This window comes from Embleya sp. NPDC025285 (assembly GCF_055558835.1).
Genome location: NZ_JBVHLU010000071.1, coordinates 1 through 56,910 on the forward strand (window position 1 = coordinate 1; position 56,910 = coordinate 56,910).

Sequence of the window (56,910 nt, forward strand, 5' to 3'; positions counted from 1 at the left end):
GCGGGAGGGCCCTGACCCTCCCGCCCGCAACGTGGTGCTGGCTCAGCTCAGGGGCTCTCTCGGCCATGCGCCGACGAACGCCCTCCAGCTCGTGTTGCTGTACTCAACCCGCGGCTTGTCGGATGATTGCTTCGAGTCGCGGACCGCGACGTCGCCGGAGTCCTGGATTTGCGCTTCGACGCAGTTGCTCGTCGCGCTGTGACTGCTTTTGCGGGGTTCGTACTTGGGCACGGATGGTGCTCCTTTTCTGCGTGGTGGGGGTTGCGCCGGCGTGGTGTTGTCGGCGCTCGAGACGTTGAATTGCTGGGTCGGCGCGCCTGGTGTACCCGCGTGCGCGATCCGGGGGTCGGTGGTTTGTGGGTGTCTAGCGGGTGTGGTGCCGGGTCTGCGGTGAGTGGTGCGGGGTGCCCCGGCGTAGGACGACCCAGCCGCGGCGATCTCTCTTGGGGATGCCGACGGGCGTCAGGGGGCGGACGTCGGAGATGCCGATCAAGGTGGCGTACTCCTTGTCCTTGCGGGCTTCCCAAAAGTCCTGGTCGGCGCAGATGGCTGCGCTGTGGTCGTTGTTCAGTCGCGCGCGCGGGCTGCGTCGTCGAGTTCCAGGGACTGTGCGCTCGTTACGCGGAACGATGCGCGTATCGGGCCCTGTTTGAGCAGTACGACGTCGCCCGGCGCGACTGCACGGTAGGGGGCGATCCGTCGTTGACCGAAGCGGGACTCGATGGTTTTGCGTCCGGTGAGAATGTGCTTGAGGAAAGGTCCGGTCATGACCGCGATATGGAGGCCGCATGCATGGTCGTCCAGGTTCAGGGCGGCCCAGTCGTCAAGGCCTTCGGTGGCGGTGCGAATCGCGGTCAGGATGCTTTCCGGGCTCATGTGCGCTCCTCGCTGGGAAGCGCCTTCCTGTCGACGGTGTCCGGTGGGGGCGACGTCGGTTGTGGCGCGGTGTGGGCGTCGTCTGTGATGCGCGTCTGTGCGTGGCGCTTGCGTGCCGTCGTCGTGGGAGTGCCTGTGCGGGAGGCTGCGTACAAGGCGACGGTCGCGGCGCAGCTGAGGGTGAGTCCGGCCGCAGCGAATGCGGCGCGCGGCGCAAGGGGAACCAGGAGCGCCGCGGCGGGCAGGACGAGGAGGCGGGCACCGGCCGTGGCGGCTTGGTCCAGGCCGGCCAGGCCCAGGCGCACGGCAGCGGGCGCGGCGGCGTATGCGGTGCGGGCGGCAATGTCGGTGTGAGGGGTGAGGGTTCCGACGAGGAAGGCGAGGGCGACGGCGGCCGGCGGTTCGCCAGCTGTTGCGCGGACGGCGTGCAGGAGGCCGGCAATCGCCAGGGCACGGCAGGCGGTGGGGTGTGGGGGCGGGCGGTGCAGCACGTGGGTGGTGGCGAGTGTTCCGGTGATGGCGCCGAGGGTGAGCGCCGTCAGGGTGGCGGCGTACGTGGTGGGACCGGTGTGGGTGGCCAGAACGAGGGGGAGCGCGAGCATGATGGTCGTGTTGGGTATCTCGGCCACCGCGCGTAGCGTGAGCAGGTTTCTCGGGTGGGGGTTTCGACGCAGCCAGGAACCGGCGTCGGTCGGGGGTTCGGGCGTGGCCGTGGTCGGTGCGGGCCTGGTGGGCGTGGCGACGTGGAGTCGCGGACGGAGGATGGCGGCCCCGGTGTGACACAGGGCGGCGAGTGCGCAGGCGGTTGCGGGTCCGCCGAGTAGGCATGCGGTGGCCAGGGTGTATCCGGTGATGGTTCCGATGCGGGTGGCGGAGTCGAAGCGGGCGATCAGACGTGGGTGTTCGGGGGCCGCGGCGAGGGTGGGGAGGTGAGCGGCCGCGGCGGGGTCGCGGACGGCGTGGACGCAGGCGAGGCCGATCAGGAGCAGGAAGGTTGTCCTGGGCTCGGTGTCCGTGGCGATGGCAGTGGTGAGGGTGAGGGCGAGGACGGCGCAGAGTTGGTCGGCGCGTCGGATGTCGCGGGCGCTGCTGTGGTGTTGGAGCAGTCGTTGGCCGGGTGGGGTGGCGGTGAGAGCCGCCGGAATGGTCGTGGCGGCCAGGACGGCGGCGGTGTGGGTGGGTGGGGTGTGGGTGGTGAGGAGGTAGGCGACGGTGGTGATCCACGTCAGGCGGGATGCTGCGGCGGTGAGCGCCCACGCGATCTGCGTGTTGCGGATCGCCCTGCGGGGCGAAGACGGGTCGTCCGTCGGGACGTTCATGGCAGGCGATTCGTGTGGGCGGTGTCTGTCGGGATGGCGAGCAGTTTCCACTGGCGGGCGTGGAGCAGGGCCTGGGTGGCCTCCGCAGCGTGCAGGCGGACGAGGAGTTCGCCTCGTGTCTGCTTGTACGTGCGATCGTTGAGGCCGTGGTCTTGTTTGATCCGTTGCTTGTCGTGGCCTTGGGCCCAGCCCAGGAGGATGGCGAGGTGACGGGGCAGGAGAGTCGGTCTCTCGCGGTCTGGGGGCTCGTTGTGGGCGGTGGGCAGAGTTTCGGCGGCGATGACCATGGCGTGGTTGAGGTTGGTCGCGCCGTAGGCCGGGGGAATGTCTCTCCTGATGCGCTTCAGTTCCGCATAGGTCAGGTCGAGTTCGTGTTTCATCTCTTGGAAGGACACACGGCGCGCATGCATGTCGAGGACGGCCTGGTGTAGACGGGTTTCCTCGATGCTGCCGGCGGGTGGGAGTTGTCGCCTGTTCCTCATGGGCCTGTTCGGGTACGTGGGTCGGGGTCTGTGCGGATGGCGGTGTCGGGTGCGGTTCGTATCCGGGGCGGTGCGACAAACTGTGTTGACCGGTCCGCTCGTTCGGGGCTTGGGTGTGATCTCGGTGGCGTTGGTGCCGGGCGTGGCGCCGGTCGCCAGGGGGCGGCTGTTTCAGTGTTCTTCCGTCGCGGGGTTGGTCGGGGTGGATTCTTCGCGTTCGCGGGTGGGGCCGTGGTGGCTGTCTTGGGCGGATGGCGGATCGGCTGTGGTCGGGGCGGGGAGCCGCTTGACGGCTTGGAGCCAGAAGAGGGTGGCTGCGGTGTAGCCGACCGCGAGCGGAGATGTTTGGGCGGCGCGTGTGGTCAGGAACATGACGCCGATGGTGACGATGGCAAGCACGATGGCGATGAGGCCGGTAGCAAGGCGGATGCGCACTTTCTGGGTTCCTTTGCCGGGGCCGGGGTGTGTCTAGTCCGGTTCAGTCGGTGACGCGGTAGGGGTGGCCCACCTGGCGTTTCGGCCCGTCGGTGTGGACGTTGTTGGGCCATCGGCACGCCATGGTCGCGAGGTGCGTGCCGGAGTGTTCCGATCACCGAAAGAGGGTTGCCGGGGACCTCCGGAGGAGGGCGGATCGGAATCATGGGCGGGAGCCGGGTTTCGGGTGTGTGGTACTGCTGCGTATCCGCGGCGGCGGGGACTTCGTTGCGTCGCCCGATCCTGGCCGAGGGGTCGGCTGTGCGGGTCGGTTGTGCCGGTCCGCGTCGGCGCCCCCGGGCGGGAACGGTCACAGCCGGTTCTCGGATTCGGTCGTGGGTTCGTGGGTGATGTCGGGGATCGGGGTGCACGCGTCCACCCACAGGCGTCCGTCGGCGCACTGGATCGGTGTCCGGCCCGGGGCGCTCCGGGTGTGGGGGCGGCCCAGGTGACAGAGTCGGCCGTTGACGTTCGCCTCGGGTTGCCTGCCGATCCAGTGCGTGGCGCGCATTCGCGCCGCCACCTGGTTGGTGGTCTGGGTGAGGTCGATCCTGGCGAGGTCGGGGCCGTTCGGGAGGACGGCTCGGGTTGCGAGGGCCTCATCCTGTGGTGTTCCGGTGAAGCCCGTTGCGAGCAGGGTCAGCGCTCGTGGGGCCAGGGCCAGGAGAGCGTCGGTGACCGTCTCGTTCATCTCGTCGTAGGTGCACCAGGGCGGCAGTTCGAGCAGATGGTCTTGGATAATGACGCGGCCGGTGTCGTAGGTCTCGTCCATCAGGTGCGCGGTTCCCCACAGGTGCCGGTCGCCGCGCAGGATCGCCGCCGGGACCGGTGCTGCGCCGCGCAGGTCCGGAAGGCGGGAGGTGTGGAGGTTGAGCACGCCGAGACCGGCAGCGGCGAGCGCGTCGGGCGGTAGGAGGGTTGGGTAGCCGTAGGCGACCACGACGTCCAGCGTGAAGGGGTCCAGCAGGTCGCCGAGTTCGCGGGCGTGGCCGGCAACCAGTGGGACTGCTTCGGTGTGGCGTTCGATGGCGTCCAGGCGCGCCGCGTCACTGTTCGAGGAGGGGTAGACGCGCGGTGTTGCGTGGACCATGGGTGGGTGGCCCGCGGCGCTGCACTGTCGGGCCAGATGGACGTGCAGGCGTGGCGAGGTGGTGAGGACTCCCACTCGTAGGCGGGTGCCGCCGGCGGGTCCGGTGGTGTGCGTGGTGGGGTCCGGTTGTTTCGGCAAGGTGAGCGTCATGTCCGCATTTCCGATCCGTGCGTGGAGGGGGTACCGGGGGTGGTGGGGGTGGAATCGGGTCACCGTGGCGCCGGCCATCGGACGGTTCACCGCAGCAAGCAGTCACAGGCGAGCGGGGAGTGCCATCGTCATAAGCGAGAACGACACGCGCTCATCTCGGTATGGCCATCGCGGACGGGTGACGGTGGGGTGTCAGCGGGGGACGTCGGGGGTGTCCCGGCGCTCGGGGTCGGCGTCGGGCGGGAACGCTTGGGCGATTTGGCTGTCGAAGGAGCCGCGCCGTGGGTTGTCGAGGTCGTCGGCGGCGGCAGCGAGGTTTGAGGCGAGGGTGCCCCGGTCGGCCTGACGCTCGGCCAGGAGCCGAAACAGCGCTGCCTCCTCGGTGCTGGTGACGGTCAAGTTCTCCGCGAGCGTCCGGCTGCCGTCGGCGTGCCCCGTGATTCGGATCCGTTTGCCCGGTGCGGGAGTCACCGTGATGGTGGGCGGGCTCGCGATCGGCCGGCGGTTGGGGGATGTGTGGGTGGTGGGCATCGTTCGACTCCGTTCGTGGGGGTGAAGGTGGTCGTGTCGCAGGGGGTGACCGGCACCGACGCGGTCGTGTCGGTGCCGGTCGGGTGTGTCCCGCGCTGCGGATCGCGGGGCACGCGCCCGCTCGCTGTGCCGGCGTCACGATGATCGTCGGGCGAGGCGATCGGTCGTGCGGGCGCGGCAAGCGGGCAGTGGTGGGGCCGCGAGGCGGAGCGGGCGCGGTCCCCACCGGTCGGTGGGTCCAACGGGTCGGGTGCGGGTGTCGTCGGATTGGCGTTCGGCGGGTCGGCCGGTGGGGGTATTCAGTGCGTGGGTCGGGATGCGCCCATGCGCCGGGGCCAGGCTCCGCGACCGTCTCCGGTCGGCGGTGACGTCCGGCGGCACGCCTGGGGTGAAAGCTCGTCGACCGCGAACATGAAGTGCGGTTCGGCGCGCGGGGAACGGTTCGTCGCTGGGGTGTTGTGGACGAGTTCGTGCGCGTAGGCGTCGATGTCCTCGAACGGCGGCAGGTCGGTCGGAGCGCCGACCCAGACGGCGAGATGGTCGTCGTGTGATGTGACGTGGGGCGTGTAGCGGCACAGCAGGAGGGCGACCTGGTTCTGCGTGTCGGTGCGGGCACGGTCGATGACGGCGCCGACGAGGTCTCGGAGCCGGGCGTCGAGGGCAGGTCTCGGTGTCCGCTCTGTGATGTGGTGTCTGCCGGCGTCGATCGCTCGGGTGGGGTTCAGCGTGCCCTGGTGGGCCAGTTCGGTGTGGAACATCGCGCTCAGGCAGGCGGCGGCGCTTGCGGTGGTGCGGGTGGCGCCGAACATGTGCAGGCACCACCCGAACGAGGGTTCGTCGGCGCGGGGCGATACCCGCCAGGTTCCCGCGAGTCGGCTCGGGGTGGCGGCGTCGGGCGGCCTGACGTTGCCGATGGTGGTGGTCACCGGGGTGCTCCGGGTAGGGCGAAGACGAGGGGTGGATCGATGTCCGTTGGGGGATGGGCGGCGCGGGACCGTGGTGGTGGGGTCCCGCGCCGCCTTGGGGCGCCCACGTCGTTGGGGGCGCCCCGTGGGGGCTCACCGCGTGCCGGGTTGCGCTTCCCCGCCGAGGTCGAGGGGCTTGCGGCGTGCGGTGGCCGGTCGGGGGGTGAGAGGCCGCGGCGTCCGGGTCAGGGCGAGTGGACGTCGCGGAGGCGGTCGCCGCGGTGGGCGGGTCGTGCGGCGGGGGCCGGGTCGGGATCGGGGCCCCGCGGGTCGGGGAGTGGTCCGCCTTCGCTCGCGCTGCGGATCTCGCTGTAGTGCCTGACCTGTTCGTCCGTCGGGACGTGTTCCTCCGGCGTGCGACCGCATACGCAATAGCGCGCCTGTGGGTACCGGCTGCGAATCCCCTCGACCAGTGCGTGCCGGTAGAGGGACAGCGCCTGCGAGACCTCGTGTGCCGGCGCGGATGCTGTCGTCAGGTACACGGCGAGGTTGTATCCCAGCGGTACGTGGCCCCTTTGTGGCGGAAGGCGGATGACCCACAGACCCCGGGCGGTGACCCTGACGGCGTCTGCGTCGGCGACCAGGGACAGCGTCAGCGGTGGGCGCCATCGGTCGCGCGCCCACGCCAGTTCGGGGGGCCACTGCAGGGAGGGGTGACCGGTCGGCCCGCCGCTTCCGCTCTCGTCGGCCCCGACCGCGTCCGTGTGGACGCTCGCGTCGATCAACCCCACGTGTGCGCAGAGGAGTTCGGACCCGCTTCCGGCTCGCGCAAGGGGTGCGCCCGGCACGGTCCATCGCGTGCGGACCTCGCCGGAAGGGGTTTTCCCGGGCAGGACCTCGAGGTGGGCCAGGTGCACCGTCGGTGCCAGGCTGCTCAGGTCGTCGAAGGCGTGGATCTGATCGACGGCCTCGTCGGGGGTGTGGGTGTGTACGCCCCGGGTGACGACTTCTTCGGCGTCACCGGGCTCGTATGCGGTCATGGGCGGGGCTCCGGGCCTTGTGGGGCGGTGGGCGGTCAGGGCAGGATCGTGGGGGTCGCGTGGGGTCCGGCGGCGATGTCGACGTAGCTGTCCAGCTCTTCGTCGGTGGGCACGTGCTCGGCGGGGAAGCGTCCGCAGGCGCAGCACCGCGTCTCGTACCGGTCGGTGAGCGTCTCGAGGAGACCCTTGCGATACTGCGTCGTCGCGGTTGCCCGGAGTGCGTCGTGCCACACGTCGTCCGTGCCGGCGGACCGCGTCGCCTGCAAGGCGGCGAGGTTGTAGCCCAGGGGCACGATCGTGGGCTGCGGGAGCAGGGTGAACCACAGGCCCCGATCCGTGGCGACGATGCCGCGGGCGTCGTGGATCAACGCCAGGGTGAGTGGGGGGCTCCACCGGTCACAGGCGTCCTTGAGATCCGCGATCGGCGCAAGTCTCAGGTGCCGTGCGAACTCGTTCCGGATCGCCAAGCCTTCCTTCTCGCGGGCGCCGAGGGTGGACATGTGGGCGTCCGCGTCCAGGCGACCCAGTGCCTGCGGGACGCGTTCCCACCAGGTGACGCGGTCGTCGGGGCCGCGCATCACGCCCGGGACGGTCCATTGCACGCGCGCGGTGTGCTCCTCGACGGTGGGCGGGAGGACGTCTCGGTGGGCGAGAGCGGCCTTCGGGTGCAACTCCCGCATGACGTCGAAGTAGTCGGTCTGGTCGGCGTCGTCCGTGTAGTGCAGGACGACGCCGTCGTCGACGTGTGTCAGGGGCAGGGTGAGCACGCCTCGGGTGACGACCTCGGGGTTGTCGACGGGCTCGTACTGGGTCATGAAGGGGACTCCGGGAATCTCGCGGTTCGAGAGCGGGGGCCGGTTGGCGGTTACGCGAAGGGGTCGGGCGGGGGAGGTCACGGCTGTACTGCCGGTCGCCGCCCAAACCTGTGGTGATCCGGCCGCGCGTCGGGGCTGCGGTGCCCACGAGACGTCGAGGGGCCGCGGCGTGTTCGGCGGGTGCGTCGCGCGTTTCGGGGTTCGATCGTGTGGGCGGTCCACACGATCGTGCGACGAAAGCAGCGGGTCGCGCCGAATCGGCTGCTGGTGGCGTTCACGATCCGCAGTCCGCGACCGTATTCGGCGTCGGCTGCGGCGGAACCGGTGTCGGCGAGCGAACGGGTCGGCGGGTGGCCGTCGTTGGCGACCACGATCACGAACTCACCGCTCCCGGTGAGCACGAGCACCACCACGCCCGCGCACCGGCCGTGGGTGATCGCGTTGGTCACGAGTTCGCTGACGACCAGCTTCGCCCAGTCGCGCACGGCTTCGGACGCACCGCATGTCTCCAGCGTCCTCGCCACGACGTCGCGGGAGCTCCCGACGTGGGAGCGGGCGTTGCCGACTCTCAGGAGCAGGACCGGACGCCTTCCGGCGAGGCTCGCTCCGGCGCGACGGCACGACCGGGAGCGGCCCGGCACGAGCGTGCGCAAGTGCCACGGTGAGGTGACCACGGCTCACTCCCCCGGCCGATCCGTGGGCGCCTGGTCACCGTGCGCGCCGGCGGGAGCCGATCGGTGTTCCGGGGAGCCGGCGTCCGTGCGACGGCAGGTGGTGGTGACGGGCCTGCCGTCGTCCTCGACGCGGCGTGCCGTGTCCGTGAGGACGGCGGTCACCGACCGTCCGTCGGAGACGACGAGCGTTCCCTTCCCGCCGCCGGGCCACGGGGTCCGGTCCAGGCGCAGACGAAGGATGCGTTGGGGTGTGGTGGGCGCGCTTGCCACGGTCGCTTCGATGACGTCTCCGGATGTGAAAGACGTTCGGAATGTCATGAAAATCCCTTCTCCCGGTGGGTGAGGCGCAACTACGTGGGTGCCGACGCGGATGAGCGGATGGTTGCCGCCGGCTCGCACCATCACTCTGGACCGCATATATTCGAATCGTCAAGGCATTCATTTGCATATATGCGATCCGCAGAGTGCGCGTATCATGCAACCGGGTACATCGGGTGCCCCCGACCAACGGGACGAGACCATGACCGAGGCCAAGCCGGCGAGAGGGCCCGCACTGCGCAGAAGGCGCCTGGGACGGGCGCTGAGGGAACTGCGCGAGGCCGCCGGCCTGAAGCAGGAAGAGGCCGGTGCGGCCCTCGGCTACCGCAACGCGCGGATCAGCCGCATCGAATCGGGCGAGGGCAAGGTCGAGACACCCCTGTTGTGGGCCCTCCTGAACCTGTACCGCGTCCCCGAGGACTCGCCGCTGCGCCGGACCCTGGAGGACGTGGTCCGGGCGAGCAACTCCAAGGGCTGGTGGCACACCTACCGCTCGCATCTGGTCCCTTCCCACGAGGACGTTCTGGGTCTGGAGGAGGACGCCGCCCGCATCGGGAAATGGGAACCGGGCCTGTTCCCGGCCGTGTTGCAGACCGAGCCCTACATCCGCGGGATTCTGGCGGCCGGACGCGACATCCACCACGCGAACCCCGAACGCCTGGACGCGCACGTGCGGATCCGTCTGGCGCGCAGCCGAGTCCTCGACAAGGACGGGTTCGCGCTCACGGCGGTCCTGGGCGAGTCCGCCCTGCGCACGTCCGACGACCCGACGATCATGCGCGGACAGCTCGAACACGTCGTCGAGCAGTCCCACCGCGCGAACGTCACCGTGCGCGTCGTGCCGTTCGGTTCGGGTTTCAACCTGGGACCGGACGGCCCGTTCTCGATGATCGAACTGCGCGACGGCAGCCGACTGGTGACCCTGGAATCGCTGATCGACGTCGTGTACCTCGAGGAGCCCGACGAGCTGCGGGTGTACAACACGGCGTTCGAGCAACTCCTCGAACGTGCCCTGAACGAGCGGGACTCGCGCGAGCTGATGCACGCGCGTGCCCGTTCCCTGTGAATGCCCGCCCACGACGCGAAGGAACGACCGATGCCCGCACCCGCTCCGAATCAATGGACCAAAAGCAGCTACAGCAACCAGCAGGACTGTGTGGAATGGCGCGACGGGGCGCCCGGCATCGACGTTCGCGATTCCAAGGGAGGCGAGGACGCCCCCGTCCTGAAACTCGCACGGCCCGGCTGGAGGGCCTTCGTCCAAGGGTTGACGCGGCGAGGCTGACGGCGCCGGTGGGTGCCCGGGCGCGACACGGGCACCCGCCGCCGACCCCGCGCCCACCGCCGCCGGTGCGAGCAACCGCGCCCGCCGCCCCGGGGCCGAGGGGCGTCGAACACTCATGCCGCAACCCCCGCGGCATCGGCCGATGCGGCCTGCTCGACCGAGCACGTCGCACACCGGACGGACGCCCGATCGCCGGCCCCTCCCCGGGCGTCGTCGGCGGTGAACGGCCGGTGCAACCCGGGGTCGCTGCTCCCGCGTCCGGTACCGGTCGAGGCCGTGCGGGGGAGGAGACGGGCGTCCAGTTGCGCTGTCACCAGGCGGTGGTCGCCGGCCGCGTCCACGAGGTCGCCCCCGAGCACCCGGTAGCTGCCCGGCACGTATGCCGGCGCGAGCCGGGGACTGAACAGGATGTGGTCGATGCGCGGCCCCTGGCCGTTGTCGACGTGCGCGTTGACGGTGACCGTGGTGTCGCGGGCGAGAGAACCGGCGTTGACGAACCCGCCGTCGGCCAGGACCGTGGTGGCCCGGGTGTCGGTGACCCACTCGCGTGCCTCCCGCCGGGCACGCCACGCCCTGCGCGGGCTCCACGTCCACCACTCCCCTACGCCGCGCACCCGGCCGGGACGGCCGGCTCCCGGCGGGAGGGTCTTGTGGGAGCGTGCGTGCGCCGGCAACAGCGACCATCGCGGGCGGAACTCCCGTAGACCGTCCCGGTCGGGCCACACGCTGTTGAAGTCGCCGGCGATCAGCGACCAGGCCGTGGGAGCCGCCCGGGCGACCAGTTGCTGGGCCGCGAACAGTCGGGCGTCCCCCGACGCGTACGACCACTGCACCGACCGCACGAGTACCGGTTCCGGAAACCCCGGCAGCAACAGGTGGACGTTGCCGTACTGGTCCTCGAACACGGCCGGATCCTCGTGCCGGTCGTAGTGCCGCTCCACCCCGATGCGAGGCCACCGGACGAACACCACCACATCCAGCGGTCCGCTCGTGCCGGGTGTGCGCAGGGCGCGCATCCCCAGGATCTCCTCGGCCGCGAACATCACGCGTTGGCCCTCGGCGCCGTACCCCCACCCTTCCTGGAAGCACAGGACGTCGACGTCCGCGAGTACCGGGGTCAACGCCGCCAGGCGCCGCAGATCGTACGTCCCGGTGCGCTTGTCGTAACCACCGTTCTGATAGTTGAACGTGGCAACGGTGATCGGTCGGTCGCCGTCGCCGGCGGCCGAATCGCTGTCCGAATGCCCGGCGTTGGTCACGTCGCGGCGGGCGGCGACAACCGGGTCGCCGCGCCGCGCCATGTGGGGACCGACCCGGCGATCCCCTCCCCCGCAGGTGCACCGGTGGCCGTCGGCAGTCCGAGCCGATGGTTGCGGCAAGACGCCTTCCGGTGCGCCGCTACGGCGCCCCACCACGCGGCGCAGGCCGGCCGGGGACAGTGTCCGACCACGCCGCCGGTCGGCGGACGCGGCCCGAACCCGCGCTGCGACGAAACTCCGGCATCCGAGCAGTCCCGTCGTCATCGGACCGCCCGCGTCTGCACCAGGCCCACGCCCGCGAACTGCCAGTTCGTACGAGGGCCCGGTGTCGGGTTCGGGTGCCACAGGCCGGGACGGGTCAGGCCCGGGTCCTCCAGGTCGAACCCGTCGAAGAACGCGAGGATCGCGTCCCGGGAGCGGAGCGTCACCTGGGCGGTGGCGTGCGCGTAGGCGTCCACCAGGATGTTCACCTCGTCGGCGGGCGGTCCCTCGTCGGTGGCGTGCGAGATCACCAGACGGCTCCCGAACGTCATGACGTCGCGGAACGCGGCGACGACGCCGTACGGGTCCTCGTCGTCGCCCACGAAGTGCAGGACGGCCCCCAACACGACGCCCACCGGGCGTTCGAAGTCGATCGCCGCGCGCACGTTGGGATCCTCGAGGATCGTCTGCGGCCGGCGCACGTCGCCGGCGATCACCGTGGTGTGGTTGTCCGCGAGCAGCGCGCGCCCGTGGGCGAGGACCACGTCCTCGTTGTCGACGTAGACCACCCGCGCGTCGGGGTTCCCCGCTCGGGCGATCTCGTGGACGTTGACGTCCGTGGGCAGGCCCGCGCCCAGGTCGAGGATCTGGTCGATCCCCTCCCCGACGAGATGACGCACGGCGCGAAGGACGAACTCCCGGTTCTCCGCGGCGGCTTCGCGGATGCCGGGAATGGTCTTCAGCAGACGGTCCGCGGCTTCACGGTCGGCGCCGTAGTTGTCCCTGCCCCCGAGATAGCCGTTGTTCAGGTGTGACGGCCTTGGCCGCGCGAGGGCCTCGGGCGGCGTCGCGTGGCTGTCCTTGGGGTCGTGGTCGGTCATGGCTCTCCTGCCGGAGTCGGTGTGTGGAGGTACCCCCGTCCGGGGCGGATCACGGTCGACGGGGCTCGCCGCGACGTGGGCGTCGACGGGTCGGCCGCGCGTTCGCCCGTGCCGTGGCGGGGACGGAACGGGGTGCGGTTCAGGGGTCACGAACGTCCGCGGGTGGAGGCGGGGTGTCCTCGCGGTCGAGGTCTACGACGCGTGCGCGGCGCAGGCGCAGGACGATCTGCGCGGCGAGCAGCCAGGGCAACTCGGTGTCGCCGAACGGCAGATGTAGTTCCTCGTTGGGTTCGGGGCCGAGGGGTCCGGGGTGGTAGTGGGTGCCGAACATCCCCCAGGGACTGCATCGGAGGACGCGGACGGCGACGTGTCGGCGTCGCAGGATCGGGCACGCGGAGGCTGCGAGGCGTGCGTGGGGCACGCACACCGGGGGGTGCAGGGTGAGGCTGTCGGCGTCCCCGGCGCCGGGTTCGTCCGGCAGGACGAACAGGGTGCCGTCGGGGGTGCGGGACGCGGGTCCGTGGCACACCTGACACAACTGTTCGAGTGCGGCGCGGCGTTGGCGTTCGGGGTGCAGAAGTCGGAAGCGGGCCTCGCCCTGGCCCTGCGCGTTGAGGACCCGGTCCCACAGTGCGCCGTGGGCGCGGTCGTGCGGGCGCTCGTCGGTGTAGGCGAGGCCCCTGGGGTCGCGTCGCACGACGAGTCGGGCGGGGGCCGACGTCTCCGCGCTCCACATGGTCACGGCGGGCACGGGCAGTCGGGTTACGGGGTCGCGGAGGAGGTTCGAGGTCGATGCGGCTTTCACGGGCTTCTCCGCAGGTCGCGCCCGAGGTGGTCGTCTTCGTGTCGGCTCGGCAGTACATGGCCGTTCCGGTCGATCGTCCTCGGAGGCAGTCCGCGTGTGGTCCTTGTCCTGCCGTGCACGTCCATTCCTTTCGTATCGCTGATCTCGGCCCACCGGCTGAGGTGGTGGGTTCCGAGTCGATCTGTGGGTGCGGTGGTGGCGCCGCGATGCCCGGCCGCCACCACCGCGCGGGCCCGTCGCCGTTGACGGGCCCCTTGCCCCGTGTGGCCGCTCGACCTCGAGACGTCCCTCGAGGGAACGGGTGTCGGGGTGCCCGGGGCGTCGGTGGACGGCCGGGATCGGTCCACCGGCGCCCCGGAGGCTCGCGAACAAGCAAGTCGCTGGGCGAGCCGGCGCTTGACTGCCCGTTCGACGGGCGAGGCGCTCTCCCCCGCGGTGCTCACACCAGGCTGGGCAATTGCGCCCGTACTCGGCTGGGCGCCCCGTCGCCGGGGTGGATGCGGTGTCGGGCGAGTACGTTCAGGACCTGTGTCAGGACCTGGTCGGGCGTGCGGTCCTCGGTGTGGATCACCGTTCCCGGTGCCGGGCTCTGGCCGTGCGGGCCGTGGTACTCGACCATGCGACCCAGCCGCTCCGGGGAGGCGGCCAGTGCCAGATCCTCCGGCCGGGCCGCCTCCCTCTCGCACAGCCTTCGGGCCAGCGTGTCGACGCTCGCCGTGAGGCAGATGGTGAGCGGTGTCCGCAGCAACGCGCGGTGGTCGATCAGGAGGCGTTCGACCCTGTACGTCGGCAGGTCGTGCTCGTCCGCGTGGCTCGCGGCGGCCGTGCGGACGTAGCCGTCGACGACGAACACCGGCGCGTGCTCCGGCAGGTCGCACATGCCCGATGCCGTCAGAAGTCGGTGCATCCGCGCCTCGAATTCGCCGCGCCAATCGCCGTTGGGGGAACCGGAATCGGCGACCGGGCTCTGATCGGCGGCGGTCCCGCCACATCCCAGTGCCGCACGCAGGTGCGCGGCGATCGTCGTTTTGCCGACGCCGCGGGGGCCCTCGATTGCCACCATCCGGGCGAGGACCGGTGACGCGGGTCTGCTGGGGGCCGAGACGATCATGTCGAGTGCTCCTGGGCGAGGACGGTGACGGGGCGGGGGCGGTGGGTCATTGCAGCCTGACGGGGAGGCTGTCGAGGGTGTTGGCGACCAGGGAGGGCACCGGGCGCGGTGGTGGCGCGGTGGTGTCGAGGATGGTGTGGGGGAAGCGGGCGAAGAGGGTGCGCAGGCAGATCCGGGCCTGGAGGCGGGCCAGGGGTGCGCCGGGGCAGAAGTGCGGTCCGTGGCCGAACGCCAGGAGCGTGGTGGCTGGTCGGCGGATGATGTCGAAGCGGTCGGCGGTGTCGCCGTGGACCGAAGGGTCGCGGCCGGCGGCGGTGTAGGAGGCGATGACCGCGTCGCCGGTGGGGATGGTGGTGTCGCCTATCGTCACGTCGCTGGTCGTGTAGCGCATGAGGAAGTGCCCGACCGGGCTGTTCCACCGCAGTGTCTCGGTGACGACCGCCGCCCACGGATCGCTGTCGCCGTCCCGGGGCGTGGTGGTGGCGAGGGCGCGTTGGTCGGTGTGGGTGAGCAGGGCGTGGATCGCGTTCACGATCAGGCCCGTGGTGGTCTCGTAGCCGGCCGCGACGGTCAGCCACAGGGACCCGATGAGTTCGCCGCGGGTGAGCGTGCCTTGGTCGTGGTGGGCGATCAGGTCGGTGGTGAGGTCGTCGCCGGGCCGGTCGCGGCGCAGCGCGACGAGGCGTTCGAGCCGTTCGGTGATGGCGTGTTGGGTGGTGGTGACCTCGTCGGGGGCGGCGGTGGAGGTGAAGATGCTCTCGACCAGTGGGCGCAGATGGTCGAGTTCGGTGTCCGGGATGCCGAGGAGGTGGCCGAGGACGGCGATGGGCAGCGGGGCGGCGACGTGCGCGCGCAGGTCGACGGGGTCCGGTTGGTGCGCGGCGCGGTCGAGGAGGTGGTCGGTGAGGGTGTGGATGTGTGCTTGGAGGGCGGTGATGCGTCGGGGGTTGAGGGCGGTGCGCAACGGGGCGCGCAGGCGGGCGTGTTCGGGGCCGTCGGCGGTGACGGCGTTGTCGACCTTGACCATGCCGATCAGCGGCCAGTCCGCGGGGATGCCGCCCCACAGGTTCCAGGCGCGGTAGTCCTTGACGACGTCCGGGTGCGTGAGGAACCGGCGCAGGGCCTCGTCGCCGAGGACGACCCAGGCGGGCACGTCGCCTGGGAGCAGGACGGGCGCGACGGGTCCGTGGGCGCGCAGGCGGTGGATCTCGCCGTGGTGGTCGGGTGCGGCCGGGTCCAGGCGTATCGCGGTGGCCGGGTGCGCGGTGGCGGTGTCGGGGTTGTCGATGGCGTGCCTCCCGGGTGGGGACGGACGAGCGGACACGGTGCGGTGGGCTAGGGGTTACCCGCGGTCGAGGCGGGGGTGAAACGCGCGGGCAGTGCTTCGAGGGCGGTGCTCCATGGGGACGGGCGCAGGCGCAGGGTTTCCGGGGGGACGGCGCAGGTCAGGTCGGGGAGGCGGTCGAGGAGGGTGCCGACTGCGATGCCGGCGATGAGGCGGGCCTGGGCCACGGCGGGGCAGGCGTGGGTGCCCGCGCCGAACGCGAGGTGGGCGCCGTTGCCGTGGCCGAGGGCGTCGGCGGGGTTGGTGGGGGCGATGGCGGGGTCGGTGTGGGCGCCGCCGATGCCGAGCAGGAGGGCGTCGCCGGCGCGAAGGGTGCGGCCGGCGAGGGTGGTGTCGTGGGCGAGGTAGCGGCCGGGGAAGTTCCGCAACGGCGGATAGCGGACGAGGGCCTCGTCGATGGCCTGGTTGACGGTGCGCCGTCCCCCCGTGAGGGAGTGGGCGAAGGACGGGTCGACGAGTTTGAGGCGCAGGGTGGAGCCGATGAGGTTGGCGAGGGTCTCGCAGCCGGCGGAGAGCATGACCACCAGCTGCGGCAGGAGTTCCTCGTCGCGGAGTTCGGATCTCAGCAGCCAGGTGGTGAGGTCGTCGGCGGGGTGGGCGCGGCGGTGGTCGAGCAGGTCGGCCAGGATCTGTTCGAACGCGCGGTCGCCTGCCTGGGAGTCGGCCTGGGAGTCGAACAGGGCGTGCATGACGCGGGCGAACTCGCCGTCCTGGCCGGAGGGAAGGCCGAAGAGGCGGGCGAACGCGTGCAGGGGTACGACGGTGGCGTACTCGCGGATCAGGTCGGCGTGGCCGCGGCCCGCGAACGTGTCGACGACGCGGTCGCACGTGCCGCGCAGGTCGTGGCGCAGGCGGGGCGTGGTGGCGGCGCTCAGGCTGTCCTGGACGATCCTGCGCAGGCGTTGGTGGTCGGGGCCGTCGGCGAAAGCCACGTTGTTGGGACGGTGGGCCATCATCGGCCGCAGACCTGAATCGGGCGCGACGACGCCGGCGGTGAGGTCCGTCCAGTTCAGGGGGCTGCGAGGGAAGCGGTGGCCGTCGCGGAGCATCTCGAGCAGGGCGTGGTAGCCCAGCACGAGCCAGGCGCCGACCCCGGGTTCGAGCAGGACCGGCGCGACGGGTCCGTGGTCGGCGCGCAGGGTGCCGTAGAAGGTGTGCATGTCGTCGAGGCCGGGTCCGAACAGGGGTGCGGCGCGGGCGAAGTCGACCCGACTCGCGGTGGTGCGGTGGGCGGGGCAGCCGGGCGGGGGCGTGACGTCGGCCGGTTCGGGGTCGGTGGGGTCGGGGTGGGTGGTCACGTGGGCTCCGTGGCTGCGGTCGGGATGGCCGGGGTGGTGGGTGTGGTGGTGGTGATGTGTTCGGTGAGGGTGATCAGGACGTTGCGGGCCGAGGTGCGGTCGCGGGCGTCGCAGGTGGTGAGCGGGACGTGGTCGGACAGGTCGAGGGCCTGGCGCAGTGCCGACGCGGGGTGGTCGAGGGTGTCGGGGAAGGTGTTGACGGCGACCACGAACGGCACGCCCGTGCCCTCGACGCGCTCCAGCACGTCGAAGCTGTGGTCCAGGCGTCGGGTGTCGACGAGCACGACGATGCCGTGGGTGCCCACGACCAGGTCGTTCCACAGGTGCCAGAAGCGTGGTTGCCCGGGGGTGCCGAACAGGTAGAGCGTGAGCCAGTCGGCGAGGGTCAGACGTCCGAAGTCCACCCCGACGGTGGTGGTGGTCTTGTCGGGCAGTCCGGTGAGGTCGTCCACGCCCACGGTCGCGGTGGTCAGCGTCTCCTCGGTGCGCAGCGGCGGGATTTCGCTGACCGCGCCGACCAGGGTGGTCTTGCCGACGCCGAAGCCGCCGGCGACCAGGAATTTGACCACGGTGGTGACGGTGTCCGGCAGGGGCCGGGGGTCAAAGCCGTCGGAGTCCATCCAGAACCGCCTTCATCACGGTGGCGTCGGGGCCGGGCGTGGGGGGTGCGGGTGCGGGTGCGGGGGTGACGATCAGGTCGGCGTCGATCAGCTCGGCGACCAGGACCTTGACCACGGCGGGTGCCCGGGCCAGATGGGCGGAGACCTCCGCCAGTGTCAGCAGCCCGGTACACAGCCGCAGGATCCGGCGGTGCTCCGCACCCAGCGGCTTTCTCCGCCCGCAGCCGGTGTCGGTGGGTTCCGCAACGGGCGCGTGCAGGAGCGTGGTCAACGTCAGGCCGCGATGGGTGGGATGCGCCCGGCCCCGGGTGACGACGTAGTCGGCGACCGGATGGTCCTGCGCCGAGCTCACCGCACCCCACCCCCACCGTCCGCCGGATCACGGCCGCTCTCGTGACCAGCCTGGGAACGGGAGCGGCGCGCGGCAGGGAGCGTGGCGGCATGCTCGGTGGAGTGCGCCGCAATGGGCGTGTTCGATGTGGGTGTGCGTGCGTCCAGGGACGCGCGGATGTCGGTCAAAAGCTTGTGCAGGTGGCCCGTGACGATGCCCGGGTCCACGCGACGGTCGGCAAGGACCGTGGCGTGGGCGTGCCGGCCGGCACTGATCAGGAACACGTACCCGTCGGCGAATTCGACGAACTGCTTCACCACAGGGCCGAGTTCCGCCAGGGCGCCGATCCCGGCGCCCAGGGACCGCAGGCCCGTGCCGGCTGCGGCGAGCTGCTCGGCGAGAGCCACCGTGGGCGTGTGCCAGGCCGTCCTGATGCCGTCGTCGCTGAAGACCACGATCCCGCGCACACCGTGGATTTCGTCGACGCACTTCTCGACGAGCCAGTTCAGATCGGATGTGGTGGTGGGCTGCTCGGTCACGGAGTCGGTCCTTCGTCCTGGGAACGGAAGTGGTCGGCGGTGAAGTCGGGAACGGCGTCGGCGGTGGTGCCGGTGTCGGGGGTGATCGGTCTCCCGTTCACGAACGCGGATATGAACGCGTCGTGTCCGGGAAGGGCGGAGTCGGGTGTGCCTTCGGGGGGCGATCCGGGCCCGGAGGGCGCGCCGGCGTCGACGGGCGTGCGGAGCCCAACGGCGGTCGCCGCGTCGTGGCGACCGCCGGCAACCTCCACCGGCGGCTCGACGCGGCGCCGGGGGCGCTGCGGCAGGACGGCGGAAGCGGCTGCGGGGGCCTGGGCTTTCGGGGCGGCCGGGGTCGCCGGTGTGCCGGCGCGGGCACTCGCGCCGGCCGAAGTCGCCCGTGTTCCCGGACGCACGGGCTGTGGGGGCGGTGGGGTGAGGAGGTATCCGGGGATCCAGACGACGGTGCGGATGCCGCCGTGGGCGCCGGGCGCGGAGAACTGCACCCGAAACCCGATGCGCCCGGCCAACACACCGACCACCGCCAACCCGAAACGCGGGTCTCCCCCCAGCGTGGACACGTCCGCGTCGCCACGGTCGACGGCCTCCTGCGCGCGCTGCATCGTCTGTGCGTCCATGCCTCGGCCGGCGTCCTCGATGACCACACTCGCCCCGTCGTGCCCACGTTCCACCTGCACCCGGACGGTGCTCGTCGGCGGACTGAACCAGGTCGAGTTGTCCACCAACTCCGCCAACGCGTGGATCAACGCCTCCGCGTGCACCCCGTGCACCGCCGTGTCCTCGCCGCCCACCACCGACACACGCAGGTAGTCGAGGATCCGCGACTGGGCCGCACCGACCACCTCGGACAACAGCAACGGCCGATCCCACGACCGCCCCGGCCGCCCCCCGGACAACACCTCCAGGGCCTGCGCCGCCCGCCCCGCCCGCGCCCAGGCGTGCTCGTCGCGCATCAACGCCGCCAGCAACGACGAGTCGGTCACGCGGCCCCGGAGTTCGCGGGCCTCCGCGATGGCGAGTTGCGCCTGGGCGCGCACCCGCTCGGCCATCGCCAAAAACGCGTACTGCGTGTTCTCCCGCCTGCCTCTCTCCACCTCCAGCGCGACGAACACCGCATCCACAAGAGCCTCATGGGCCGCGCGCACCGCACTCGCCCATGGCTCCGCCGGGCACAGGTCGACCGGTGCCGACGGCACGTCGCCGCGCCGAGCCTGCGGATCCTCCAGCAGCACCCGCAACCGGGCCTCGGCGAGATGCCGGGTGGACCCGGTCAGGTGGTTCAACGCGTGCTCGGCCCGGCGCGCGCTCTTCTCGGCCTCCACGGCCCGTGCCCCTGCCCACTCCCACCGCCCGTGCCAGTACCGGCGCACGCGTGCGGTGGCGACCCCCAGGGGGCCGCCGACCGTGGTCGCCGACACCGCGCAGCCCAGCATGACGCCGGCCAGGTGGGAGACGCCGAGGGCCTCGGCCGCCGCCGTCGCGGCGCAGCCGGTGCCGACGCACACCGCCCACGGCCACCGCGGCGGTGACGGCGCACGATCGACGGACTTCGGAACTCGGGAAAGGGAACGCATCGGGAAGGTCCTTCGTGGATAACGGCGCTGGGAGCGGGGATCGGTGAAAGGGGAATGGTGTGGGTCCTTGCTCACCGGCGCGAAGACGGGGCCGCCGGGAGTGCGCCGGCGAGGTCACCGCAGGGGTGGCGGCCGTTCGCGCCGCCCGGCGTGGACAGCCGGCGCCCTCGGTGGAGGCCACCGAGTCGAAGTCCTCGCAGGCGTCGGGGGGATCGGTGCTCGCGGGGCGGGGGCGTGTGTTCGCCGGGGCTGGTCAGATACGAATGTCGAGCCGTGCCCGCCCGGGTGACGGATCCGACCTGACGACGGGTCGTGTCGGCTCCTCGCGTGCGCATCGTTCCCGGTCGACGGTGCGGTTCTCGTGGGGAAGTTGCCGAAGGACGAGGGCGAGGCACCGGTCGAGTGGGAGTGTGGTGTCCGCGACGATCTTCGGTTGGGGAATGTGGTCCGGGCAGTCGTCACCGATGGATCGGCAGGGGTCGTCCGCGGGTGTGGGCAACCGGGTTCCGATGCGATCACGGGCGAGGTGCGCGGGGCACACGCACTCGACGATGTGCAGGTGCTTGCCCAGCCCGGTGGCGAATCGTTGCAGGGCGCGCACCTCGGTCGTTCGGGTCAGGGGACGACCGTCGAGCACGACCACGCCGTCCGGGGCGGTCTGGAATCGCCAGGCGAGGGCGGTGAGTGTCACCTCGTACGCCCAGTCGTTCTGCTCGCGGGAGGTGTCGCCCGCACCGGGGAACAAATGCCCACGCAGGGCGACCTTGTCGAAGAGAACCCCCGGGATCGCCTCGCTCAGTGCCCTGGCCAGGGTCGACTTCCCGGTCCCTGGCAGACCGGTCACGGCAACGATCATCGGCCTCTCCGGAATTCGTCGGTGATCACGGGCCCACCCCTGTGCATGCGCTGCAACCGACGGCGAGCCGCCTGGCGTTGCGGTCGGTGTGCGGCGCCCGTGAGGGGATGGATGAGCGGCAACCCTGGCCTCGATCGGGTCGGGTATCCACTGGCATCGATCACAGATCTGTGAAAGGCGGCCTTGCGGTCACAGATCCGGTCACAGATCTGTGAGCCCGGCAACACATTGCGGCCCACGGTGTCAAGGTCCGTCGCTACGCTCGGCAGTGACGATGCGGACGGGAGGCGACGGTGGACGGACACAGGGAGCAACACCGGCCCTCGTGCGCGAGGCGCCTTCGCGGCGAAGGCGAAGAACGTGGAGATTCCGTCCACGAGATCGCTCGCTTCATTCACGAGCACTGCGTCGTCTCCCCGCTGCGGGCACAGCGTCTGGCTCGGGGTATGACGCAGCAGGCCGTCGCCGAGGGGTTGCGTGCGCTGGGCGCGGATCTGGGCGCGGACGCCCCCAGGGTCGACGCGATCCAGCTCGGCCACTGGGAGGTGGGGCACCATCACCCCAAGCCTGCGGCGATCGCGTTGTTGTCTCGGTTCTACGCCTGTCCCGTCGGCGAGTTGGGGTTTGGGGACGCGGCCGCCGCCGGCGCGATGCCGTTGGTCGCCCGCGTGATCGCACCGGCCGGATCGTCCGCCGCCGCTGCCCGCGGCCGGTCCGCCGGCGGCGGGTCGCTCGGCACGCGTATCGACGCCGCGCGTCGTTCGGTGGACCGCACGCTGTCCGCGTCCAGCGTGAGCCAGGCACAGTTGGACGTCCTGGACGAGCGGGTGCTGTGGGCGCGCCAGCAGTACGTGTACACGCCGCCGGCGGCGATGTTGGAGATTCTTCTGGCCCATCTGGCGGAGGTCGAGGATCTCGCGGCGGATCGGCAACCCGCCGTCGTACAGGTGCGGTTGTCGGAGTTGACGGCCATGCTCGCGACCCTGGTCGCCGACGCACTCATGAAGCTCGGCGATCTCGTGCGATCGCAGGGCTGGTACGGCACCGCGCGCAACGCCGCCGACGACAGCGGCAACCCCGAACTGCGGGCGCGGGTGCGCGCCCAGGCGGCAATGCTGCCGTTCTACTACGGCCCGCTGGAGGCCGCGGTCGCCCTGTCCCGCGAGGCACGCATGATCTGCCGCGCCCGCCCCAGCCCCACGGGGGCGTTCGCAGCCGCGGCCGAGGCGCGTGCCCGGGCCCGGTTGGGCGACGCCGAAGGAGCGCAGGCGGCGCTGCGCTACGCCGAGGAGTCGTTCGAGCGCACCGGCCCGGCCGGCGGCTACCACGAGGCCTTCGGGTTCCCGCTGCGCAGGCTGTTGTTGTACAAGAGCGGGGCGTTGACGGCGCTGGGTCACACCCGGCCGGCCCGACGGGTCCAGGAGCAGGCGTTGGCGCTGTACCCCGGCGCGGACGCAACCGGTATCGACCCGACGCTGCTCAGCTTCGAGGCGGCCATCTGCCTGGCGCGCGAGTACGACCACACCGAGGCGTGCGCATTGGCCGGCGCGACACTGCTGGGGGTGGCCGGGGATCACCGGACACCCATCGTCGAGGAGCGGGCGCGTGATGTGATCGCCACCCTGCCGCCCAGGGTGCGCGCCGGCCGGGCCGTACGGGAATTGCGGGAGATCATCGCGCTCCCACCCGGCCGGGTGTGACAGCACACGGGCGGTCCGGGACCCTGGTGCCATGACGACGTCGACGCAGGCCCCCGGCGGATTCGAAACATCCGAGATGCACCGGCTCCTTCGGCGCGCCTGCGCGAGCGCAGGCCTCGACGCCTCGGACGCGCGGCTGCTCCGAGGGCACACCAACGCGGTGGTCCTGCTCGAACGGGAAGGGGCGGTCGTCAAGATCGCCCGGCGTGGATCGCGCGTCGACGACGTCCGACGCACCGTCGCCTTCGTGCGCGGGCTGACGGACCTCGCCTTCGCGACCGTCCCCCTGCTGGCCGTCGAACAACCCGTCGTCGTCGACGGGCACGCGGTCACGTTCTGGGTGTATCTCCCCCAGCCGTCGCACCCCGTATCGGCCGAGCAACTCGCCGAACCACTTCGCGCGTTGCACGCACTGAGGCAGCCTAAGTTCGCCCTGCCCGTCCGCGACGACATACGAGCGATCCGACGCTCGATATCGGCGATCACCTGTCTGCCTTCCACCAGTCTGGCCTTCCTGTCCGAACACACCGATCGCCTCGAGACCGAGCTCGCCGGTGTGGAGTACGCCCTGAAACCCGGGACGATCCAGGGCGACCCGCAGCACCGGAACGCGCTGCACACACCCGACGGCCGGGCCGTGCTCTGCGATTGGGACACCGTCGCCTTCGGACAACCCGAATGGGACCTGGTCACCGTCGAGGTCCACTGCCGCCGCTTCGGCCACGGTCCCCGGCACTACCGCCGATTCGCCGACACCTACGGCTGGGACGTTCGCGCCTGGCCCGGATACACCACCCTCGCCGACATCCGCGAACTCCGCATGATCACGACCAACGCCCGAAAGACGCACCACACACCGGGCAGCCTCCACGAAGTCGAACACCGCGTCGAAGGCCTGCGCAGCGCCGATCGTCACCTGCCATGGACGATCCTCTGACTGCGGACGCCGAACCACTCGTCCACGCCCCACCGCTCCGGCTCCGCCTCTGCGACATGCCGCAACATGTGCACCGCAGCGTCGTTGCCCGGACTCTCCAGGCACGACGTCGATCATGGCGACGCGTCAGGCGCGTAGGTCAGGGAGAGCGGCATCCGCCCAGGGCGCCAACGATCGTCACAAGCCCGAGGGGCAACGGCGCTACGCCGAAACGGAGTTCGTGCCGAAGAGAAAGAGTTGCTCGGTGTCGGGCCGAATCCCGGTCGGCAACGCTGTCGACGCGGCCTGCACAAGCACGAATCTCGCACCTCCGGTCCTTCAATGCCCAGGCCGCAGTCGCCCGGTGCATTTTCAGGGACGTGGAGGTCATGGCGGGGTCCTTCCGAGCGACGGGGCCGTATCGGGCTGCCCGGCAGGGCCGGGTCGGTGGCTCCACGATCGCGGTCCCGGACGGGAATCTCCACGTTGCGCCACCGCCATCTCACCGTCATTCACCACCGACATCCCACAAGGACAACCCTTCATTTGGCTCTGTTTTTCACATCGTGAATCACCCTAAAACGGGTGTTCTCTGTGTTTCGATCGTCATCGAGGCCGTGTCGAGCGTCGCGGGTCGTCGCAGAGACGACGGCAAGATGGCGGTGTCCGTGTGTGGAGGCGCGAGGGTCGGGCGGTCATCGTGGAGCACGACGGCGCCGACGGCGCCCGCCCGCGACCGATCGGGTCGCGCGACGCCGAGGAGGACCGATTGACGAGCCGGCCCGAGCTCCCGCGACGGACACCGCCCGTCCCCCCACCCCCACACGGCAACTGTCCTCCGGGATCCTCACCCGTCCCGTCGGCATCGGATGTCGTCCCCTGGGCGGTCCCACGCGCGTGGACAACCGCGCGTTGGGATGGGCGTCCCCCGCTCGCGATCACGCTCTGGAGACCCTGCGGACGGCGGTCGGGCACGGCGCCGAACTCCTCGACGTGGCGGACGTCTTCGGCCACGGTCGCGCGGAACGACTCGTGGGGCGCCTCCTGCGGGGGGTCCCCCGCGATCAGGTCCGCATCACCGTCGGCGTGGGCCGGGCGCCGGGCACCTCCACCCACCCCTTCGCCGGTACCGCCCTGCGGCGGCAGTTCGAACAGACCCTGGAGAACCTGGGTACCGACCATCTCGACGTGTACGCCCTCGACCGTCTCGATTTCGGCCCCGACGATGAACACCTGGGCGACTGCCTCGCGCAGATGCGGGCACTGCGGGAGGACGACCACGTGCGCGCCGTCGCCATGCCCGCGCCCGACCCCCACCACCGCAACCCCGAAGCCGCCGCCCGGCGTTTCGTCCGCCTGTTCAAGGTGATCCGTCCCGACATCGTCACCCTGCGCCACAACGGGCTGTGTCCGCCGATCCGCCTGGACGGTGAGTACATCGCCGATTTCACCGCCCGTCAGGGCGTCGGTCTGATCGTTCGCGAGCCCCTCGCCCTGGGCGTGCTCTCCGGGAAGTACGACCCGCGCCGTCCGCCGAGGTTCGGCACGGGCGACAGCCGTCGCGGACACCCATGGTTCACCCCCGACACGCTGACCGCGATCGAACCGGAACTGTCCCGGCTGCGCGCCCGCTTCGGCCCGGACCCCCGGACCCTCGTCCGCCTCGCCGTGCAGCACTGCCTGCGCCTGGGGGAACACACCGCGGTGGTGGTCGGGGCCACCGACCCGGAACAGGCCGGCGCCCATCACGGGCCGGGCCCCGAATCCACCGACGAGGAGGCCCGGTTCGTCGACGACACCTACCGCCGCATGCGCTCACGCCTCGCCGACCGACTCGGGCACGTCCCGAGTCCCGCCGGTGCTCGCGCGCGCGGCGCGCGCACGGCCCTGTGGTGACCGGCGCCGCGCACAGGCCCGCGCCGGCAGGGCAACGGAGTGTCCGCGCGCCGGGCCCGACTCTCGCAGCCGCACGGTGCGGCGCACCCGGTCGTTCCCTTTCGGGCGACCCGCGCGCTCCACCCGGAGCTCCCGTGTCGGACCCGGCTCCGTGCGACCGGGTGTCGGATCGCGGGCTATTCGACGAGGTGGTCCAGCTCGCCGTCACGGGCGGCGCGGATGAGGGCGCGGATCTCGTCGCGGGAGTAGACAAGCGGGCTCTGTTGCGGGTTCTTGGAGTCGCGCCAGACGACGTGGTCGCCGACGCGTGCGAACTGCACGCAGTTGTCCTCGCCGAGCGATCCCGAGGGTTTCTCCCAGGTGACACCGTCGAGATCCAGGTCGGCGGCGGAGGGCTTGCCCGCGGCGGGTGTGTCGGCGGCTGGAGTCATCGCGTCGTCTCCTCGATCAGCGGGCGGATCCGGTCACGGGTCTGCGAGGCCGTGAGCGCGTGGTCCCACAGTTCGCCGAACGCGTGGTCGTAGCGGTGGACGTGTTCGGGTGTCTCGATCCTGGTGGACCCGGCCAGATTCTCCTGCCACACGACGCTGGGGCCGGGCGCGGGGAAGTCGACAAGCAGGAACGATCCGTACAGCCCGGCGTGGCAGCCGACGTCGGTCGGCAACATCCGGACGGTGACGTCGGTGGTGTCCGCGAGGAACCGCAGTTGCTCACGCAGCACGTCGGGCGGGGCGACCGGTCGTGTGAGGGCTCCCTCTTCGATCACCACGTCCACGGTCACGGCGGCCTCGCGTAGGTGGCGGCTGCGCAGTTCGCGCACGTTCACCAGCGAGTGGATCTGCCGCGCCTCGAGTTCGGGGCGCAACGCGCGGATGACGTGTTCGGCGTAGGCACGGGTCTGGACCAGGCCCGGGAGGACGGCCTGTTCGTAGCCGCGCAGGCGCCGGGCGCCGGTCTCCAGGGTGAGGAGTCCGGCGTAGGAGGTGGCGTTGACGAGCGGCCCGTGTTTCCTCCACCAGGGCCGCGTGCGTACGCGGTCGGCGGCGACCAGTTGGTACACGGCGTCGCGTTCGTCGGCATCGGCGCCGTAGACGCCCAGTAGGGCCTCGACGAGGTCCGGGCCGGTACCGCGCAGGCCTCGTTCGATACGGCTGAAGCTGGCGCGATCGATGCCGACGCGGCCGGCCGCCTCGGCCTGGGTGAGGTCGGCGCGTTTGCGCAACCGGGCCAGGCGGGCCCCGAGTTCGCGTCGGTGGGCGGACGCGGGTACCTCGCCGGTGCTGCGGGAGGGGGTGACCATGGACGTCAGTCTGCGGAGCGCGCCGCGGGGCCCGCAAGACGCATCTTGTCAATGTGTCCGAACACGTTGCCCTTGTTGGCCGGGAACCGGCATGCTGACGGCGTCACCATGCGTACGGCGAGCGTAGCGGCACGTGAGGCCCTCTCGTCGTGCGACGTCGGTCGGCGACCCGAGGAGGGAACGGACGTGCGCGAGACCCGCTTTCGGGACCTGGTCACGGAGCGCGGCTGGGCCCGGTACGAGACGTTCGACGTGAAGTTCGGGCTCGCCCGGGACGCGTTGGCCGGGCGTGAGCGCGAACCGGGTCTGTGCAGGATCTTCGTCGCGCAGCGCACGTTCGAGCGGTGGATGGCCGGGGACATCAAGTCGCTGCCCCGCCCCCAGACCCGTCGAGTCCTCGAGCACCTGCTGGGCGAGCCCGCGAAGTCGTTGTTCGCGCCGCCGACCGACGACGGCGCCTCCAGCGGCGTCCGCATCCCGCCGGCGGACGGGGCTGCCGATACGCTGACGACGCCGGGGGATCCGAAGGAACGGGGCTTGGACATGCACCGCAGGCAGGCCCTGTCGACCGCCGCGTACTCCCTTGCCGCCGTCGCCGTACCGGCGCCGCCCGAGAGACCACGTTCGCCCGCGGGTGGTCGCCACGTGGGCCGCCGAGACCTCGAGGCGCTGCGCGAGACGACGGCCACGTTCTCCCGGATAGACCAGCGCTACGGCGGCGGACACGCCCGCGGCGCGGTCGTGCAGTACCTCGCCGCGGACGTGACGGCCCTTTTGAGCGGACGGTTCGCCGACGACAGCGTCCGACGTGCCGCATTCTCGGCCGCGGCCGAACTCGCCTACCTGTGCGGCTGGATGGCCTTCGACGACGCGGAACACGCCACGGCCGCCTCCTACTTCGAGAAGGCGACCCGCCTGGCCGCGGAGGCGGACGACGCACCGCTGACCGGTCACGTGCTGCGCGCAATGGCCCACCAGGCGATCGACCTCGGCGACCGCCCTCGCGCGCTCGCCCTGGCCGACGCCTCGATCGACACCGGGCGCTACGCGAACGCCACGCCTCGCGAACGCGCGCTGCTGGGCGTCGTCCACGCTCGGGCGCTGGCGGTCAACGACCGCCCCAAGGCCGCGGCCGCAGCGCTCGTGCGCGCCGAGCGCGACCTTGACGACGCCCGCCCGGATCTGCCGGAGCCCGACCGCGTCTTCTTCTTCGGCGAGGCCGGCCTCGCACACGAAACCGCCTGCGCCCTGCGCGAGCTCGGCGACATGCGCGGCGCGGTCCGCGAATTCGACCGCAGCGTGCGCACCCGCAAGGCGACCGCGTTCACCCGCACCCACGCGGTCACCCTCGGATACCTCGGCGCCGCCCACGCCGCCCGGGGCGACGTCGAACACGCCTGCGCCGTCTGGTCGCAGGCGCTCGACGCCATGGGCGGAATCCGCTCCGCCCGCACCCGCGCCACCGCCGTCGACATGCACCGCACCCTGGGGCGGCTACCCACCGTCGCGGCCGCGCGGGAACTCCACTCCCGTGTCACGGCCCACCTCGCCCGCACCGCCTGAAGGAGACGCCTCCATGACGCAGGAGTACACCGTGGTGCCCGTCGCCCACGTCGTCGGCGGTCGGATCGAGCCCACCGACGACCACTGGGGCGGCACCCGCGCGATCGTCCGTGTCGACCCGGCATTCCCGCCCGACAGCACCGCGGGAGTCGAGGCGTTCTCCCATCTGGAGATCGTCTTCCGCTTCCATCTCACCGATCCCACCGACCTGCACCCTGGCGCCCGCCGGCCCCGCGACAACCCCCGGTGGCCCCCGGTCGGCATCTTCGGGCACCGCAACATGCGACGCCTCAACTGGATCGGTGTCTCCCGGTGCCGGCTGCTCGCCGTCGACGGCCTGGACCTGCACGTCGAGGACCTCGACGCCGTGGACGGCACACCCGTCCTGGACATCAAGCCCTGGTTCGCCGAGATGGGCCCCCGCGGCGACACCCACCAACCCGAGTGGCCCACCCGGATGCTCACCGATTACTACGCGCCGACGCGCGGCTGAACCCGCGCCGGCCGAGGGCCGCCCAATCCTCGACCTGCCGCATGGCGACCCTGCGTCGGCACGGCCTCGTATCCACCTCACGCTCCGGGGGGAGCAGACACATGAACGCCGGACCCGGCCCGGGCAGCCCCGGATGGAATACCCTCTTGGCCGAGGGCAACGCACGCCAGGCCCGCAAGCGGGTCGCCTCCGACGCCCTCCTCCTCGACGTCGACGGCCGGGTCCTGCTCGTCGACCCCGTCTACAAGCCGGACTGGGACCTGCCCGGGGGCATGGCCGAGGCCAACGAGACGCCCGTGGACGCCGTCCGCCGTGAGCTCGCCGAGGAACTCGGCCTCGACATCCCCTTCAACGACCTGTTGTGCGTGGACCGGGTCGCACCCCACGGGCCCTGGGACGATCTGATCGCCTTCGTCTTCGACGCCGGTACCCTCTCCCCCGACGCGTGTGCGCGACTGCGCCCCCACGACGACGAGATCGCAGCGTGCGCCTTCTTCGAGCCGACCCAAGGCCTGGAACTGCTGGGCGAGCGGCAACGCCGGCGCCTGGCACACGCTCTCGACGCGGTGCGTGATCGAGTCCCGTGCTACCTGCACGGCGGGAACCCGCCATGGTGACGACCGGTCCCGGGCCGCTGCGGCCCTCGGTCCGCGTCGACATCCGTACCGACCGGGCCGCCGGGCAGTACGGGTCGGGGCGGAGGACGCACTGATGCGCCGCCTCCGGTTCCGTGCCCTCGTCGAGGAGCGTGGGTGGACCAGCCACCACAGGTTCGACGTGAAGTTCGCGATGGCCCGCGACGCACTCGCCGGCCGCGAAAAGGATCCCCGCCTGTATACGGTGACCGTGGCCAAGCGCACGTTCGAACGCTGGATGGCCGGCGACGTCAAGGGCCGTCCCTATCCCGACACCTGCCGCATCCTGGAGCACCTGTTCGGCGTCCCCGCCGCCGACCTGTTCTCGCCCATGCCCGAACCCGAGGTGCCGAAGCCCGGCGACGAGGACTTCCGCCGCGAGATCCACGACGCCCTCACCCGCGGCCGCCAGGGCACCGCGCAGGCACGCATGTGGGAGGAAGTCGTCCTGCGGCACGCCCTCGCCACACGCCGGCGCCCCGACGCCGAACTCCTCCCCGAACTGCGCCGCGACTTCGTCGCGTTGACGACCGCACTCGAGCAGCCACAGTCGCTGGCCGGCCTGCGCACACTGACCCGGACCGCGGCATGGATGGGCGGACTGATGACCCTGTGTCTCGTGCGATCCGGCGCCTACGAACGGGCACGCGCGTGGGCGCGAACCGCGTGGACGGCGGCCGACGAGGCCGACGACGACGCCGTGCGCGCCTGGGTACTCGCCGAGGACGCCTACGGCCTCTTCTACGCCGGAGACCCGCGCGGAGCCGCCGCGTTGGCGCGACGCGCCCAGGGCGCGGGCGGGTGGCGCGGCGTGGGCGCGGCCCTCGCCGCCCCATTGGAAGCGCGCGCCCACGCCCTGCGCGGCGACACGCGTCGCACCCACAACGCCCTGGCCCGCGCCGAGCGAGTGCTCGAAACCCTCACCGACGACCAGCGACAGGACACGGCTGTGGGCTACACCGAGGCGCAGTTCCGCTTCCACCAGGGCAACGCGCTCACCCACCTGGGCGACGTCGACCGCGCCGCGATCGCGCACGCCCGGGCGCTGGAGCTGTACCCGGTCGAGGAGCGGCTGGATCGGGCGCTGGTGCGCACGGACGTCGCCACGTGCCGGCTGCGCCGCGGCGAGGCCGCCGGAGCCGCTCTCGAACTCCTGGACGCCTTGACAGACCTGCCCGAACCCGACCGGACCGGCATCGTCCTCGCGCGCGGCCGCCACCTGGCCGGCCTCATGCCGACCGGTTCGGACGCGCCGGAACCGGTCCGCGCGCTGCGCGCGTTCCTGGCCGAACCAAGCCCCGCCCCGGAGGACCCGTGAACGACATGACCGTCGACACCGCCACACGTGCCGACGTCGAAACCCTCGCCGTCCTGCTCGACGAGATCGAGGAACACTACGGCGGCCCGGCCCAGGGCACCTCGCCCGCGCGTCTGGAACGCCTGACCGCGCTGCTGTTCGGACCTCGCCCACCCGCGTTCGTCGCCCTCGCGCGCCTCGACCGCGAGGTGGTCGGGATGGCCTCGTACTCGTTCCTGTGGCCCGCGGCCGGCGACACGCAATCCCTGTTCCTCAAGGAACTCTACGTCCGCGTGCCCCACCGCCGACGCGGTGTCGGCGACGCCCTGATGCGACACCTTCACACGGTGGCGATCAACTGTGGCTGCTCGCGCCTGGAATGGACCACCGAACGCGACAACACCGGCGCCCGCGCCTTCTACGACGCCCACCGTGCCGAACCCCGCCCGGACAAAGTCTTCTACAGGGTCGATGTCACACCGAGCGAAACTGTCGAGGCGGACGCGAACACGGCGGCAGCAAAGGGAGAATGATGGGCCACCCGTGGCTCGGGGAATGCCTCGGCCCACCATGAGAGAAGCCGGCCTCGTCCGACATCCGAGGCGCGGACTTCGCCGAACAGCGCAACTCGCCCTGATCGCACGGCGATCGCGCATCCGCTCCCGCGAAGGCGCCGAGCACCCTGCACGAAAGGAAGCGATCGATCGTGCGTCAGACATTGTTCCGGGCTTTGGTGCTGGAGCGGGGCTGGAGTCGATTCGCCACCTTCGACGTCAAGTTCGGCCTGGCCCGCGACGCCCTCGCAGGACGCGAACGCGAACCCGACCTCCACCGCGTCACCGTGTCAGAACGCACCTTCGAACGATGGATGGCCGGAGGCCTGTCTTCACTCCCCCGCCCCGACACCTGCCGCATCCTGGAACATCTCTTCGGCAACACCGCCGACGAATTGTTCGCGACCGCAGTGTCCGCAGGACAGGGGCCCGGCGACGCCACAGGCCCACGATCGCGGCCTCGGGCGCACGCTCCGGCATCGACCGGCCTGGACGTAGCGTGGACGCACGCCGACGCCCGACGGCTCGTGGAGGGATGGTCCCAAGGGATGCTCGATCGCCGGGAGTTCACCGCCGTCTGGGGGGCCGCGCTGTGGAGCGCCACACCCCGCACACGCCTGCGCACGCCGGACACGTCCCCGGCAACGAGGCGGTCGCGTCGGCTGGACGCCGAACCGCTTCTCGACCTCGTCGACGACATCACCGCACGTGCGCACGACCTCGACGAACGCCACGGCTCCGCCGCCGCGGCCTTCGTCGGCGACCAGTTCGCCACCGTCGCCCGCCTCGCCCGCGACACTCCCCACGATCTTGTCGTCGAACGCCGCCTGCACACATCCCTGGGTCGTCTCGCCCGCACCGCCGGATTCATGACCCACGAACAGGCCGACGAAGGCACCGCCCAGCGCTGGTACCTCACCGGGCTGCGCGCCGCCCACAGCGCGCATGATGCCGACCTCACCGCGAGCATCCTCGCCCTGATGAGCAACCAGGCCACCGTCTGCGGCCGTCACCGCGACGCACTCCACCTGGCACGACGCGCCGAACACGCCGCCCGCGACGCGGCCGCCCCCGTACGCGCGATGGTCGCCGCACGCACCTGCCTCGCCCACGCGGGCGCCGCAAACCTCGAGGGCCTGTGCCATGCCCACGACGAGGCACTGCGCCATCACCACGCGCCCGACAATCCGACCGCCGATCGAACGGAACTCGACGCCCTCGCCGGCCGCGCCCTCGTCATGATCGCCCCCAAGACCCCCAATCCCGGCCCGCTCCTCGACCGGGCCCAACACCTCCTCGACGGCCGCGTCCGCCAATCCACCGGCCACGAACGCTCGGCCCTGCGCCACGGCGCGTACAAGGCGCTCGCCCAGCTCACCACCGACGACCTCGACCAAGCCGCCCACACCACCCGGCAGACTCTGCATCATCTGCCCCTCGTCACCTCCGTCCAGTGCGGGCGGCTGCTCGACCGCCTCCGCCGTGAACTCCACACCCACCGGCGCCGATCCGCGGAGATCCGCGACGTGGTGGACCGGTTCGCCCAAGCCGCCAGTTGAAGGCTTTTGCCCACGGTCCGGTGCATCGCACGACCGAACGGCTTGCCGCCCCCTCGCAGCGAAGGACCCTCCCGTGCGCGACACCCTGTTCAGGGCACTGGTCATCGAACGCGGGTGGAACAGGTACGACACGTTCGACATCAAGTTCTCCCTTGCCCGCGACGCCCTCGCCGGACGCGAACGCGAACCCGACCTCCATCGCGTCACCCTGTCCAAACGCACCTTCGAACGGTGGATGAGCGGCGACGTGCGCTCGGTGCCCCAGATCGGCACCCGTCGCATCCTCCAGCACATGCTCGGGGTTCCCGCCACCGCCCTGTTCGGCCCCGCCCCCTTCCCCCGCGCCCACGACCCCCACGCGCACCCCGAGACCCGAACCGTCGCCACGGCCCTGATCGACGCCGCCCAGGCCGGAATCGACGACATCGTCGACCGCTACGAGTCCCACGGCCCCGGCCACATGGTGGGCGAGGCCCGACTGCTGTGGCGCATGACCGACGCCCTGGCCCGCACCAACGCACACGGTCGCCTCGCGCCGGACAGAGCACGCCTGGCCGCGCGCTCCGCCGGCCTGCTCGCCTACATGGCCGTCAACCTCGGTGCCCTCACCGCTGCGGAGGCCTGGAGCCGCCGCGCCCTGACCATCGCCGACGACGTCGGAGACACCGAGACTTGCATATGGATCTGGGGAACCCGCTCCCTCGGCTTCTACTACGCCGGACGTTACGCCGACGCCGACACCGCGGCCGCCGCCGGCATCGCACTCGGCCCGGCTCACCCCCAGGCCGTCCGCCTGCTCGCCAACGGCCGCGCCCGAGCCCTGGCGCGCCTGGGCGAACACCGTCGGGCAACCCGGGCCATAGGACGTGCCCTCGACCTGACCGACCGACAGGTCGAACTCCCCGACGGCGTCAGCCCCTGCATCGCCTTCACCCCCTACAGTCCCGCCCGCACCCTCGCCAACGCCGTCACCGCGCACCTGTCCCTCGGCCGCACCGCCGACGTCCTGCGCCATGCGAACCGCATCGAGGATCTCGTCACCCGCTCCGATTCCGACTGGACCCGCGCACTGGTCGACCTCGACGTGGCCACCGCGCTGCTGCGCCGGCGCCCGCCGGACGTGGAGCACGCCATGACGCTCGGATTGCGCGCCCTGGAGCACGGCGGTCCCACGCCGATCCGGTCCGTGTGGATCCGTGCGCATGAACTCCGGGACGAGGCGAAACCATGGTCCGGACACGACTGTGTGCTCCGATACGCCCACGCGCCCGCCACACGTACGCTGCCCCCGGCATCGTTGACCGCCGACCTCGGCAACCCGCAGGATCCGTCCCCCATTTCGACTCGAAAGACAGCCCCGTGAACGCCTTCCCTCCGCTGCTACCCACCGATCCGGACGCCCCGGACACGATCGTCGCCAACGATTGGTCCGCGTTCGCAAAACTCACCCGCATGAGCGATCACTGGGCGCGGCCGGATTGGGAACCCGGACGCCGGCATCTCTACTGGTTCCTCACCTTCGCCGGCCACCGGCCTCTGGCCACCGAGGCCGCGCACGGACAACAGGCCATCGCACACCTGGGCATGGACCCCGTCCCCGCAGACAACCTGCACGTGACCCTCGCCGCGATCGGCGACGCCCGGCACATCCCGGCACACGCCGTCGCGGATCTCGCCGCCCGCGCCGCCACCGTCGCCGGCGAATCCTTCACCATCCACGCGCATCCCATGGCCGGCTCATCCGGCGCCGTACGCTTCAGCCTCTCCCCATGGACTCCCCTGACCCGCCTGCGGGACGCGCTTGCCCGCCTCACGCCCGCCACCGGCGAAGCTGCCACCCACGGCCCGCGACCACGACCGTTCCGCCCCCATCTGGGCGTCGCCTACAACAACACCGACCGCCCGGCCGCGCCGGTGATCCGGGCCGTCGCGGGCCTGCGCCATCGCGCCCCGGTTCGCCTCGACATCGCCCATGTCGACCTCGTCGAGCTCCGCCGCGAACACGCCACCTACCGCTGGGACCTTCTCCACCGTCTCCCGCTCGCCCGTCCCGACGCCACCCTCAACCCGGGCAGTGGAGGACCCGACATTCTCGGACGTCGACGCTGAACCTCCGAACAGAGACCGAGGTCCGGCTTCACAACTCTCGTGTCCTCCCGGCCAGGTGGCGGTAGTTCATCCACCGGTTCGACGAGACACGCTGTTCAGGGCCGCCCGGCGCAGACGCACGGTTGTCGAGGGTGGCGCGGCCGGTTCGGGGTGGACGCGGATGCCGAAGGCGGTTTCCACTTCGGTCCGCAGCTCCGTGAGCGTGACGGTGAATGTGGTCGTGGTGGCGTGCTCGCGGACCACGAGGGGAGTGCGCGGCGGGTCAAGCACCAGATGCCGGGGCCCAGGTGGGTGTGTTGGGGTGATGTCCGAGTTGTTGAATCAGCCAGCCCGCGCTGGCACGTCGGATTCCGTCGGGGGTGTGATGGACGGGCCCTCCAGCCGCGCGTATCGATGGGCCGCCGCCTAGGCTTCCCGACGCCTGAGTCCCACGACGCGCAAAGTGCCGTGCGCACGCCACAAGCGGCCCGTGTCGGCTCTCGCACATGCTCCGCAGCGCGGTCGGGCCGGGCGCGGACGCGCTGCTCGGCGCGGGCGTGTGCACCACCGGCGGGTGCTCGGCCGCACTTCGGCTTGGAGACGTCGGACAGGGCGGCTACAGAGGCCGTCGCCCTTAAACCCGGAGGCGGCGGCCAGGCAGCGAGCGCCTCCCGTAGCACCGCCATCTAGCCGTCATCCCCGTCTCGTTCCGACATACCGAAGCATCACACAAAGTGAGACCGATGGACGCTTTGCACCTAATAGATCGAATCAGGGACGCAAAGACGTTACACCCAGACGCAGCCTGTGTGGTTGGGCTTTGTGGGGATGACGGCAAGACGGCGGGGGCGCCGGGTGGACTCGCCGCCCTCGGCACGCAAGGGTTTCCCCAGGGCTCCGCTTCCGAGACGGCAACCGTCCCTGGTCGTAACTTGTCCGGTCAGCCACCCGACGTCCCAGCGAATCGATAGCCGCCCTCCACATTCCAACGAAACGGATCACACGTGACACACGGTGCGATCACGCACGCCTTGGATCCGTGCTCGGAACCCAGTCGGGTGCTCTTCGCGCGGCTAGGCCTGCTGCTCAGCAGCCCGCTCACCGCACGGACCGTCGCGGCGCTGGCGACTCCTCCCGAGCCGCGCAGGCCAGCGCCGCCCTGCGCGAGCACCGTCTCGTCACCGACGCACAAGGCGCTTCGGGCGTCCACGTCGTCGCGGCCGGTGCCCTGCCCGCCTGCGAGAGCGCGGCACCCGAACGGTCCGCAGACAAAACGCGAAACCGCGCGGGGCTGCTCGAATATCACCTCGCCGTGTCCTCCGACGCCGCCCGTGCACTGCACCCGGGCCGCCGACAGTTGGAGACCGCCGGCCGCGGTCCCCGCGTCCCGGCCGCGCGATTCGCCGACACCGACGAGGCGCTGTTGTGGTTCCTCGCGGAGTTGCCCGCCGTCAGGGCCGACGTTCGCCACTGCGCGGGCAGGCGAGATGGCTGGCGGTGCGGCGGTTCCGGCAGACTGCCTGTGGTCCTGCTTGCTGCGGGTCGACGTCGATGCCGAGGCGGATGTTCACCTCCTCGGGCTTGTTGGAGTGTCGGCACGACCCCGCGTTGTCGCTGCGTCTGCTGCGGCTGGCCGAGGAGCACCACCGTTTGCACGGTCGCGCGCTCAAGACGGCGTGTGCGGTCCACTACCGGGCCCGCACTCACGCGGTGCTGGGACAAGGCGAGGGGGAAGCTCTCCCCCACCCGACCGCAGCCCTCGCCGGAATGCGCCGCGCAGCCGGCACCAAACACACCGACGCAGTCCTGGCAGACCTGGCCGCGTGCGGCCACGCGGCGGACAACTGGTCGCGCCACGTGACCATACGGGCCGGACGCACCACGTCGGGCACGCAGATGCACGGCGCGAACCGCCCCACGGCCCGCACGCCCTCTCGTGACAAACCACCACGACCACCTCACCCCTTGGACGGCATGTGTCCTCTTCCCTGCCGCGCGCGGGCCTGTTGGTCCACGCCCTCGACGGCCTCCTCGCCCTGCACACCGCGGCCCTGAACGCGGGCTTCGAACCCGTCGTCATCTGCGTTGACCCTTGCGAGGAGGAACCCTCTCCCCCCGCCTGCTCCCGTGTGTCGGCGGCTTACCGCGAACTCCCGCCCGGAGCAGTCCTGGTGGCGCCGACCCGGTCCGCGTCGCTCGGGGAGGTTCTGCGGGGCTTCGCCGTGGACGTGCTCGTCGTCCACCGCTGGTCCCGGCCCCTACCGAAGGACGTCGTCGCGCTTCCCCCGCTCGGGGTCCTACGGGCGCACGAATCGCTGCTGCCCCGTTGGCGGGGCACCTGCCCGGTCGAATGGGCGATCCGCGCCGGTGACCGCACCTTCGGGGTGACAGTGCATCGGGTGGACGGCGTCGGCGTGGGCACGGGGCTGGTTCTGGCGTACCGGGAACTGCCGCTACCCGACGACACCGACCGTGTGGCGCTGGACCGACACCTGTGTGACGCCGTCGAGGACAGCATGCGCGAGGCCCTCGACAGCGTCGCGGCGGGCGAACGCGGCGTTCCCCAGGACGAGTCCCGGGCGACGTACGCGGGCCCGCTCGAAGGCGGCGCGTTCGACATCGCCGACCTCACCGGTCCCCGGAAAGCGCTGCACGACCTCGTCCGGTGTCACCGGTACACGGGCCTGGCCGGGCCCCGGGTCACGATCGAAGGCAACGACTTCTACGTCTGCGCAACGAGCACGCGGCCGGTGTCCGGACGGCGGATCGACTGCGCGGACGGGCCGCTGTGGATCACGCGGGCCGTGAGCGACTCGGACGCCGCCGAGTCCCTGAGCCCCTCTCCGGAGCGAACCGAGCTCGAGGTGAGTGGGGAGGTGGACGTGACCGCTCCGGAGCGGACGTGGAGCACGCGCGACGAATGCAACCTCGCCGAGAGGATCACCGACGCCGTGTACGACGTCGTGACCACGGACGTGTCCCGGTTGGGACTGGTGGAGCACCCGACGCGATTGTGGGCAATCGCCGAGTTCGCGGGCGCGCAGACCGCGCGACGTCTGGGTGTGGACGCTCCCGCCCTCACCCCCCTCGGGGCGGCAGGGTTGACGAGCATCCGCACGGGCCGGGCAGTGTTGACGGTCGATCAGGTCCGGGCGCTGGTCGCCACCGCCCGCGGCATCCCGGACCATGCCGCCGCGGTGACGCTGGGGGTGTCGATCGAGCGATACGTCGAAGACCTCGCCTCGGCCTGCACACGGCTGCACGCGGCCACCCCCGCCGCCGGGGTCGCCATCGCGTGCGCCCTCGGACTGTTGTCCGAGGCCGACCATGCGGTTCCCATCCCGTGTCCGCCGCACGGTCGATGGTCGGCCGGCCTCTCTCCCGCCTTGATCCGGGGTCTCGACGGACGGAGCGAAGTGCCGCCCCGAGCAGCCCCACCCTTGTGCCTGCCGCGTATCGACTGATGGAACCGTGACGGACGCCGACACCCGGACCGAAATCGATCGGCTGCGGAAACGGCTCGACGCGCGTCATCGGACAGCGGGCCGCGATCCGGTGCGGCTGCGCATTCTCAAGATCATGGAGGAAGCCGGTGAGGTCGGCCGAGGCGTACCACGGCGTCCTCGGAGAGCGAACCCTCGGAAGTTGCCGCCGGCACGCGGGAGGACGTCCGGAGGGAGATGTGCGACGTCATCGCGACCGCAGCCGTCACGCTCGCGACGCTCGCCCCCGACCCACAGGAAGTCTTCCGCGACCGACGCGACCACCTGACCCCGATCGTTCCCGACGAGCCCCGCGGCCGGGCTCGTCCGCCGGGTGTCGGAGGGCTCACCGATCCCACACGCGCGGTGCCCCGTACCGGGAACCGCTCACCGACTGGATCGAGTTCGCCGGCGGGCGCCCAGACGGCCGACGCATCGGGCGAAGTTCCGGACAAGCTCGCATGATCTCCCACAAGATGAAAGGGAGGTGTGTTTCGGATATACATCCTCAATTTCCCCACCGTCCCGCCTCACCTCGGTACTCCTGGACGACATCCGCCACCACCGGCGTCGCGACGAACTCCCCGAACACGGCGCCACCGTCGGCGTCATCCCCCGGCGGCGCCCGCCTCCTCACTCGAGGACGGGTGAACACGACGATCCCGCCCCGCACGACGCGAGGGTCGAGTAGGTGAATCCCGATGCGTCGTATCCGCGAGCCCGCCTCTCCCACAGGTCACCGACAACCGCCCTCGACGTAACAAAGTGGTCGGTGTCCAGGACCCGTCCGACCTCCACCCCGAGTGAGATGCCCCCGCCGAAACCCTGGCCGGACCCAACAGAGAACGGATCCGACCAGGACCGACCGGAATCGGAGGACTTCCCCATGGATCGATATCCCAACTCCCACCGCAAGCCGCGCCCCGCCCTGCTCGCGCCGCACCCGCCGAACCGGGACACGCACGAAACGGTGTCCGGGTGATCCGGCCGCGCCGGGCGCGGCGCGACCGGGCTGCGGAGACGATGGCCGAGGGTGACGCGAGTGGCCGGGAGTTGTTCGGCGGCAAGCTCAAACCCACGTGGGGGCGGCACCTGCACCGCGGGGTCCACACGGAACTGTCGTTTCTGGGGACGCTGCGGCGCCTGCCGCGTCTGATCGCCCGGTCGGTCCGCATGGGATGGGCGGCGGACCGGCTCGCGCTGCTGGTGGTGGCGTGCGCTCAGATCGGTCAGGGCGTCACCTCCGCGCTGGGCCTGGTGGGCACCAACCGCATCCTGGTCGAGTTGTTCAGCGCCGGGCCCACGCCGGATCGGGTGCGCTCGGCGGCGCCCGCGCTGGTGTTCGTCGCCGCGATGGGGGTGCTGGGGGCGTTGCTGCGGGCCGCGTCCACGGCGGCGACCGGCCGGCTGGAGCCGAAGGTGGAGCGGTTCGCCGAGGTCGAGTTGCTGCGGCGGGTGATGCGGGTGGAGATGTCGACGCTGGAGGACGCCGACTTCAAGCGTCTCCTGCAGACCGCCAAGTGGGGCACGAACGCCAGCCGGCTGATGATCACCTACAGCGTGCAGGTCGTCAACGCGCTCGTGTCGCTCGCCGCGGTGGGCACGGTCCTGGCGGTGTTGCATCCGCTGTTGCTGCCGATGATGCTGCTGATCATCCTGCCGCCGGGCTGGGGCACCGTGCGCTCGGCCCGGCGCCGCTACGAGTCGACCCTTGCGTGGACCGATCATGGGCGGCAACAGGGGGAAATCGCCTGGGCGTTGGCCGCGCAGAGCACCGCCCAGGAGATCCGGGTGCACGGCGCGGGGCCGTATCTGCTGCACCACTACGAGCGCATGGCGGCCGCGGCGGAGGCGGAGAAGGAACGCCTGGCCAAGGCCGAGGCCGGCACCGACCTCCTCGCGTCCGCGCTGTCCGGGGTCGCGTCCGGGCTGACGTACCTGACCCTCGCGTGGCTGCTGTTGAGCGGGCGCGCGGATCTGGCCACCTCCGGCACCGCGGTCCTGGCGATCCGCACCGGCACATCCAGTCTGGCCGGCCTCGTCACCGGGATTCAACACCTGTACGAGCAGGCGTTGTTCGCCAACGACCTCCAGGAGGCGTGCGCCCGGGCCGACCTGCACGCCATCCCCACCCGCGGTAGCACGATCACCGCACCGCACACGGTGCGGGTCAAGGACGTGTCCTTCACGTACCCCGGTAGGGATCACAAGGCCCTCGACGGCGTCGACGTCACCCTCACCAAGGGCACCATCGTCGCGTTCGCCGGGGAGAACGGCTCCGGCAAGACGACGTTGGCGAAACTGATCGCGGGCCTGTACCGGCCCGAGAGCGGCAGCATCGAGTGGGACGGCGTGGACGTCGCCGACGCCGACCGCACCAGCGTGTTCGACCAGGTCGCCCTCGTCCCGCAGGATTTCGTCCGTTGGGACCTCACCGCCCGTACGAACGTCGTCCTCGGCCGCCCCGACATCGCCACCGGCCCCGACGAGGACGCGCTGCTCGCAGCCTGCGAGTACGCCGGCGCCCGACCGGTGATCGACGACCTTCCTCGCGGCTTGGACACCCTCCTCGACCGCAACTACGAGGGCGGCGTGGAACTGTCCGGCGGTCAATGGCAGGCCATCGCCCTGGCTCGCGAACGCTACCGGCGGGCGCCCGTGGTGATCGCGGACGAGCCCACCTCGGCGCTGGACGCCCGCAAGGAGATCGAGACGTTCGCGCGCATCCGCGAACTCGTCGCCGACGGAACCATCGTCGTCCTGATCACCCACCGCCTCGCCTCGGTCCAACACGCCGACCACATCTACGTCCTCGACAAGGGACGCATCGCCGAACACGGCAACCACCACGAACTCATGGCGGCAGGCGCGATCTACGCGGACATGTTCACACTTCAGTCCGACCAGTACGGCGCACACCCCACCGGGACCTCCGGCTCGGGCACGATCCCCACGACAAGGACGCCCGCCGATGACCGAACATCCCCCGACGCGTGAACGCCCCACCCGGCGCGAACGCCCTTCGTCGACGAGCGCCGCCACGTCCCAGGCCCTCGGGCAGGACAGTCGGCCGTCGCACTGCGGAGTCCGTTCGGCCCTTGCGCGCTCCTCCGACTCGGCTACCCGCGGCAGTGAACACGGTGCCAAGAGGCCCTGCACCGCAGCCCTGGCGATGCGGAGGCAGCTTCCGCCAACACGTCACGGACCGATCGCCGACCACCATCGGTTGGTTCGCCGGCAACGCCTCAGCCGCCGTGTCGGGGTGCGACGCCGGCCACCGCACCCCGAATCTCCCGCGCGGATCACCTCCGCCCCGCCCTTGCCGAAACCGCACATGCCGCCGCAGGAATCGACGCAACAGCCGCACCCGGAGCGTCGCATGCATACACCCCACACAACCCGACAGGGCCTCATATGACCGACGCTCCATCCACCGCCTCGGCGACCTGTCACGAGTGCACCAGCCCCGCTACCACCCCTCACCACCTGTGCCTGCCCTGCGACGCCGCCAGGGTGGGCCGGCCCGACGGCCACGGCATCTACGGCATGCTCGACGACGACGGCGAGAGGCTTCTGTGCCACGAATGCGGCCTTCGGGTCGCCGGCCTCGGCACGCACGCGGCCCGCGTCCACGGGCTGACGGCCCAGGCCTACCGCGCTGCACACGGCCTGCGTCGCACCCAACCCCTGGTGTCGACGGCGGTCCGCCGCAGACAGCGCGATGCCGCCCTGCTGCGCATGGCACGCGACCCCGCGGCATGGGCGCGCCTGGAGACGGCCCGCGATCCGCAGGCCGCCGTCGACGCGCGCACCCCCAAGGCCCTGCGCGGCAACGCGGCCAGCCATGTCGGTCGATACGTCGATCGAGAACCGGCAGGTGCGGCGGTGGCCGGCCTGCGGGTGCGGGTGTGCACGCGATGCGGCGGCACCTGGACCCCGGCCACATCCGCGGACCGAGGCCGCACCTGCGGCGCGCAGGCATGCGCGCGCATGCGGGGCCCTTTCCGGCGTCCCCTCACCGCCGACGAGGTCGCCGCCCTGAGCAACGCCGCCGACCGCGAGGAACTGGTGCGCCTGGCCCTGGAGCTCACCGCGAGCGGGGCGTCCCAGAACGCGATCGCCACAGCTGCGGGGGTGAGCAGATCAGGATTGTTCGTGTCCCTGAGACAGGCCGGTAGTCGGGCGACGTAGCCCGGGTCGCCGGCAAGAATCCGGTCAGCGATCCTGCCGGCCTGTTCGGTCACGCGGCGAGGGAAAGGTCGAGCGGGCAAGGTGGGTGACGTGTCGGCGCCCGAGCAAATGCGCAGCAGTATCGTCCCGTCCCCAGTGCGGAGGACGTTCGCGCGTTGCCCGCAGCTTGGTCTTGTACGTCCACCGGACGGCCTCGGACGGAGACTTCATAGTGCCGGGTGTGGCGACCATGGGCGAAGGTCGTCGCCCTTGCGCACGTCGGTGGACCGATGCACCGGTCCTCCTCGAACACCTCGCGGTCGTCGGGCGCCAGGGCACCCGAGGTCGAATCCCGCTCGACGGTCCATTCCCGGGGTGGCGCTGCCGTCCTCCAGGGTCGGGACGTGCTCGACCGGTTTCAGTCGCGCGTCGCGACCGAGTCCCTTGTCGTTGAGGCGAGTCGACATGCGGTCGGCGACCGCCACGCCGCGGACGTGTTCGCGCTCGCGGTCATGGGCCGCCGGGCCTCCTCCCGGGCCGCGCTCGACTTGCTCACTCTCGCGTTGCGCCTCGGTCTCCGGGTGCGAGCGCACCGCGCGATCGAGACAGCGTTCGGGCGCATCGTGCGTCACGACCCACGGAGCTTGCCTCCGTCGTCGATGCCGGCGGCCGATCGACCACCCCTCCGGCTCCGGCGACGCCGGCCGGGGGTGCCGGGGTGGGGGTCATCCGGTGGCCGGGTGGGCGCGGACGCTGCCGGAGGGATCCACGGCGATGCCGGTGGTGGCGCTGACTGCGACGGGGGCGATGTTCGGTGTGGCGAGGTCTCGGCCGGTGGCGGCGTCCAAGACGACCGGTCCGTCGGCTGTTGCGTACACGACGCCGTGCCACGCCGCGGTGACACTCGGTGCGACGCGGCCGGCGGCCTGGTCGGGCAGCCGCCACAGCTCCTTGCCGGTCGTGGCGTCGAGTCCCATGACGATGCCGACGCCGGAGCAGACCGTCACCGCGCGGCGGTCGTAGAGACACTTCATGGCGTAGGTGCCGGACCAGCCGGTGGCGGTGGACGGGGCCATGGCGTCGGCGCCGGTGTCGCCGTCGATCAGTTGGAAGGAGGCACGGCCGCTGGAGTAGTCGCGGCCTTGCACGGCGACGAGCTTCGGTCCGGCGTACGTGATCGTGCTCTCGTAGCGGTTGTTCGGCAGGTTCCAGCGGCGGCTGCCGTCCGCGACGTTGAGCGCGGTTACCGCCTGCATGGTGTTGGAGCCGTCCCGCGGTTCGACCGCGACGACCGAGTCGCCGGTGACCGTGGCGCCGAGGAAGCCGTCCTTCGACCACGCCACCGCGCGGGTGACGGTGTCGACCGCGTAGACCGACCCGGTGGAGTCCCGGGCGACGGTGACCAGGACCCGGTCGCCGTGCGTGCCGATCGCCGCCGCCGCCGCGGTCCCGGCGGGCAGGGGAGCGGATACCGTCCACGCGGCGGTGTTGTCGGCCGGATCGACCGCGGTGAGGCTCAGGTCGAGGCGCCCGGCCGTCGTGCCGCGGCCCGGGACCATGACCACGAACGGGGCCACCACCAACTCGCGGCCGCCCACCCGCACCAGGACCGCGGGACCCGCCGACACCAGCCCCTGCACGAGCCCGTCCGCTCCGGCGCCCGCAGGAGGGGCACCGGCGGGCGCGATGGTGGCCAACGGTCGCCCGGTCACGGTGTCCAGCGCCTGGATCCCCGACGTGGTCGTGACGTAGGCGGTCGTGTTGTGGAGTACCACCGCCCGCGACGCCGCCTTGGACACGGTCGGGAGCACCGCCCCGGACCCCGCGAACGCCTTCGGCGGATCGAACGCCCTCACCACGGGCGGCACCACCGCGGGCGCGCCGGACACATTCGACCGCAGCGGCGGCTCGCCCGCGCCCCCACCGCCCCCGGAACACGCCGCCGTCACCATGGCCAACACCCCGGCGACAACCGCCCCGGACGGACTCCCCCGTGTCCGCATCCCCGCCTCCGTTTTCCCGGACAGGCTACCGGGCGCCGACAACCCCCGACGCACCGACCGCTCGGCGGACCCGTGCCCGCCGGCACCGCAACCGGCCCGGCCAGCACGACAGTTCGCATTTCAGGTCCCGCCACCGTGCGGGAAGCCGAACGGAGAACCGATCGTCAGTCGGGCATCTGTACGTGCTGCCGTGGCGTCAAGCGCCAGGGGCCGGAGCCTCCGGATCCGTTCCGGTTCAAAGGGAGGCGGCTCCTGCGGTCGCGTCGGGCGCACAGGCGGCACACCATGGCACCCACGCGCCGCCTCGGGTACCGGCGGTGGTGTGGGTGACCGGCCCGACGCCGTCAGGTCTCCCGGGCGCGCACACGCTGCTCGGCATGCCGCTGCCGGCGTGCGTGATCGACTTGCGAATGGATCAAGGTGGTCAACAGCGCAGCGGGGTCACCACCTGGTCCCGCCAGGCGGCGGGTGAGCGTGACCACCTGCGATGCAAGGACCGTGATCACATCCGCGCTCCCCTCGGGCCCGCGCGCCAGAACCAGGGCGCGCGTTGCGTCATCGAGCCGGTCGAGCGTGGGGTCGTCGCCCAAGGCGATGCCGAGCAGGTCGGCCAGGATGTGACGGACGAGCGCCACGGCGTCGCCGACGGACTCGTCGACCCCGAACTCGTCCCGGGCTGCGCGGCTGGCCTCGAGCACGGCGGGGACAGGGATGTGCCTGTTCTCCGGGATGAGCCCCTGTTTGCGCCATTCCTCGTACGGGGGCTGTCCGGCAGCATCTCGTCGGACTCGGTGGTGGTCGGTGGAGTATCCGGACGGAGAGCGGCAGGCGCGGCCGGCGGCCGAGTGGCAGGCAGAGCACTCCACCCGCCGATACCAGGCACGTACCAGGCGCACCAGTTCCCCCGAGCCAAACCCGGGCCGCCAGTGCCCCCAGCGCTCCTGCTGCGTCACGCTTCCTCCCCCTCTTCCGTCAGCGGCCGACGGCATCCAGGGCAGCCACCCAGAACACCAGGACGGCCGGCAACCTCACGTGTCGGCCAGGCTCTTGCGGGATGGAACGCCATCCACTCATCTTCGTCCGTGACGTGGCCACGCCGCAGGAAAAGCACGGTTCCACCCCGGCGCTCTCGGGGCCGCCGACTCCTTCAGTCGCCGATGAGACTCGCCCGGCGGACGCAGATGTCGAAGCCGCCATTCAAGTCGATGATCAGGGTGCTGCACGGGAGCATGCAGACAGGTTTCGGGAAGGATCGGAGAAGCCGGAACAGAGGCACAGCACCGTCTCGGTGTCCGGGTCGGCGACGACCACCAGAGCGCACTGCTGGCACTCCGGACAGGTGTACACCGGGGCAGGCGCGTCATCTCGCGCGACGTCGTACCACGACAAGCCGGGGACATCGGACGCGTAGTCCTCCGCGGCCGGCTCGCCCGTGGGCCAGCTCATCTCGCAGGATTGGCACTCCAGGCTACGCCGGTGAATTCGCCGTGCTCGACGGCCATCGGGGTCAGCCGGCGTGGTGCAGAAGCGCTACGGCGCGTGCCTCGTGCAGCAGTGAGGCGACGTCACCGGGCTCGGTGGCGGTCTTGATCTTCCACGCGGTGGTGCGACAGGCGGTGGCGTGGTCGGGGCTCAGGGGCCGCGGGGGCTCGGTTGACGCCGAGGGTATCGAGCGCGGCGGCAAGGAGCGGGTCCGTGCCTCACATCCTCGCGCGTGGGGCGGTGTGGTGGGGCCGTCGACGGAGGCGGCCGATCTCGGTCGAGATCGGCAGATCCGTGCTCATCTCGATTCCGCCGAACTCACCGACGACATCGGCCTCCAGATAGTTCCAGGTCAACCGGCGGTCGACCACGAAGTCCGGTGCAGTGTTGGAGAGTTGCAGGTCGCGGACGTGTGGCTTCGTGGGTGATGACGAAGAGCGTTTGATGTCGAGTTTCGGCAGCGGATGTTGATCTAGCCGAGTGGAAATGTCACTGAGTTCTGAGTGGGCCCTGGACTGCTTCCCCGAGCCCCCCGACGGACCCGGCGGACGGTCCGGGGCCGGGGTCCCGGACCGACAGCCCGTTGTCATCGTGGCGGCCCGACCTCCCGCCCCGGCAGCCCTCCGTCGCGCGGGACCTCGGCCACGGACCCGTCCCCCGCGATCGGGACACCGAGTAGTTCGTGCGCGCGGTGTTGCGCGGACCGTGCCTCCCGTCGGCCGTCCCGGCCCCAGCCCAGAAGGTCAACGGCGGTGGCCGGGTCCACCAGGAGCCGGCGCCATTCCCGGCCCGTCGCCGGATCCGGCCGGGATGGCGCGAGGCGGGCGAGGCGGGCCGCGTACCGGGCGCGGGCAACGGGTTCGCCGCCGTGGACCAGCGCGTCGTGGTCGTAGAGGTAGCCGAGGTAGGCGCTCGCGCCCAGCGCGGCGCCGGCCTCCTCGTGCACCTCGCGGGTCAACGTCACCAGGGCGTCGGCGTCGGCGTCTTCGGTGCCGCCTCCCGGCAGTGCGAGCAGGCCTTGGTCCGCGACCAGGAGCACCCGGCCGTCGTCGGCGAACAGCCATCCCGATGACTGCGCGATGCGCAGCGAACCGGGCACGGGCTCGTCCGGGTGCCAGATCCACGGACGGCCCATGCGCGGCGCCGCTCGAAGGCCGAGTTCGCGGCGCAGGGGCTCGTTCCCGTGGTCGCCGGCGCGGATCGTGACCAGGCGTTGCGCGGCGTGGCCGTCGTCGTGGACGGTGTCGTGGGGTTCCTGGAGGTGTAGGGCGTAGGGGGCTCCTTCGCGGATGGCGTCCAAGGCGACGCGGGTGTAGGCGACGAGGTCGTGGGGAAGGTCGTCCGGGTCCGCCCAGACGAGTTGGTCGTGTTTGTGGGGTTCGGCGTTGCGTACGGTGTCCACGTCGCCGGGGTGGCGGGCGCCGGGCCATCCCTCCGCGGTGAAAAACCAGCCGATGCGCAACGGCCCCTGCGGTGGGCGGTGTTGCAGCACGAGGTCGCAGCGGAGCATGGCGGGGTGCAGGATCACGCCGGTCTCTTCGCCGACTTCGCGGACGGCCGCGGTAACGACGTCCTCGCCGGGTTCGACCTTGCCGGAGGGCAGGCACAAGAGGCCGGGTGCGTACGGCGAGGTTCGGCTTCGGCGTAGGAGCAGCAGTTTCGGTCCGCGGCGCAGCAGTACGTGCACGTCTACCGGGCATCCGGCTTCGGGGGGTGCGGCCGATTCCATATGGAAACCCTTCGTGGAGTTCGTTGTCTCGTGCGGTGGTCGTCTCGACGGGATCGGTGGAGCCCTCAGGGGTGGGGTTGTCTGTGCGACGGTCGACGCGGGCGGTGGTGCGCGGACTCCGGCGACGCGGTCCTTGCTGTCGGGTTGGTTCGCGCACCTACGGGCAGGCGGTGGCGGCAAGGAGTTTGCGGGTGAAGCGGTGCATGTGTGGATCGAGGGTGTGCTGCGGTTCGGCGAGGACCCGAAGGGGCGACAACCATCTGATCGCGTCGAACTCTCCTTCGTCGAAGGAGGTGATCTCTTCCGTCGTGCCGCGTAGCAAGAACCACAGGCACACGTCGATGTGTGTTCCCTCGCCGCGCGTGCGCGTGACCGTCACGAAGAACGGATCCCGGTCGTCGTTGCGTGCCGGGGCGGCCTGGACGTGCAGTTCCTCGCGGCATTCACGCACGACCGCCTCCCATGGGTCTTCCCCGGGTTCGACGTGGCCGCCCGCAGGGAGCCACAGGCCGGCCTTGCGATGGGCCACCAGCAGGAGTTCCTCACGGCGTTGGTCGAAGACCACGAGGTAGACGACCAGATGCATCAGCGGGACGTCGGGTTTCCGCGTCCGGTACACCGGGTCCGTGCCGGCGAGCCATCGCGTCGCCGTGGCGAGGTGTCCGCGCTCCTGTTCGTCCCAGGGACGCACCCCGTCCAGCAGTCTCGTCAACCTCCCCCGGGCCGAAGACTCCGCAGTATTCATGGCATCACTGGTGGTCATGGGCCGGACGATGTCACGGCGTTGTGACATCGTCGGCTGTTCCGGATGTGGACGCCTGCCACACGGTCGATACCGGGTGCTCGGCGGGCAGTCAGCGTGGCGTGCTTGCCCGCAAGAGTGAAGGAATCGCGTTTCCTTCAACGCTCTGCTCGGCCCGTTCAAGAGAACCAAGCGGTGCAGGCCGGCGGAGACCGTGCGGGCCGGGCCGGAGGCTGCCGGCCCGATGGGATGTGGGGCGACCGGCGGACCATCCGTGCCGGAAGCCCGGCGGGCAGGAGTGCTGGAAGCTCGTCTTCGCGCCGCCGGTCGGTGCTCTGCGGTGCAACGTCCGGCTCCGTCTGGAGGGCGCGGCCAACACCCGCTTCGCCCGGGTGTCTTTGTGAGTATGAGGTGGCCCGACGAGCATGGGAGCGTTCAAGCGGCGTCTTCCCGTCAGCGTTGCGGATCTTGCGGATTACGGTCAGATCAAGGCGCTGGCCATCGGGGCGCTGATGATCGCGGCTGAACGCTGGGCCATCGAGATCGGGTGGCACCCGAGGCCGGGCGCAACCACTTCGTCCGGGACATCGAGCACCGCGGCCGAGCGCTCGGCGGCTTTGCGACCACTGGTGGGTGTCGAGGGTGCCGCGGGCGTCGATGACCTTGGGGCTGGTGGTGCGGGTGGCGAGCCGTTTGCGGTCGATGGTGGAGAAATGCTGCCACTCGGTCAGGTGCTGCGGCAGGTCCGCGTCGTCGACGCGCCGATGGGATCCTTGACGTAGTCGAGCTCGGGACGGAGCTTGCGGGCGTTGTCGAGGGCTTTGGGGTGTGTGGTGTGACCACGGGCGAGGGATTCATCTGCATCGCCCGGCTTGGGTGTGCAGGTTCGCGCGATGCGGCCCTCGGGTGTCCCGGCTCGGGCCGGCCGAGGATCATGCCATCGGCTCGGGCGGGGCGGGCGGTGTGGGTGTGGTTGCGATCCGGGTGTAGTACTCGGTGGAGATGATCCGGTCGCGGACGTCGGCCGGGAGGCGGGACAGGATGCCGGGCAGGGCGCGTTCCCGGGCCACTTCGCTGTGGTGCGCAAGGATGGCACGCCACTTCGACTCCAGCCACGGCCGCACGTCGATGGTCGCGGTGACGTTCTCGTCCGGCACGCTGAGGACCTTCTTGCCGACCCGGGTCAGCAGGGGCCCCAGCTCTGCGACGCCGGAATGGGGGTGGGTGGCCAGGTGGACGGCGCCTGGCTGCCAGGGCGCTCCCGCTTTGGGGTAGAGGTGCTCGAGCCCTGCGGCGTGTGCGGCGAGAAGGGTCACGCGGTGGGTGTGGAGGTGATCCGGGTGACCGGTGAGCTGGCCGTACGCGTCGTGGGTGAGGACGATGTCCGGTCGGAACTCGCGTACGTGTCGGACGATCAGCTCCATGACCTCGTCGAGCGGGGCATCCAGGAAACGCGCTCGACCGGGCGCCGATTCGGGGATCCGGGCGTCGGCGTAGCCAAGCATGCGCGGCTCGCCCGCACCGAGGATCCGGACGGAATCGGCGAGTTCGCCGGCTCGTCGGTTGTTCGGCGACCAGGTGGCGGTGACGACGGCAGTGCGCGCCCCCGCGGCGGCGTGCCGGGCGAGGACGCCGCCGGCCAGCAGCGCTTCGTCGTCCGGGTGTGCGAAGACGGCGAGCACGCTCGGCAGGGATGGGGCCGCGGTCATGGCGGTGGCCCTTTCTCACGGGTCGGGGCGCGGACTGTCTGGGTGGCGTGTCGCGGTCGTGTCGCCGGTCGGCACAGGCCGTCAGCGGGCGGGGCCGAGGGACAGTGGGTCCCGATGAGTGTGCATGGCAGCGGGACGCGGCCGGCTCTCGTGGGGGTCATCGGCTTAGTTCCTGCGTGGCCAGTCGACGGCGAGGCTGCTGTGGGGCTTGTCGATGACGAAGCGCGGTTCGGCCGCCGTCCGTTGGTGGCGGGCGAGCAGGTGCGGATCGGTACCGTCCGTCCGCTCGCCGCTCACGTCGTCCGCGGTCGCCTCGCGGCAGAGCGCGGCGGGGAATGTGTCGTACGGCGTCTTGTCGACGCATCGCGCGGCGGGGACGGCCATGCGGGGAACGGTAGCGATCGCCACGTCCCGCCGGGGGTGGATCCGCGGTCTTCACCCCCCGGTGTGAGACGTGTGGAGGGCGGTCGGCGCTCCCGTAGGCTCGTGCACACAGCGATGCAGACGTGGGGAAGGACTCGGGATGGGCAGCACGGGCGCCTACCCAGCCGGCAGCGAGCAGGGGGCGGCATGCAGGGCGAGGGTGCCGCCGCACCACAGTACGGCGTCGTCCGGGTGGGCCATCACCGCGAGGGCACGTCCGGACGTCACCACAGGCCCAGCTTCTCGATGACGTGCGCGGCCTTGGGCAGCTCGGGGCTGGGCGGTGACGGGTATGTCGGTGTGCATGCGGATCATGTCGCCGCCAGGGCAGCGCATCGACCCAGGCGTCATGCACGGCCCGCCCCTTGACCGTTCCGATCCCAGGTCGAGCGATGTCTGTACCTATCGTCACGGGTTAATCACGCTAGTGTTTGCCGGGTCCGGAGTGGTCGAGGCGGCCATGTGTCGGGCTTTCGGGGGGGCCTCATGTCGCGTCGCAAGACGTTTGATCCGGAGTGTGTTCCTGCGTCGTGGTGGGGTCGTGATGATGTCCAGGTGCGCCTGGCGAATCGGGACATCGGCGGCCTGCTCGGGCTCTATCTGGCGACGTTCGAGGCGTGTACCCAGACGCAGTTGGCACGGATGACGGAGCACGACCGGTCGGACATCTCGAACTGGGTGCGTGGGGTTCGCCTGGGCGTGGTCTCGGACATCGGAGTGCTGTCTCGGATCGCCGACGGGCTGAGGATGCCGGACCGGACCCGGGTGTTGCTGGGGATCGCACCGGTGGACCTGGTCATCAGCGCCGTCAACGCCGTTCCCGCCTCCAGGACCGAGTTCGGGGCGAACCCGGCCGATCGCGTGGTCATGCCTCGGGTCGCGCTGTGTGGGAGTCGCGTGGCCGATGGGACGCCGGGGGAGATCGATCGCGCTGTACGGGTGTTGGCCCGCCTCGTCCTCACCCGCGGGTTCCCCGTGACGCATGGCCCGGTGGGTGTGGGCATCGAGATCATGACCTATATCGCCGATCACTATCGTCCGCCCCGCTTCGATGGTGTGGTGGGCGTGTTCGGTCGTCGGAACATCGTCAAGGACGTCGATTTCGTCGTCGTCGTCGCCGGCGCGCAGGGGACACAGGACGAGATCGACATGGCGCTGTCGATGGGCAAGCGTGTGATCGCGCTCGCCCCCACCGGTGGTACCGCGCGGCGATTCCACGAGCGCGCCCGGTCCGACGCCTCGCTGCGGGCCTGGCTGACGGATGATCAATTCACCGCGTTCGACGCCTGTCGTGACGTCGAGGACGGTGTGCGCTTCATCGAGCACCTGCTCATCACCATCGACCCGGGAGCCTCCGCGTGACCCAACGCCCTTACGTCCTGCTCTCCTTCGCCGCGTCCTTGGACGGGTACATAGACGATTCCACCGACCTGCGTCTGTTGCTGTCGAACGACGAGGACTTCGCCCGGGTCGACGAGGTCCGCGCCGGGTGCGACGCGATCCTGGTGGGGGCGACGACCATTCGCCGCGACAACCCGCGGCTGCTCGTACGCTCCGCCGGGCACCGCGAGGCGCGCGTGGCACGCGGCCTGGTCGAGAGTCCGATCAAGGTGACGCTGTCGGGCACGGGCGATCTCGACCCCGGCGCGGCGTTCTTCACGGCCGGCGGCGTGGACAAGGTCGTGTACTGCTCCGGTGACGGCGCCGAGAAGGCCCGCGACCGGGTTGGTGCGGTCGCGGCCGTCGTGGACGCCGGGTCACCGCTGTCCCTGGAAACGGTCCTGGCGGATCTGTACAAGCGAGGGGTGCGCCGGTTGATGGTGGAGGGCGGCGGCAGCGTCCACACCCAGTTCCTTCAGGCCGGCTTGGTCGACGAGATCCACGCGGTGTTCGCGCCGTTCTTCGTCGGGGACGCGAGTGCGCCGCGGTTCGTGAACCCCGGCGTGTTCCCGCACGACGCGGGCAACCGGATGCGCCTGGCCGAGACCAGGCAGATCGGGGACTGTGTCCTGCTGCGCTACCTGCCTGGAGGCCCTTCCGATGCCTGAGTCGACCGGCATCGCTGCCGAAGACGAGAGGTGGCTGCGCTACGCGGTCGACCTGTCGCAGAACTGTCCTCCGTCACCGACTGCGTTCTCGGTGGGCGCGGTCGTGATCGGCCCGGACGGCGTTGTGCTCGCGCAGGGCTACTCGCGTGAGGGGGACGCGCACAACCACGCCGAGGAAGCGGCGTTGGCCAAGCTCGACGAACGGGACCCTCGGCTTCGGTCGGCGACGTTGTACAGCTCGTTGGAGCCGTGCAGCGTCCGGGCGTCCCGCCCACGCAGTTGCACCCAGTGGATCCTGCGGGCGGGCATCCCCAGGGTGGTGTTCGCGTGGCGTGAGCCGTCGCTGTTCGTCGATTGCGAGGGCGCCGAACTGCTGCGGGCCGCACAGGTGGAGGTCGTCGAGATCACCGCGCTCGCGGAACTGGTGCGCGCGGTGAACGCCCACCTGCTCACGGGCTCCTGACCGGCACTCGCGTTTGTTGGACTCGTTCCACGGCACGAGTACGCGGATCGAGTCGATTTCCGCCCGGTGGTCGCGCCTTCATGCTGAGCGTGTTCCCGGTGTGCCGCCCGACCACAGGGTCGGGCGGCACACCGGGCCGGGACGCGGCGTGAGAGGCGTGGACATGGCGAATGTACGCAGGCGCAGTGCCAGGGTCGTCCCGGTGGACGGCAACGCCCTGATCCTGATCGGACGGCGCCGGCCCGGGCAGGAACCGTACCGGGTCACCGTCGGCGGGGGCGTGGAGTCCGACGACGCGAGCGTCGAGGACGCGTTGCGTCGTGAGGTTTTCGAGGAACTCGGCGGGAAGATCCGCGACGCCGCCCGCGTGTTCGTGGTCACCGATCCCCTGGACGACGGTGGGGTCGGCGTGCAGCGCTTCTTCGTCGCCCGCCTGGTGTCGATGGACATCGAGGCGCGTACAGGCTCCGAGTTCGCCGAGCCGGAGCGCGGCAGCCACGACATCGTGCGCGTCCCGTTCAACACCGAGGCGCCGGCCGGACTTCTCTTCATGCCAGCGTCGTTGGGGGATTTCGTCGTCGCGACCGTGAACGGTATGCGGGACGTCCTCGGCAACCACGCGTCCAGGGTATGAGGCCGATGGCGGGTTCGTTCCCCGACCTGGTGAGCGTGAACGGCCCGGACAACGTCGGCCGGACCACGCATCTGCGCCGCTTGTCCAAGACGTGGGCCGGCTTCGAGGTGCTCGGCTCGATCCATCGCCACAACCCGCAGCCGTGGGCCGAGGCGTCGGCGGGCGACTATTACGCGTGGTGGTTCCGCGAGACGGCCACGGCCGCACTCACCCGCCTGCTCTTGGAGAGCGACGCCGCGCGAGCCGAGGCCCGAACGGCGGGCCGGGTCGGATTGCTCGATCGTGGACGGCCGATGATCCAGGCGGTGGCGGCTGCCACCTGCGCGGTGAAGGACCAACTCCCCGTGACGTCGGCGCTGCGGCTGGTCGAGGCAATCGAGTCCTCGTATCCCCGCCCGCCCGCCGAGACGGCGGTGCTCCTGCTGCCCAGCCTCGACACCGAGGAGAGCCTCGCGATCACCGCCGCACACGAGGACCGGCCGTGGACCGGCCTGTACCCGGCCTATCAGCGGGCGTTGCACCGCGTTCTCCTGGTCCAGCGCGAGCGCGGCGACTACGACTGCACAGTGGTCGCCGAGGGCCGCGGCCCGGACTCTATACACGCCGATGTGAGCGCCGCCTTGCGCGCGGCGGGCTACCCGCTGCCCTGACCTGTCCGCCGATCCGAAGACCTTCGGGAGCGACCGGATGACCGAGCACATACCCGAGGTCCGCCTGCCTCCGTCCCTGTACCAGGCCGTGGGCGCGTTGTCGGACAAGGATCGGGGAGGATGCCGCGACTCGGTCCGGCTGCTGCACCACACAGGTGCCGAACGAGGCGAGCCGGGCGCCGGATGCCCACCCGCTCTGCGGGCCCGGGCGGAAGAGCTTGCGCGCACTCGACGCCTTGGTCCCGAGATCCGTGCCGGCGGCCGAACCGGGCTCTGGCGTACGCCCGGCGCACGGCAGCCACGCTCGGGAACTCGCGGGCCCTGCGGAGTCTTCTCGACGCCCATCCGCTCCCGTCCGGCAGCGACTCGTTTGGTGGAGCTTCCGTTCGAGGCGCCTTCGCCGACCCCGCGCCTTGCTCGTACATCCGTGCGCTCTGCCGGGTCGAGGCACACCACACCAGCATGAGCGGACGCTCCCGTGAGAGGCCCCGTCCGGTACGACCAGGAGGCACCGAAATGACCACGCCAGCCGACGGAGGAGAACCCTCTTCGCCACGCGCGTCCCGCTCGAAACCCGAGTCCGACGGCATTCCTCGCCAAGCCGTCGCCGATCGTGCGGGCACGCCGACGGCGGACGAACCCCACGACCAGGAGCTGGCGTTCGCGCCGGCGGGCCGCGACACCGATGTCGCGCTGACCAAGATCACCACCAGGGCGATGGCGGCCCGCCTGCCCCGTTTGATCATGCGCGCGATGCGCCTGGCGTGGCGGGCCGATCCGGGCGCTCTGATCGCGCTGCTGGTGTGCCAGGTTCTCGCCGGTCTCCTCGAAGCGGGCGGTTTGCTCGCGACCACGGGCACGATCACCGCGTTGATCTCCGCCGGTGATGTCGCCGACCGCCTGCGCGAGGCTCTGCCCTCGATCGTCCTGCTCGCCTCGGCGGTCGGCCTGCGCGCGGTGCTGGGCATCGCCGTCGTGGGCCTGTCCGCGCGGGTCACCCCTCGCCTGACCCGCGAATCCGAATGGCTCCTCCTCCAGGCCGCCTCACAGGCGGAGTTGGCGGCCTACAACCACCCCGGCTACCAGGATCGATGGGACGCCGCCGACCGCGGCATGCAGTCGATGCGCGGCCTGATGCCCCAGTCCCAGGACGTCCTCGCCGCCTGCGCCTCCCTGATCGCCGCCGCATCCGTACTCACCGTCCTGCACCCCGTGCTGCTTCCGCTGCTGCTGCTCGGCGCGCTGCCGCGCGGAGTCGCCGCGGTGCGCGGGGCCAGGGTCGAGTACCTGACCACCCTCCGGACCCAGGACGAGCGGCGCCTGCTCAACATGCTGCGCTGGCACATCTCCGACCAACGCTGGGCCGACCAACTGCGCGCCTGCACCATGGCGCCCTACCTGCTGAACCGGTACTCCGTCGCGGCCGAGCGCGTGCAACGCGTGACCCAGGCGGGCGCGTGGACCACGGCGAAGATCGGCCTCGTCGGGGCCACCGTCGGCGGAGTGGCCGCGAGCGTGGTGTGGGGAGCACTCGCCTACCTGCTCTCCACCGACCGGATGTCGGTGGCCGCCGCCGGCACCGCCGTCATTGCGCTGCGCACCGTCGGCACGGCGCTCGGCGGCCTGGTGGTCTCGGGGAGTCGGCTGTACAGCGTGGGCCTCTACCTCGACGACTGGGCGAGGTTCCTGGACGAGGCCGGCGGCCACGGGATGAGCCGGGGCACCCGCGTCCCGGAGTCGCCGGTCCTCGTGCGCGCGGAGAAGGTCACGTACCACTATCCGGGCAAGACGACACCCGCCGTGGACGGCGTCGACCTCGAGGTCCGCAGGGGCAGGATCCTCGCCCTGGTCGGCGAGAACGGATCGGGCAAGTCGACGTTGTCCCGGTTGTTGTGCGGTCTCTACCTGTCCCACGAAGGTCGCGTCACCTGGGACGGGGAGGATGTCGCGGACCTCGACCCGCACGCCGCCTGGTCCCACCTGGGTTACGTCCCCCAGGAGATCGCCCGCTGGCCCCTGTCGGCGCGCCTCAACATCAACCTCGGGCAACCACGCGACGACGACACCGAAGCCCTGGCGCGAGCCGCGGCGGCGTCGGGAGCCGACGACGTCGTCGCCGGACTCCCGCGCGGCCTCGGCACCCTGCTCGCCCGGGAATGGTGGGGCGGTGTGGATCCCTCCGTCGGCCAGTGGCAGCGATTCGGCATCGCCCGCGCCCTCTACGGCGAGCCCGGCCTGATCTGTCTGGACGAACCCACCTCCGCCCTCGACCCTCGGGCCGAACACCGGATCTTCGCCGGATTGCGCGGCATCGCCGAGGACAGCGCCGTGGTCCTGGTCACCCACCGGCTGGCGAACGTCGCGGTGGCGGACGAGATCGTCGTGATGGAATCCGGCCGCGTGGTGCAGCACGGGTCCTTCGACGAACTCCTCGCGGAATCGGAGGGGTTGTTTGCCGAACTGTGGCGACTCCAGCAGGACCGGGGCGCCGAACCCGCGCCTCGGAGGTAGCCGACGTCGGGGCTTCCCCGGTCCGGATGGTCGTCCCGTCCGTCCGGGCCATCCACCTCGATCACATCGAGCCACGGCACGACG

At 71.2% G+C, this 56,910-nt stretch carries 52 protein-coding genes and 1 pseudogene; 22 read left to right on the top strand and 31 right to left on the bottom strand.

The genetic code is table 11. From position 1 onward, the window contains the following. Positions 1 to 42: 42 nt before the first annotated feature. The 12 genes from ACZ4FV_RS35360 to ACZ4FV_RS35415 form a co-directional block, all read right to left on the bottom strand. On the bottom strand, positions 43 to 231 hold the full coding sequence (locus tag ACZ4FV_RS35360) for a DUF397 domain-containing protein (protein ID WP_465324426.1): 189 nt from the start codon (positions 229 to 231) through the stop codon (positions 43 to 45). A gap of 336 nt (positions 232 to 567) precedes the next feature. Next, a complete protein-coding gene (locus ACZ4FV_RS35365; protein WP_465324428.1) occupies positions 568 to 876 on the bottom strand; it encodes an ASCH domain-containing protein in 309 nt (102 codons plus the stop codon). Continuing rightward, positions 873 to 2,195, bottom strand: coding sequence for an MFS transporter (locus ACZ4FV_RS35370; protein ID WP_465324430.1), 1,323 nt, complete (start codon positions 2,193 to 2,195; stop codon positions 873 to 875). The genes ACZ4FV_RS35365 and ACZ4FV_RS35370 overlap by 4 nt, the downstream gene beginning before the upstream one ends. Then, the gene (locus ACZ4FV_RS35375; protein WP_465324432.1) at positions 2,192 to 2,575 is read right to left on the bottom strand and encodes a hypothetical protein; all 384 of its coding nucleotides are present in this window, start codon (positions 2,573 to 2,575) and stop codon (positions 2,192 to 2,194) included. The genes ACZ4FV_RS35370 and ACZ4FV_RS35375 overlap by 4 nt, the downstream gene beginning before the upstream one ends. Before the next feature lie 273 nt (positions 2,576 to 2,848). After that, positions 2,849 to 3,112, bottom strand: coding sequence for a hypothetical protein (locus ACZ4FV_RS35380; RefSeq protein ID WP_465324434.1), 264 nt, complete (start codon positions 3,110 to 3,112; stop codon positions 2,849 to 2,851). A gap of 349 nt (positions 3,113 to 3,461) precedes the next feature. After that, complete coding sequence (locus tag ACZ4FV_RS35385) at positions 3,462 to 4,391, bottom strand: formyltransferase family protein (protein WP_465324436.1); 930 nt, start codon at positions 4,389 to 4,391, stop codon at positions 3,462 to 3,464. A 192-nt stretch (positions 4,392 to 4,583) separates the two neighbouring features. Then, positions 4,584 to 4,922 (bottom strand): hypothetical protein, encoded by a 339-nt coding sequence (locus ACZ4FV_RS35390; protein WP_465324438.1) that lies wholly within the window; start codon positions 4,920 to 4,922, stop codon positions 4,584 to 4,586. A 299-nt stretch (positions 4,923 to 5,221) separates the two neighbouring features. Continuing rightward, positions 5,222 to 5,848, bottom strand: coding sequence for a hypothetical protein (locus ACZ4FV_RS35395; protein ID WP_465324440.1), 627 nt, complete (start codon positions 5,846 to 5,848; stop codon positions 5,222 to 5,224). 224 nt (positions 5,849 to 6,072) lie between these two features. After that, on the bottom strand, positions 6,073 to 6,867 hold the full coding sequence (locus ACZ4FV_RS35400; RefSeq protein WP_465324442.1) for a hypothetical protein: 795 nt from the start codon (positions 6,865 to 6,867) through the stop codon (positions 6,073 to 6,075). Between the two features lie 35 nt (positions 6,868 to 6,902). Then, positions 6,903 to 7,682 (bottom strand): hypothetical protein, encoded by a 780-nt coding sequence (locus tag ACZ4FV_RS35405; RefSeq protein WP_465324444.1) that lies wholly within the window; start codon positions 7,680 to 7,682, stop codon positions 6,903 to 6,905. Between the two features lie 77 nt (positions 7,683 to 7,759). Next, the gene (locus tag ACZ4FV_RS35410; RefSeq protein WP_465324446.1) at positions 7,760 to 8,356 is read right to left on the bottom strand and encodes an ATP-binding protein; all 597 of its coding nucleotides are present in this window, start codon (positions 8,354 to 8,356) and stop codon (positions 7,760 to 7,762) included. Between the two features lie 3 nt (positions 8,357 to 8,359). Continuing rightward, positions 8,360 to 8,626: a hypothetical protein gene (locus ACZ4FV_RS35415; protein ID WP_465324448.1), complete on the bottom strand. Its 267-nt coding sequence runs from the start codon at positions 8,624 to 8,626 to the stop codon at positions 8,360 to 8,362. 250 nt (positions 8,627 to 8,876) lie between these two features. On the opposite strand from ACZ4FV_RS35415, the gene ACZ4FV_RS35420 reads away from it, so the two are divergent. Together ACZ4FV_RS35420 and ACZ4FV_RS35425 are read left to right on the top strand one after the other, a co-directional pair. Further along, complete coding sequence (locus ACZ4FV_RS35420; protein ID WP_465324450.1) at positions 8,877 to 9,740, top strand: helix-turn-helix domain-containing protein; 864 nt, start codon at positions 8,877 to 8,879, stop codon at positions 9,738 to 9,740. Positions 9,741 to 9,770: 30 nt separating this feature from the next. Continuing rightward, a complete protein-coding gene (locus tag ACZ4FV_RS35425) occupies positions 9,771 to 9,959 on the top strand; it encodes a DUF397 domain-containing protein (protein ID WP_465324452.1) in 189 nt (62 codons plus the stop codon). Between the two features lie 113 nt (positions 9,960 to 10,072). On the opposite strand, the gene ACZ4FV_RS35430 is transcribed toward ACZ4FV_RS35425, so the two are convergent. The 11 genes from ACZ4FV_RS35430 to ACZ4FV_RS35480 form a co-directional block, all read right to left on the bottom strand. Then, positions 10,073 to 11,260, bottom strand: a complete 1,188-nt coding sequence (locus tag ACZ4FV_RS35430; RefSeq protein ID WP_465324454.1) for an endonuclease/exonuclease/phosphatase family protein — start codon at positions 11,258 to 11,260, stop codon at positions 10,073 to 10,075. A 218-nt stretch (positions 11,261 to 11,478) separates the two neighbouring features. Then, on the bottom strand, positions 11,479 to 12,300 hold the full coding sequence (locus tag ACZ4FV_RS35435) for an SAM-dependent methyltransferase (protein WP_465324456.1): 822 nt from the start codon (positions 12,298 to 12,300) through the stop codon (positions 11,479 to 11,481). Positions 12,301 to 12,439: 139 nt separating this feature from the next. Beyond that, positions 12,440 to 13,105, bottom strand: coding sequence for a hypothetical protein (locus ACZ4FV_RS35440; RefSeq protein ID WP_465324458.1), 666 nt, complete (start codon positions 13,103 to 13,105; stop codon positions 12,440 to 12,442). 439 nt (positions 13,106 to 13,544) lie between these two features. Further along, positions 13,545 to 14,216: an AAA family ATPase gene (locus tag ACZ4FV_RS35445; RefSeq protein WP_465324460.1), complete on the bottom strand. Its 672-nt coding sequence runs from the start codon at positions 14,214 to 14,216 to the stop codon at positions 13,545 to 13,547. A 46-nt stretch (positions 14,217 to 14,262) separates the two neighbouring features. Then, a complete protein-coding gene (locus ACZ4FV_RS35450) occupies positions 14,263 to 15,540 on the bottom strand; it encodes a cytochrome P450 family protein (RefSeq protein ID WP_465324462.1) in 1,278 nt (425 codons plus the stop codon). 11 nt (positions 15,541 to 15,551) lie between these two features. Then, the gene (locus ACZ4FV_RS35455; protein WP_465324464.1) at positions 15,552 to 16,859 is read right to left on the bottom strand and encodes a cytochrome P450 family protein; all 1,308 of its coding nucleotides are present in this window, start codon (positions 16,857 to 16,859) and stop codon (positions 15,552 to 15,554) included. Continuing rightward, positions 16,856 to 17,479: a GTP-binding protein gene (locus ACZ4FV_RS35460; RefSeq protein ID WP_465324466.1), complete on the bottom strand. Its 624-nt coding sequence runs from the start codon at positions 17,477 to 17,479 to the stop codon at positions 16,856 to 16,858. The genes ACZ4FV_RS35455 and ACZ4FV_RS35460 overlap by 4 nt, the downstream gene beginning before the upstream one ends. Beyond that, on the bottom strand, positions 17,460 to 17,831 hold the full coding sequence (locus ACZ4FV_RS35465; protein ID WP_331733405.1) for a DUF742 domain-containing protein: 372 nt from the start codon (positions 17,829 to 17,831) through the stop codon (positions 17,460 to 17,462). The genes ACZ4FV_RS35460 and ACZ4FV_RS35465 overlap by 20 nt, the downstream gene beginning before the upstream one ends. After that, positions 17,828 to 18,349: a roadblock/LC7 domain-containing protein gene (locus ACZ4FV_RS35470; protein ID WP_465324468.1), complete on the bottom strand. Its 522-nt coding sequence runs from the start codon at positions 18,347 to 18,349 to the stop codon at positions 17,828 to 17,830. Before ACZ4FV_RS35470 ends, ACZ4FV_RS35465 begins: the two co-directional genes overlap by 4 nt. Continuing rightward, positions 18,346 to 19,923 carry a sensor histidine kinase gene (locus ACZ4FV_RS35475; RefSeq protein ID WP_465324472.1) on the bottom strand — a complete coding sequence of 526 codons (1,578 nt, stop codon included), beginning with the start codon at positions 19,921 to 19,923 and terminating at the stop codon, positions 18,346 to 18,348. Before ACZ4FV_RS35475 ends, ACZ4FV_RS35470 begins: the two co-directional genes overlap by 4 nt. A gap of 253 nt (positions 19,924 to 20,176) precedes the next feature. After that, positions 20,177 to 20,767 (bottom strand): P-loop nucleotide/nucleoside kinase family protein, encoded by a 591-nt coding sequence (locus ACZ4FV_RS35480; RefSeq protein WP_465324474.1) that lies wholly within the window; start codon positions 20,765 to 20,767, stop codon positions 20,177 to 20,179. 458 nt (positions 20,768 to 21,225) lie between these two features. Between ACZ4FV_RS35480 and ACZ4FV_RS35485 the strand changes: the two genes are divergently transcribed. The 3 genes from ACZ4FV_RS35485 (at position 21,226) to ACZ4FV_RS35495 (ending at position 25,291) form a co-directional block, all read left to right on the top strand. Then, positions 21,226 to 22,479 (top strand): XRE family transcriptional regulator, encoded by a 1,254-nt coding sequence (locus tag ACZ4FV_RS35485; RefSeq protein WP_465324476.1) that lies wholly within the window; start codon positions 21,226 to 21,228, stop codon positions 22,477 to 22,479. 31 nt (positions 22,480 to 22,510) lie between these two features. Beyond that, entirely contained in the window at positions 22,511 to 23,416 is a 906-nt protein-coding gene (locus ACZ4FV_RS35490; protein WP_465324478.1) for an aminoglycoside phosphotransferase family protein, read from the top strand. Positions 23,417 to 24,307: 891 nt separating this feature from the next. Beyond that, positions 24,308 to 25,291, top strand: a complete 984-nt coding sequence (locus ACZ4FV_RS35495; RefSeq protein WP_465324480.1) for an aldo/keto reductase — start codon at positions 24,308 to 24,310, stop codon at positions 25,289 to 25,291. Positions 25,292 to 25,467: 176 nt separating this feature from the next. On the opposite strand, the gene ACZ4FV_RS35500 is transcribed toward ACZ4FV_RS35495, so the two are convergent. Both ACZ4FV_RS35500 and ACZ4FV_RS35505 read right to left on the bottom strand, forming a co-directional pair. Further along, positions 25,468 to 25,722, bottom strand: coding sequence for a DUF397 domain-containing protein (locus ACZ4FV_RS35500; RefSeq protein WP_465324482.1), 255 nt, complete (start codon positions 25,720 to 25,722; stop codon positions 25,468 to 25,470). Beyond that, positions 25,719 to 26,591 carry a helix-turn-helix domain-containing protein gene (locus tag ACZ4FV_RS35505; protein WP_465324485.1) on the bottom strand — a complete coding sequence of 291 codons (873 nt, stop codon included), beginning with the start codon at positions 26,589 to 26,591 and terminating at the stop codon, positions 25,719 to 25,721. Before ACZ4FV_RS35505 ends, ACZ4FV_RS35500 begins: the two co-directional genes overlap by 4 nt. Before the next feature lie 186 nt (positions 26,592 to 26,777). Between ACZ4FV_RS35505 and ACZ4FV_RS35510 the strand changes: the two genes are divergently transcribed. The 11 genes from ACZ4FV_RS35510 to ACZ4FV_RS35560 all read left to right on the top strand — a co-directional run bounded on the left by ACZ4FV_RS35510 (position 26,778) and on the right by ACZ4FV_RS35560 (position 42,453). Further along, a complete protein-coding gene (locus ACZ4FV_RS35510; protein ID WP_465324487.1) occupies positions 26,778 to 28,154 on the top strand; it encodes a Tat pathway signal protein in 1,377 nt (458 codons plus the stop codon). 13 nt (positions 28,155 to 28,167) lie between these two features. Further along, on the top strand, positions 28,168 to 28,647 hold the full coding sequence (locus ACZ4FV_RS35515) for an SAM-dependent methyltransferase (protein WP_465324489.1): 480 nt from the start codon (positions 28,168 to 28,170) through the stop codon (positions 28,645 to 28,647). A 101-nt stretch (positions 28,648 to 28,748) separates the two neighbouring features. Continuing rightward, positions 28,749 to 29,264, top strand: coding sequence for an NUDIX domain-containing protein (locus ACZ4FV_RS35520; protein WP_465324492.1), 516 nt, complete (start codon positions 28,749 to 28,751; stop codon positions 29,262 to 29,264). Between the two features lie 94 nt (positions 29,265 to 29,358). After that, a complete protein-coding gene (locus tag ACZ4FV_RS35525) occupies positions 29,359 to 30,600 on the top strand; it encodes a helix-turn-helix domain-containing protein (RefSeq protein ID WP_465324494.1) in 1,242 nt (413 codons plus the stop codon). 5 nt (positions 30,601 to 30,605) lie between these two features. Continuing rightward, complete coding sequence (locus tag ACZ4FV_RS35530; protein WP_465324496.1) at positions 30,606 to 31,112, top strand: GNAT family N-acetyltransferase; 507 nt, start codon at positions 30,606 to 30,608, stop codon at positions 31,110 to 31,112. 173 nt (positions 31,113 to 31,285) lie between these two features. Beyond that, positions 31,286 to 32,692 carry a hypothetical protein gene (locus ACZ4FV_RS35535; protein ID WP_465324498.1) on the top strand — a complete coding sequence of 469 codons (1,407 nt, stop codon included), beginning with the start codon at positions 31,286 to 31,288 and terminating at the stop codon, positions 32,690 to 32,692. A gap of 73 nt (positions 32,693 to 32,765) precedes the next feature. Then, a complete protein-coding gene (locus ACZ4FV_RS35540; RefSeq protein ID WP_465324501.1) occupies positions 32,766 to 34,055 on the top strand; it encodes a hypothetical protein in 1,290 nt (429 codons plus the stop codon). After that, entirely contained in the window at positions 34,052 to 34,801 is a 750-nt protein-coding gene (locus ACZ4FV_RS35545) for a 2'-5' RNA ligase family protein (RefSeq protein WP_465324503.1), read from the top strand. The genes ACZ4FV_RS35540 and ACZ4FV_RS35545 overlap by 4 nt, the downstream gene beginning before the upstream one ends. A gap of 1,955 nt (positions 34,802 to 36,756) precedes the next feature. Further along, positions 36,757 to 38,244 (top strand): formyltransferase family protein, encoded by a 1,488-nt coding sequence (locus ACZ4FV_RS35550; RefSeq protein ID WP_465324505.1) that lies wholly within the window; start codon positions 36,757 to 36,759, stop codon positions 38,242 to 38,244. Positions 38,245 to 39,240: 996 nt separating this feature from the next. Further along, positions 39,241 to 41,259: an ABC transporter ATP-binding protein gene (locus tag ACZ4FV_RS35555; RefSeq protein ID WP_465324509.1), complete on the top strand. Its 2,019-nt coding sequence runs from the start codon at positions 39,241 to 39,243 to the stop codon at positions 41,257 to 41,259. A gap of 417 nt (positions 41,260 to 41,676) precedes the next feature. Continuing rightward, on the top strand, positions 41,677 to 42,453 hold the full coding sequence (locus ACZ4FV_RS35560; protein WP_465324511.1) for a MucR family transcriptional regulator: 777 nt from the start codon (positions 41,677 to 41,679) through the stop codon (positions 42,451 to 42,453). A 704-nt stretch (positions 42,454 to 43,157) separates the two neighbouring features. Here ACZ4FV_RS35560 and ACZ4FV_RS35565 read toward each other — a convergent pair. The 4 genes from ACZ4FV_RS35565 to ACZ4FV_RS35580 all read right to left on the bottom strand — a co-directional run bounded on the left by ACZ4FV_RS35565 (position 43,158) and on the right by ACZ4FV_RS35580 (position 48,409). Beyond that, positions 43,158 to 44,291 (bottom strand): outer membrane protein assembly factor BamB family protein, encoded by a 1,134-nt coding sequence (locus ACZ4FV_RS35565; protein WP_465324514.1) that lies wholly within the window; start codon positions 44,289 to 44,291, stop codon positions 43,158 to 43,160. 488 nt (positions 44,292 to 44,779) lie between these two features. Next, a complete protein-coding gene (locus tag ACZ4FV_RS35570; protein ID WP_465324515.1) occupies positions 44,780 to 45,388 on the bottom strand; it encodes a zinc finger domain-containing protein in 609 nt (202 codons plus the stop codon). 1,115 nt (positions 45,389 to 46,503) lie between these two features. Next, on the bottom strand, positions 46,504 to 47,646 hold the full coding sequence (locus ACZ4FV_RS35575) for an NUDIX hydrolase (RefSeq protein WP_465324517.1): 1,143 nt from the start codon (positions 47,644 to 47,646) through the stop codon (positions 46,504 to 46,506). A 157-nt stretch (positions 47,647 to 47,803) separates the two neighbouring features. Continuing rightward, on the bottom strand, positions 47,804 to 48,409 hold the full coding sequence (locus ACZ4FV_RS35580) for an NUDIX hydrolase (protein WP_465324519.1): 606 nt from the start codon (positions 48,407 to 48,409) through the stop codon (positions 47,804 to 47,806). 404 nt (positions 48,410 to 48,813) lie between these two features. Between ACZ4FV_RS35580 and ACZ4FV_RS35585 the strand changes: the two genes are divergently transcribed. After that, positions 48,814 to 49,170: a hypothetical protein gene (locus tag ACZ4FV_RS35585; RefSeq protein WP_465324523.1), complete on the top strand. Its 357-nt coding sequence runs from the start codon at positions 48,814 to 48,816 to the stop codon at positions 49,168 to 49,170. Positions 49,171 to 49,320: 150 nt separating this feature from the next. On the opposite strand, the gene ACZ4FV_RS35590 is transcribed toward ACZ4FV_RS35585, so the two are convergent. Continuing rightward, positions 49,321 to 50,097 (bottom strand): PIG-L deacetylase family protein, encoded by a 777-nt coding sequence (locus ACZ4FV_RS35590; RefSeq protein ID WP_465324525.1) that lies wholly within the window; start codon positions 50,095 to 50,097, stop codon positions 49,321 to 49,323. Between the two features lie 165 nt (positions 50,098 to 50,262). Further along, positions 50,263 to 50,481 carry a hypothetical protein gene (locus ACZ4FV_RS35595; protein WP_465324527.1) on the bottom strand — a complete coding sequence of 73 codons (219 nt, stop codon included), beginning with the start codon at positions 50,479 to 50,481 and terminating at the stop codon, positions 50,263 to 50,265. A gap of 594 nt (positions 50,482 to 51,075) precedes the next feature. On the opposite strand from ACZ4FV_RS35595, the gene ACZ4FV_RS35600 reads away from it, so the two are divergent. From ACZ4FV_RS35600 to ACZ4FV_RS35620, 5 genes and pseudogenes are all read left to right on the top strand, one after another. Further along, the gene (locus tag ACZ4FV_RS35600; protein ID WP_465324529.1) at positions 51,076 to 51,882 is read left to right on the top strand and encodes a hypothetical protein; all 807 of its coding nucleotides are present in this window, start codon (positions 51,076 to 51,078) and stop codon (positions 51,880 to 51,882) included. Continuing rightward, a pseudogene (locus tag ACZ4FV_RS35605) lies at positions 51,879 to 53,031 on the top strand (dihydrofolate reductase family protein). The gene ACZ4FV_RS35600 and the pseudogene ACZ4FV_RS35605 overlap by 4 nt, the downstream one beginning before the upstream one ends. 163 nt (positions 53,032 to 53,194) lie before the next feature. Then, positions 53,195 to 53,665 carry an NUDIX domain-containing protein gene (locus ACZ4FV_RS35610; RefSeq protein ID WP_465324531.1) on the top strand — a complete coding sequence of 157 codons (471 nt, stop codon included), beginning with the start codon at positions 53,195 to 53,197 and terminating at the stop codon, positions 53,663 to 53,665. A gap of 5 nt (positions 53,666 to 53,670) precedes the next feature. Beyond that, positions 53,671 to 54,315 carry a hypothetical protein gene (locus tag ACZ4FV_RS35615; RefSeq protein WP_465324534.1) on the top strand — a complete coding sequence of 215 codons (645 nt, stop codon included), beginning with the start codon at positions 53,671 to 53,673 and terminating at the stop codon, positions 54,313 to 54,315. Between the two features lie 516 nt (positions 54,316 to 54,831). Beyond that, complete coding sequence (locus ACZ4FV_RS35620) at positions 54,832 to 56,826, top strand: ATP-binding cassette domain-containing protein (protein WP_465324536.1); 1,995 nt, start codon at positions 54,832 to 54,834, stop codon at positions 56,824 to 56,826. The last annotated feature ends 84 nt before the right edge of the window (positions 56,827 to 56,910 follow it).

Bases quoted from the DNA above. Each gene is read 5' to 3' on its own strand.
- ACZ4FV_RS35365 (WP_465324428.1), bottom strand. From the start codon at position 876: ATGAGCCCGGAAAGCATCCTGACCGCGATTCGCACCGCCACCGAAGGC.
- ACZ4FV_RS35370 (WP_465324430.1), bottom strand. From the start codon at position 2,195: ATGAACGTCCCGACGGACGACCCGTCTTCGCCCCGCAGGGCGATCCGC.
- ACZ4FV_RS35375 (WP_465324432.1), bottom strand. From the start codon at position 2,575: ATGAAACACGAACTCGACCTGACCTATGCGGAACTGAAGCGCATCAGG.
- ACZ4FV_RS35385 (WP_465324436.1), bottom strand. From the start codon at position 4,391: ATGACGCTCACCTTGCCGAAACAACCGGACCCCACCACGCACACCACC.
- ACZ4FV_RS35390 (WP_465324438.1), bottom strand. From the start codon at position 4,922: ATGCCCACCACCCACACATCCCCCAACCGCCGGCCGATCGCGAGCCCG.
- ACZ4FV_RS35400 (WP_465324442.1), bottom strand. From the start codon at position 6,867: ATGACCGCATACGAGCCCGGTGACGCCGAAGAAGTCGTCACCCGGGGC.
- ACZ4FV_RS35405 (WP_465324444.1), bottom strand. From the start codon at position 7,682: ATGACCCAGTACGAGCCCGTCGACAACCCCGAGGTCGTCACCCGAGGC.
- ACZ4FV_RS35420 (WP_465324450.1), top strand. From the start codon at position 8,877: ATGACCGAGGCCAAGCCGGCGAGAGGGCCCGCACTGCGCAGAAGGCGC.
- ACZ4FV_RS35425 (WP_465324452.1), top strand. From the start codon at position 9,771: ATGCCCGCACCCGCTCCGAATCAATGGACCAAAAGCAGCTACAGCAAC.
- ACZ4FV_RS35430 (WP_465324454.1), bottom strand. From the start codon at position 11,260: ATGGCGCGGCGCGGCGACCCGGTTGTCGCCGCCCGCCGCGACGTGACC.
- ACZ4FV_RS35435 (WP_465324456.1), bottom strand. From the start codon at position 12,300: ATGACCGACCACGACCCCAAGGACAGCCACGCGACGCCGCCCGAGGCC.
- ACZ4FV_RS35445 (WP_465324460.1), bottom strand. From the start codon at position 14,216: ATGATCGTCTCGGCCCCCAGCAGACCCGCGTCACCGGTCCTCGCCCGG.
- ACZ4FV_RS35460 (WP_465324466.1), bottom strand. From the start codon at position 17,479: ATGGACTCCGACGGCTTTGACCCCCGGCCCCTGCCGGACACCGTCACC.
- ACZ4FV_RS35475 (WP_465324472.1), bottom strand. From the start codon at position 19,923: ATGCGTTCCCTTTCCCGAGTTCCGAAGTCCGTCGATCGTGCGCCGTCA.
- ACZ4FV_RS35485 (WP_465324476.1), top strand. From the start codon at position 21,226: ATGACGCAGCAGGCCGTCGCCGAGGGGTTGCGTGCGCTGGGCGCGGAT.
- ACZ4FV_RS35490 (WP_465324478.1), top strand. From the start codon at position 22,511: ATGACGACGTCGACGCAGGCCCCCGGCGGATTCGAAACATCCGAGATG.
- ACZ4FV_RS35500 (WP_465324482.1), bottom strand. From the start codon at position 25,722: ATGACTCCAGCCGCCGACACACCCGCCGCGGGCAAGCCCTCCGCCGCC.
- ACZ4FV_RS35505 (WP_465324485.1), bottom strand. From the start codon at position 26,591: ATGGTCACCCCCTCCCGCAGCACCGGCGAGGTACCCGCGTCCGCCCAC.
- ACZ4FV_RS35515 (WP_465324489.1), top strand. From the start codon at position 28,168: ATGACGCAGGAGTACACCGTGGTGCCCGTCGCCCACGTCGTCGGCGGT.
- ACZ4FV_RS35520 (WP_465324492.1), top strand. From the start codon at position 28,749: ATGAACGCCGGACCCGGCCCGGGCAGCCCCGGATGGAATACCCTCTTG.
- ACZ4FV_RS35525 (WP_465324494.1), top strand. From the start codon at position 29,359: ATGCGCCGCCTCCGGTTCCGTGCCCTCGTCGAGGAGCGTGGGTGGACC.
- ACZ4FV_RS35530 (WP_465324496.1), top strand. From the start codon at position 30,606: ATGACCGTCGACACCGCCACACGTGCCGACGTCGAAACCCTCGCCGTC.
- ACZ4FV_RS35560 (WP_465324511.1), top strand. From the start codon at position 41,677: ATGACCGACGCTCCATCCACCGCCTCGGCGACCTGTCACGAGTGCACC.
- ACZ4FV_RS35575 (WP_465324517.1), bottom strand. From the start codon at position 47,646: ATGGAATCGGCCGCACCCCCCGAAGCCGGATGCCCGGTAGACGTGCAC.
- ACZ4FV_RS35580 (WP_465324519.1), bottom strand. From the start codon at position 48,409: ATGACCACCAGTGATGCCATGAATACTGCGGAGTCTTCGGCCCGGGGG.
- ACZ4FV_RS35585 (WP_465324523.1), top strand. From the start codon at position 48,814: ATGGGAGCGTTCAAGCGGCGTCTTCCCGTCAGCGTTGCGGATCTTGCG.
- ACZ4FV_RS35590 (WP_465324525.1), bottom strand. From the start codon at position 50,097: ATGACCGCGGCCCCATCCCTGCCGAGCGTGCTCGCCGTCTTCGCACAC.
- ACZ4FV_RS35595 (WP_465324527.1), bottom strand. From the start codon at position 50,481: ATGGCCGTCCCCGCCGCGCGATGCGTCGACAAGACGCCGTACGACACA.
- ACZ4FV_RS35610 (WP_465324531.1), top strand. From the start codon at position 53,195: ATGGCGAATGTACGCAGGCGCAGTGCCAGGGTCGTCCCGGTGGACGGC.
- ACZ4FV_RS35615 (WP_465324534.1), top strand. From the start codon at position 53,671: ATGGCGGGTTCGTTCCCCGACCTGGTGAGCGTGAACGGCCCGGACAAC.
- ACZ4FV_RS35620 (WP_465324536.1), top strand. From the start codon at position 54,832: ATGACCACGCCAGCCGACGGAGGAGAACCCTCTTCGCCACGCGCGTCC.